This window comes from Salipiger bermudensis (genome assembly GCF_017309175.1).
Lineage (GTDB): Bacteria > Pseudomonadota > Alphaproteobacteria > Rhodobacterales > Rhodobacteraceae > Salipiger > Salipiger bermudensis.
The window spans coordinates 1-48,421 of the sequence record NZ_JAEKJV010000025.1; the positions used below are offsets into that span (position 1 = coordinate 1).

General features: G+C 60.1%; 54 protein-coding genes and 1 pseudogene. 20 read left to right on the plus strand and 35 right to left on the minus strand.

Going from position 1 to position 48,421, the window contains the following annotated elements:
* Positions 1 to 412: 412 nt before the first annotated feature.
* From JF542_RS22590 to JF542_RS22610, 5 genes are all read right to left on the minus strand, one after another.
* Complete coding sequence (locus JF542_RS22590; RefSeq protein ID WP_007803481.1) at positions 413 to 724, minus strand: SpoIIAA family protein; 312 nt, start codon at positions 722 to 724, stop codon at positions 413 to 415.
* Positions 696 to 1,661, minus strand: a complete 966-nt coding sequence (locus tag JF542_RS22595; RefSeq protein WP_007803480.1) for a cation diffusion facilitator family transporter — start codon at positions 1,659 to 1,661, stop codon at positions 696 to 698. Before JF542_RS22595 ends, JF542_RS22590 begins: the two co-directional genes overlap by 29 nt.
* Positions 1,651 to 2,214: a transglutaminase domain-containing protein gene (locus JF542_RS22600; protein ID WP_207077537.1), complete on the minus strand. Its 564-nt coding sequence runs from the start codon at positions 2,212 to 2,214 to the stop codon at positions 1,651 to 1,653. Before JF542_RS22600 ends, JF542_RS22595 begins: the two co-directional genes overlap by 11 nt.
* A gap of 69 nt (positions 2,215 to 2,283) precedes the next feature.
* On the minus strand, positions 2,284 to 2,904 hold the full coding sequence (locus JF542_RS22605) for a cation efflux transmembrane domain-containing protein (RefSeq protein ID WP_008327361.1): 621 nt from the start codon (positions 2,902 to 2,904) through the stop codon (positions 2,284 to 2,286).
* Between the two features lie 82 nt (positions 2,905 to 2,986).
* Entirely contained in the window at positions 2,987 to 3,415 is a 429-nt protein-coding gene (locus tag JF542_RS22610) for a MerR family transcriptional regulator (protein WP_007803476.1), read from the minus strand.
* Between the two features lie 213 nt (positions 3,416 to 3,628).
* On the opposite strand from JF542_RS22610, the gene JF542_RS22615 reads away from it, so the two are divergent.
* Genes JF542_RS22615 through JF542_RS22665 form a run of 11 tightly spaced genes read left to right on the plus strand, consistent with a single transcriptional unit; the run spans position 3,629 to position 11,248 of the window.
* A complete protein-coding gene (locus tag JF542_RS22615) occupies positions 3,629 to 4,195 on the plus strand; it encodes an SCO family protein (protein ID WP_007803475.1) in 567 nt (188 codons plus the stop codon).
* Positions 4,196 to 4,200: 5 nt separating this feature from the next.
* Entirely contained in the window at positions 4,201 to 4,623 is a 423-nt protein-coding gene (locus JF542_RS22620) for a disulfide bond formation protein B (RefSeq protein WP_007803474.1), read from the plus strand.
* A complete protein-coding gene (locus tag JF542_RS22625) occupies positions 4,620 to 5,279 on the plus strand; it encodes a DsbA family protein (RefSeq protein WP_007803472.1) in 660 nt (219 codons plus the stop codon). Before JF542_RS22620 ends, JF542_RS22625 begins: the two co-directional genes overlap by 4 nt.
* Before the next feature lie 22 nt (positions 5,280 to 5,301).
* Complete coding sequence (locus JF542_RS22630) at positions 5,302 to 5,772, plus strand: copper chaperone PCu(A)C (protein ID WP_008327335.1); 471 nt, start codon at positions 5,302 to 5,304, stop codon at positions 5,770 to 5,772.
* A complete protein-coding gene (locus JF542_RS22635; RefSeq protein WP_007803468.1) occupies positions 5,772 to 6,398 on the plus strand; it encodes an SCO family protein in 627 nt (208 codons plus the stop codon). Before JF542_RS22630 ends, JF542_RS22635 begins: the two co-directional genes overlap by 1 nt.
* Positions 6,395 to 7,768 (plus strand): M23 family metallopeptidase, encoded by a 1,374-nt coding sequence (locus JF542_RS22640; protein ID WP_007803467.1) that lies wholly within the window; start codon positions 6,395 to 6,397, stop codon positions 7,766 to 7,768. The genes JF542_RS22635 and JF542_RS22640 overlap by 4 nt, the downstream gene beginning before the upstream one ends.
* A gap of 3 nt (positions 7,769 to 7,771) precedes the next feature.
* Positions 7,772 to 8,230 (plus strand): DUF411 domain-containing protein, encoded by a 459-nt coding sequence (locus JF542_RS22645; RefSeq protein ID WP_007803465.1) that lies wholly within the window; start codon positions 7,772 to 7,774, stop codon positions 8,228 to 8,230.
* A gap of 22 nt (positions 8,231 to 8,252) precedes the next feature.
* Complete coding sequence (locus JF542_RS22650; RefSeq protein WP_007803463.1) at positions 8,253 to 9,035, plus strand: ZIP family metal transporter; 783 nt, start codon at positions 8,253 to 8,255, stop codon at positions 9,033 to 9,035.
* A gap of 4 nt (positions 9,036 to 9,039) precedes the next feature.
* A complete protein-coding gene (gene lspA, locus JF542_RS22655; RefSeq protein ID WP_007803461.1) occupies positions 9,040 to 9,513 on the plus strand; it encodes a signal peptidase II in 474 nt (157 codons plus the stop codon).
* Positions 9,510 to 11,081, plus strand: a complete 1,572-nt coding sequence (lnt, locus tag JF542_RS22660; protein ID WP_007803458.1) for an apolipoprotein N-acyltransferase — start codon at positions 9,510 to 9,512, stop codon at positions 11,079 to 11,081. The genes lspA and lnt overlap by 4 nt, the downstream gene beginning before the upstream one ends.
* On the plus strand, positions 11,081 to 11,248 hold the full coding sequence (locus JF542_RS22665; protein ID WP_007803456.1) for a hypothetical protein: 168 nt from the start codon (positions 11,081 to 11,083) through the stop codon (positions 11,246 to 11,248). The genes lnt and JF542_RS22665 overlap by 1 nt, the downstream gene beginning before the upstream one ends.
* 94 nt (positions 11,249 to 11,342) lie before the next feature.
* Here the strand turns inward: JF542_RS22665 and mntR are convergent, their stop codons facing one another.
* The gene (gene mntR, locus JF542_RS22670; RefSeq protein ID WP_008327326.1) at positions 11,343 to 11,801 is read right to left on the minus strand and encodes a manganese-binding transcriptional regulator MntR; all 459 of its coding nucleotides are present in this window, start codon (positions 11,799 to 11,801) and stop codon (positions 11,343 to 11,345) included.
* A 109-nt stretch (positions 11,802 to 11,910) separates the two neighbouring features.
* Here mntR and JF542_RS22675 point away from each other — a divergent pair, with 109 nt between their 5' ends.
* Positions 11,911 to 12,174: a hypothetical protein gene (locus JF542_RS22675; protein WP_224888552.1), complete on the plus strand. Its 264-nt coding sequence runs from the start codon at positions 11,911 to 11,913 to the stop codon at positions 12,172 to 12,174.
* On the opposite strand, the gene JF542_RS22680 is transcribed toward JF542_RS22675, so the two are convergent.
* Positions 12,168 to 14,522: a heavy metal translocating P-type ATPase gene (locus JF542_RS22680; protein ID WP_207287124.1), complete on the minus strand. Its 2,355-nt coding sequence runs from the start codon at positions 14,520 to 14,522 to the stop codon at positions 12,168 to 12,170. The genes JF542_RS22675 and JF542_RS22680 overlap by 7 nt on opposite strands.
* Positions 14,523 to 14,699: 177 nt before the next feature.
* On the opposite strand from JF542_RS22680, the gene JF542_RS22685 reads away from it, so the two are divergent.
* Complete coding sequence (locus JF542_RS22685; RefSeq protein ID WP_369817429.1) at positions 14,700 to 14,987, plus strand: hypothetical protein; 288 nt, start codon at positions 14,700 to 14,702, stop codon at positions 14,985 to 14,987.
* A 47-nt stretch (positions 14,988 to 15,034) separates the two neighbouring features.
* Here the strand turns inward: JF542_RS22685 and JF542_RS22690 are convergent, their stop codons facing one another.
* The 3 genes and pseudogenes from JF542_RS22690 to JF542_RS22700 form a co-directional block, all read right to left on the minus strand.
* Positions 15,035 to 15,700 carry a L,D-transpeptidase gene (locus tag JF542_RS22690; protein ID WP_007803448.1) on the minus strand — a complete coding sequence of 222 codons (666 nt, stop codon included), beginning with the start codon at positions 15,698 to 15,700 and terminating at the stop codon, positions 15,035 to 15,037.
* A gap of 193 nt (positions 15,701 to 15,893) precedes the next feature.
* Positions 15,894 to 16,616 (minus strand): cytochrome c biogenesis CcdA family protein, encoded by a 723-nt coding sequence (locus tag JF542_RS22695; protein ID WP_007803446.1) that lies wholly within the window; start codon positions 16,614 to 16,616, stop codon positions 15,894 to 15,896.
* Positions 16,604 to 16,723, minus strand: a pseudogene (locus tag JF542_RS22700) (IS5/IS1182 family transposase); the annotation flags it as partial. The pseudogene JF542_RS22700 and the gene JF542_RS22695, both read right to left, overlap by 13 nt.
* Positions 16,724 to 16,832: 109 nt before the next feature.
* Between JF542_RS22700 and JF542_RS22705 the strand changes: the two are divergent.
* Positions 16,833 to 17,477, plus strand: a complete 645-nt coding sequence (locus JF542_RS22705; RefSeq protein WP_007803445.1) for a hypothetical protein — start codon at positions 16,833 to 16,835, stop codon at positions 17,475 to 17,477.
* Positions 17,478 to 17,484: 7 nt separating this feature from the next.
* Here the strand turns inward: JF542_RS22705 and JF542_RS22710 are convergent, their stop codons facing one another.
* From JF542_RS22710 to JF542_RS22730, 5 genes are all read right to left on the minus strand, one after another.
* Entirely contained in the window at positions 17,485 to 18,822 is a 1,338-nt protein-coding gene (locus tag JF542_RS22710) for an APC family permease (RefSeq protein WP_007803442.1), read from the minus strand.
* Between the two features lie 48 nt (positions 18,823 to 18,870).
* Positions 18,871 to 21,216 carry a copper-transporting P-type ATPase gene (locus JF542_RS22715; RefSeq protein WP_012187177.1) on the minus strand — a complete coding sequence of 782 codons (2,346 nt, stop codon included), beginning with the start codon at positions 21,214 to 21,216 and terminating at the stop codon, positions 18,871 to 18,873.
* 78 nt (positions 21,217 to 21,294) lie between these two features.
* Positions 21,295 to 22,215, minus strand: coding sequence for a prolipoprotein diacylglyceryl transferase (gene lgt, locus JF542_RS22720; RefSeq protein ID WP_050686145.1), 921 nt, complete (start codon positions 22,213 to 22,215; stop codon positions 21,295 to 21,297).
* 105 nt (positions 22,216 to 22,320) lie between these two features.
* Complete coding sequence (locus JF542_RS22725) at positions 22,321 to 22,707, minus strand: DUF302 domain-containing protein (RefSeq protein ID WP_050686143.1); 387 nt, start codon at positions 22,705 to 22,707, stop codon at positions 22,321 to 22,323.
* Positions 22,708 to 22,846: 139 nt separating this feature from the next.
* Positions 22,847 to 23,440, minus strand: a complete 594-nt coding sequence (locus tag JF542_RS22730) for an EF-hand domain-containing protein (RefSeq protein ID WP_223229252.1) — start codon at positions 23,438 to 23,440, stop codon at positions 22,847 to 22,849.
* A gap of 397 nt (positions 23,441 to 23,837) precedes the next feature.
* Here JF542_RS22730 and JF542_RS22735 point away from each other — a divergent pair, with 397 nt between their 5' ends.
* Positions 23,838 to 24,395: a hypothetical protein gene (locus tag JF542_RS22735; RefSeq protein ID WP_242533902.1), complete on the plus strand. Its 558-nt coding sequence runs from the start codon at positions 23,838 to 23,840 to the stop codon at positions 24,393 to 24,395.
* Between the two features lie 76 nt (positions 24,396 to 24,471).
* Here JF542_RS22735 and JF542_RS22740 read toward each other — a convergent pair whose 3' ends face one another.
* The 4 genes from JF542_RS22740 to JF542_RS24555 all read right to left on the minus strand — a co-directional run bounded on the left by JF542_RS22740 (position 24,472) and on the right by JF542_RS24555 (position 27,775).
* Entirely contained in the window at positions 24,472 to 25,137 is a 666-nt protein-coding gene (locus tag JF542_RS22740; protein ID WP_012187180.1) for a L,D-transpeptidase, read from the minus strand.
* Positions 25,138 to 25,179: 42 nt separating this feature from the next.
* A complete protein-coding gene (locus tag JF542_RS22745; protein ID WP_012187181.1) occupies positions 25,180 to 25,692 on the minus strand; it encodes a disulfide bond formation protein B in 513 nt (170 codons plus the stop codon).
* A gap of 113 nt (positions 25,693 to 25,805) precedes the next feature.
* Positions 25,806 to 27,068 (minus strand): multicopper oxidase family protein, encoded by a 1,263-nt coding sequence (locus JF542_RS22750; protein ID WP_007803424.1) that lies wholly within the window; start codon positions 27,066 to 27,068, stop codon positions 25,806 to 25,808.
* A gap of 125 nt (positions 27,069 to 27,193) precedes the next feature.
* Complete coding sequence (locus JF542_RS24555) at positions 27,194 to 27,775, minus strand: L,D-transpeptidase (protein ID WP_012187183.1); 582 nt, start codon at positions 27,773 to 27,775, stop codon at positions 27,194 to 27,196.
* Between the two features lie 179 nt (positions 27,776 to 27,954).
* Here JF542_RS24555 and JF542_RS22760 point away from each other — a divergent pair, with 179 nt between their 5' ends.
* A complete protein-coding gene (locus JF542_RS22760) occupies positions 27,955 to 28,791 on the plus strand; it encodes a DUF305 domain-containing protein (protein ID WP_012187184.1) in 837 nt (278 codons plus the stop codon).
* A gap of 12 nt (positions 28,792 to 28,803) precedes the next feature.
* Positions 28,804 to 29,568: a MauE/DoxX family redox-associated membrane protein gene (locus JF542_RS22765; RefSeq protein WP_012187037.1), complete on the plus strand. Its 765-nt coding sequence runs from the start codon at positions 28,804 to 28,806 to the stop codon at positions 29,566 to 29,568.
* A gap of 21 nt (positions 29,569 to 29,589) precedes the next feature.
* Here the strand turns inward: JF542_RS22765 and cueR are convergent, their stop codons facing one another.
* Both cueR and JF542_RS22775 read right to left on the minus strand, forming a co-directional pair.
* A complete protein-coding gene (cueR, locus tag JF542_RS22770; protein WP_007803416.1) occupies positions 29,590 to 29,988 on the minus strand; it encodes a Cu(I)-responsive transcriptional regulator in 399 nt (132 codons plus the stop codon).
* 12 nt (positions 29,989 to 30,000) lie between these two features.
* A complete protein-coding gene (locus JF542_RS22775) occupies positions 30,001 to 32,511 on the minus strand; it encodes a heavy metal translocating P-type ATPase (RefSeq protein ID WP_207077538.1) in 2,511 nt (836 codons plus the stop codon).
* Positions 32,512 to 32,663: 152 nt separating this feature from the next.
* Between JF542_RS22775 and JF542_RS22780 the strand changes: the two genes are divergently transcribed.
* Positions 32,664 to 32,864: a heavy-metal-associated domain-containing protein gene (locus tag JF542_RS22780; protein ID WP_007803412.1), complete on the plus strand. Its 201-nt coding sequence runs from the start codon at positions 32,664 to 32,666 to the stop codon at positions 32,862 to 32,864.
* A 42-nt stretch (positions 32,865 to 32,906) separates the two neighbouring features.
* Here JF542_RS22780 and JF542_RS22785 read toward each other — a convergent pair whose 3' ends face one another.
* The 7 genes from JF542_RS22785 to JF542_RS22815 all read right to left on the minus strand — a co-directional run bounded on the left by JF542_RS22785 (position 32,907) and on the right by JF542_RS22815 (position 38,448).
* Complete coding sequence (locus tag JF542_RS22785) at positions 32,907 to 33,638, minus strand: DsbA family protein (RefSeq protein WP_009807488.1); 732 nt, start codon at positions 33,636 to 33,638, stop codon at positions 32,907 to 32,909.
* Between the two features lies 1 nt (position 33,639).
* Complete coding sequence (locus tag JF542_RS22790; protein ID WP_007803408.1) at positions 33,640 to 34,122, minus strand: c-type cytochrome; 483 nt, start codon at positions 34,120 to 34,122, stop codon at positions 33,640 to 33,642.
* Positions 34,119 to 35,513 carry a multicopper oxidase family protein gene (locus JF542_RS22795; protein WP_007803406.1) on the minus strand — a complete coding sequence of 465 codons (1,395 nt, stop codon included), beginning with the start codon at positions 35,511 to 35,513 and terminating at the stop codon, positions 34,119 to 34,121. Before JF542_RS22795 ends, JF542_RS22790 begins: the two co-directional genes overlap by 4 nt.
* A 43-nt stretch (positions 35,514 to 35,556) precedes the next feature.
* Positions 35,557 to 36,474, minus strand: a complete 918-nt coding sequence (locus JF542_RS22800; RefSeq protein ID WP_207077539.1) for a c-type cytochrome — start codon at positions 36,472 to 36,474, stop codon at positions 35,557 to 35,559.
* Positions 36,475 to 36,476: 2 nt separating this feature from the next.
* Positions 36,477 to 37,070: a c-type cytochrome gene (locus JF542_RS22805; RefSeq protein ID WP_007803403.1), complete on the minus strand. Its 594-nt coding sequence runs from the start codon at positions 37,068 to 37,070 to the stop codon at positions 36,477 to 36,479.
* Between the two features lie 369 nt (positions 37,071 to 37,439).
* Positions 37,440 to 37,898 carry a c-type cytochrome gene (locus JF542_RS22810; protein WP_007803401.1) on the minus strand — a complete coding sequence of 153 codons (459 nt, stop codon included), beginning with the start codon at positions 37,896 to 37,898 and terminating at the stop codon, positions 37,440 to 37,442.
* A gap of 28 nt (positions 37,899 to 37,926) precedes the next feature.
* Positions 37,927 to 38,448 (minus strand): L,D-transpeptidase, encoded by a 522-nt coding sequence (locus JF542_RS22815; RefSeq protein ID WP_229673415.1) that lies wholly within the window; start codon positions 38,446 to 38,448, stop codon positions 37,927 to 37,929.
* Positions 38,449 to 38,642: 194 nt separating this feature from the next.
* Between JF542_RS22815 and JF542_RS22820 the strand changes: the two genes are divergently transcribed.
* Together JF542_RS22820 and JF542_RS22825 are read left to right on the plus strand one after the other, a co-directional pair.
* Positions 38,643 to 38,945 (plus strand): DUF2933 domain-containing protein, encoded by a 303-nt coding sequence (locus tag JF542_RS22820; RefSeq protein ID WP_007803398.1) that lies wholly within the window; start codon positions 38,643 to 38,645, stop codon positions 38,943 to 38,945.
* A 283-nt stretch (positions 38,946 to 39,228) separates the two neighbouring features.
* Entirely contained in the window at positions 39,229 to 41,358 is a 2,130-nt protein-coding gene (locus tag JF542_RS22825) for a protein-disulfide reductase DsbD family protein (protein ID WP_009807485.1), read from the plus strand.
* A gap of 28 nt (positions 41,359 to 41,386) precedes the next feature.
* Here JF542_RS22825 and ccmI read toward each other — a convergent pair whose 3' ends face one another.
* The 7 genes from ccmI to JF542_RS22860 form a co-directional block, all read right to left on the minus strand.
* A complete protein-coding gene (ccmI, locus tag JF542_RS22830) occupies positions 41,387 to 42,538 on the minus strand; it encodes a c-type cytochrome biogenesis protein CcmI (RefSeq protein ID WP_008327282.1) in 1,152 nt (383 codons plus the stop codon).
* Complete coding sequence (locus tag JF542_RS22835; RefSeq protein ID WP_088652798.1) at positions 42,535 to 43,008, minus strand: cytochrome c-type biogenesis protein; 474 nt, start codon at positions 43,006 to 43,008, stop codon at positions 42,535 to 42,537. Before JF542_RS22835 ends, ccmI begins: the two co-directional genes overlap by 4 nt.
* On the minus strand, positions 43,005 to 43,571 hold the full coding sequence (locus JF542_RS22840; RefSeq protein ID WP_007803389.1) for a DsbE family thiol:disulfide interchange protein: 567 nt from the start codon (positions 43,569 to 43,571) through the stop codon (positions 43,005 to 43,007). The genes JF542_RS22835 and JF542_RS22840 overlap by 4 nt, the downstream gene beginning before the upstream one ends.
* Before the next feature lie 8 nt (positions 43,572 to 43,579).
* Positions 43,580 to 45,580 carry a heme lyase CcmF/NrfE family subunit gene (locus JF542_RS22845; protein WP_007803387.1) on the minus strand — a complete coding sequence of 667 codons (2,001 nt, stop codon included), beginning with the start codon at positions 45,578 to 45,580 and terminating at the stop codon, positions 43,580 to 43,582.
* A gap of 65 nt (positions 45,581 to 45,645) precedes the next feature.
* On the minus strand, positions 45,646 to 45,951 hold the full coding sequence (locus JF542_RS24455; RefSeq protein ID WP_224888728.1) for an SHOCT domain-containing protein: 306 nt from the start codon (positions 45,949 to 45,951) through the stop codon (positions 45,646 to 45,648).
* Positions 45,887 to 47,353 (minus strand): ATP-binding protein, encoded by a 1,467-nt coding sequence (locus JF542_RS22855; RefSeq protein ID WP_007803383.1) that lies wholly within the window; start codon positions 47,351 to 47,353, stop codon positions 45,887 to 45,889. Before JF542_RS22855 ends, JF542_RS24455 begins: the two co-directional genes overlap by 65 nt.
* Positions 47,353 to 48,075 carry a response regulator gene (locus tag JF542_RS22860; protein ID WP_007803380.1) on the minus strand — a complete coding sequence of 241 codons (723 nt, stop codon included), beginning with the start codon at positions 48,073 to 48,075 and terminating at the stop codon, positions 47,353 to 47,355. The genes JF542_RS22855 and JF542_RS22860 overlap by 1 nt, the downstream gene beginning before the upstream one ends.
* Between the last annotated feature and the right edge of the window lie 346 nt (positions 48,076 to 48,421).

Genomic DNA, 48,421 nt, shown 5'->3' on the forward strand with positions numbered 1-48,421 from the left:
CGCGGTTCAACTCGCGCTCGCTCATCATCACCCATCCCATGCCCATTCTCCCTCAGTCTATGAACGGAGAGTGACATTCCTGAATTGTTCATGGGTGACATTTTAGCTTTGCGGCTACACAATTCAATATCCGATAGTGAAGTTTATGTTAACCAACTGGCGCCCTGAGCCGCTAAAACATTACGATTTGATAATGCCCCGGCAAGGGCAGTGCCACCGTACCAAAGTTACTCCTTTGCGAAAGGAGCGACCATGTTCAGAACTTTCGGATTGCTCTTGGGTCTCGCAACTGCTGTAGTTCTTTTGTTTATGGTTTCGAACAGATGCTGTCTTCTGCGAAGGCATCTGATTGAAAGCTACTCTACCTTTCACTTGCCCAGGCGATTGCCGCCTTCATTTCCGCCGGGTCGAACTAACGGAGTTCTGCCGTGGTCAGCACGTCGGCGAACCTGGTTCCCCACTCCAACAAAGCCCCTTCGCCCACCACAGCGACGCGGCGGAAGTCATTCCTATGGGCTGTGTCGATTTTCAGATCTTCGAGCAGAGCGGACGGCCCATCGTAGCCTTCGAACCTCGTGAGATCGAGAACCAGGCCGGGCTTACTTGTCTCTTGCAGGCGCTCATGAAGCAGGGCGTGCATCCGTTTCAGGTCGCTTTCGCTGAGCTTGCCCTCGCAGGCGAGGCCAATCGTGTCGTCATGAGCTGTCAGTGTCTCGGTGAACATGGTTTTCCTCCTCTTTTTCCGGTTTGCCGTGACCGTAAAGGTCAGCGTTTTCGTGTGCGCGGTCTTCGTGCTCAAATTCCAGACTCGAATGACCGATGCTGAAATCGTCCTTCAGCCGGTCCTTGATCGCGGCCTTGATCTTTTCGATTTGACCCCAGCCGTCCGCTGTCAGCACGACGTGGCAGTCCAGAGCCGCCTCGTGCTCCTGCATCTGCCACAGATGCACGTGATGAACGTCCGCGACACCATCCACACCCCGCATCGCCTGAACGACGGTTTCATTATCGATGTCCGGTGGACTGCCGAGCATCAGCGTCCGAATCGGACCGCCGATCTCGGTAAATGCGAGGTAGAGGATGTAGAGAGCGATGCCGATGGTGATCGCCGGGTCGACCCACCGCATGTTGTAGAGGAGGATGAGCGAGCCGCCGATGATGACCGCCACGGAGGCCAAAGCGTCCGATAGGTTGTGCAGGAAGAGCGCACGGATGTTCACGCTGCCTTTCTGCATCGAATAGGTGAGCAGCGCCGTCAACGTGTCGACGACCAGTGCCACACCGCCCAGGATCACCACCGTCCAGCCCTGTACCTCTGGTGGGTCGATCATGCGCATGCCACCCTCGTAGATCAGGTAGAAGCCGATCAGGATAAGTGTCGTGTAGTTGATGAGCGCTGCGACGATTTCTACCCGCCCATAGCCGAAGGTCATGCGCTTGTCCGCCGGGCGGCGAGCGATCTTACGCGCGAAGAAGGCGATCACCAGCGACGCCATGTCCGAGAAATTGTGGAGGGCATCCGCGATCAGCGCGAGGCTGCCGGAAAGGATCCCGCCGACGATCTGCGCGACCGTCAGGAGGCCGTTGGCCCAGATGGCGATGGAGACGCGACGATCACCGGATTGAGGATCGATGTGGGCGTGGCCGTGATCATGCGGCACGGTTCGTCTCCTCATGGCGGTGGTTCGGCCGATCGAATCCGGGGACCGGCGGCAAGATTCCGCGGCGGATGCGGCGAACCCTGGCATTCATCCAGTGACGGATGACGTGGCGATAGAGCAAGTCGCGCACAAATCCGAAGTTCTGGCGGTGATTGACCCATCCGTCGCCCAAGTCCACCTCTACCCAGGAGTGGAGGATTTCGGACGGCGCGAGGGGATAGACGAGTTCCGGAACGACGCCTCTCTGAAGCGCCTTGTGGATTGTGAACCCGTGCAGTCGGCAGCGAACTCCCACGCCACGCAGCAGGGCCATGAGGAGCGTGCCCTTGGTTTTGCACTGCCCGTGGCCATCTGCGAGGACCTCGGACGCCGGAATGTCGTCGGCGCGGTTGTAGCCGAAGGTAATCTCGTTCCTGACGAAATCGTAGATGGCCCCAATTCGGTCGTCGCTGGGAAGGTCTGCCCAGCCGCGCTCCTCGATCAGTTTTGCAATTGAGGTCGCGTCAAAATCCAGCAGCCGGGTTTTGGCCAAATGAGGGTCGGCGGGGTTCACGGGATACCTCCTCGAATCGTTCACGAGAATATGTAGTTGCTACAGTCACTGTAGCTTCAAGCCCCGATTTCAGGCCGAGTCCTTGGTTACCTGATCGTCATTGTGCACCGCCTTGTGGTGTTCACCATGCGCGTCTCTCAGGATTCCGACGCCACCCCAGGCCGCGATGCCGGCGACAATCACGCCCACGACAAGGTCCGGCCAATTCGTTCCGAGCCAGGCTACGAGCCCGCCTGCGACGACGATTCCGAGATTGGCCGCGAAGTCGTTCCAGCTGAACGTATTCGCCGCTCGGATGTTTACGTCTGGATCGCGAAGCCGTGCCAGCAGCCAGACGCAAAGTGCGTTGATGGCCGCCGCTACCAGCGCCATGACAATCATGATCGTGCCAAGAGGATCCGATCCGCCGACGTAGCGGCGCCACGCGTCATACAGGATTCCAAGGGCGAAGAGGATCAGCAGGCCGCCCGAAACGTTCGCCGCTCCGCGCTTCCACTTGGCGGAGCGGGACAGCGCGAAGAGGCTGATCGCGTAGACGAAACTGTCCGACAGATTGTCGAGGCCATTGGCGATAAGCGCGCTTGACTCGCCGAATGCGCCCGAGGCGAAGAAAGCGACTGCCAGCCCGATGTTGAGACCCAGCACGATCCAGAGTGTGCGTCTTTCCGTTGCGTTTCTCTGCTCCGCCATGCCGGGTATCCAAATTAGTGAATTGCCAATGAGTAACTAACACCGGGCTTTTTGCGTTCCGATCAAAGGTCGTCGAAATTGCTCAGGCGCCGATCTCTTCATGGTCGGTCAGGCATTCGGAATGGTCGCGCAGTACCTCGAGCACACGGCAATCAGAAGTCTGTCCGCCGCTGCACTCATGCACCATCCGCTTCAATTCCGTCCGCAGCGCCTCGAGCCGCGCCAATCGTTGCTCGACCTGTTTGAGTTGCCGACGGGCTATTGCATCCGCCTCAGCGCAGGACTTTCCCGGATGATCGCTGAGATCGAGGAGCTCACGGATCGCGTCCAACGAGAACCCCAGTTGCCGTGCGTGCCGGACGAATGACAAGCGGTCGAGTTCGGCGTCGCCATAGCGTCGTTGGCCCCCCTCGGTCCTGCCGGGCTCAGGCATAAGTCCGATCTGCTCGTAATACCGGATGGTCTGCACCTTTGTTCCGGTCTTCTTCGCCAGCGTCCCAATCGTCAGCATTTCCGCTCCCCACATTACCTACAGTGGGTGTAGCTTTATGCGGTGCGCATCACAAGCTTCACCCGAGTTTCACAGATCGGTGATTGTTGGCCGATCGATGACAATCACGCTTGAACCTACAGTAGCTAGAGGATGTAAACGCACACAAAATATAGAATCAGGTTCGGGCGGAGCGGCGTGAGGCTTTCAGGTCTTCAGAAGGTATTGTGGGTGTTGGCGGGCGCGGCGGCGTTCGTTTTCATCTGGCTGTTGCTATGGTCCGACTACCGTGCCGATCTTGCCCGCACCGAGAGTGAACCACCGTTTCTTGCTGATTTCGAACTGACCGATCATCGCGGCATGGTCCAAACGGACGAAGATTTCGCAGGGCGCTGGATGCTGGTCTTCTTTGGCTTCACCAATTGCCCCGACGTCTGTCCGACAACACTGTCCGAAGTCGCGGCCGTGATGGAGGGCCTGGGCGATGAGGCAGCAATGGTTCAGCCGATTTTCATAACGATTGATCCGGAGCGGGATACGCCGACTGCACTTGCCGAGTATGTGCCCCTGTTCGACGCAGGGATCATCGGGCTGACCGGTACACCGGAGCAGATCGCCGCGACATCCGAAACCTTTCCGATATTCTTTGAGCGGATCGAGCAGGCGACTGCGCCGGGCGGATACACGATGGGTCACACGTCGCATCTTTTCCTTTTCGACACGCAAGCAGGCTTCGCGGACTCCTGGCCCTACGGCACGCCCGCCGAAGAGATCCTCGCCGATCTGAGACAGAGGATCTGATCGTCATGACCCGACTTTCCGGAGAGACGGCCCTTGGCCTGGCCTGGATCATCGCGCTCACCGCGTCGCTTGCCGTGCTCTTCATCGGCGAGGTTCTGGGGCAGACACCTTGCGTGCTCTGCTGGTTCCAGCGTGCCTTCATGTTCCCCTTGGCCATCATCCTCGGGCTTGGGCTGTGGTGGCAGGATCGGCGCGTGGGTCGCTACGGGATCGCGCTGGCTTTGGGCGGTGCCGCCGTCGCGCTTTGGCACTTGGGCCTCTATGTCGGCGTTATCCCCGAGCGTATCCAGCCCTGCACGGCGACCGGCCCATCCTGTACCGACGACAATCAACTGGTCTTCGGCATTCCGATTCCTTTGATGGCGCTCGTCGCCTTCGCGATGATCGGTCTGCTGTCGGCTCTCTCACTGAAGGAAACACAAAAATGAAACGACGCGGCCTCATCCTGTCCGTTCTCGCGCTCGGGGTCGCCGGTTTCGGCGGTGCCGCCTGGTATGCCACCCGCCCCGACCCGATTGCCGCGTCCGATCCCATCGACCCTGAAATGGCCGACGCGCTGATCCGACCCTATTCCCCGATCCTCGGGCCCGAGGATGCGCCCGTAACCATCGTTGAATTCTTCGACCCGGCCTGCGAGGCATGCCGCGCTTTCTATCCGGTCGTCGAGGATATCATGGCGGAGCACGGAGACGCGGTGCGCGTTGTAATCCGCTATACGCCTTTTCACGGCGAGGCGTCGGTAGAAGCGATCCGTGTGCTCGAGGCGGCGCGCATGCAGGACGTGTTTGAACCTGTGCTCGAGGCAGTCTTGCGAGAGCAGCCCAGATGGGCGTCTCACGGGACCCCGGCACCCGGATTGATCCTTGAGATTGCAGCAAGCGGAGGTCTGGATGTCGAAGCTGCCCGGACACAGATGCTGGCCCCCGGTGTTGTGGCGGTGCTCAACCAGGACCGCGCCGATGTCGAGACAGTCGGGGTCCGCCAAACGCCCACGTTCTTCGTGAACGGCAAGCCTCTCGATCCGTTCGGTGAGGCCGAATTGCAGAGGCTGGTGGCAGTGGAAGTTGCGGCAAGCCAAAGCTGATTTGCGGAGGCAGGAGAAACGAGTGGTGAAGAAGTTGAGATATACCAATGCATTGGCCGTGCTTTTGACGGTTGCAGGGCTGTCGGCCCCCGCACTGGCCGGTTCGGAGGATGTCGTGGTCGAGAATGCGTGGTCCCGCGCCTCGATCGGCGTCAACAGGCCAGGTGCCGCCTATATGACCGTGCGCAACACGGGTGAAGACGCCGTTACGCTGACCGGACTTGCGACACCGCTGGCAATGATGCCCGAGATCCATGAGTCGAAAACCAACTCCGATGGCGTCAGTTCCATGGCGCCTGCAGGCGAGATCACGATTGAGCCCGGCCAAAGCGTGGCATTGGAGCCGGGCGGGTTGCACGCCATGCTCATGAAGCTGCAAGAGCCGATGACCGAAGGCGAGAATTTCCCGCTGACACTGACCTTCTCGGATGGCGGCAAGGTGACGGTCGAGGTCCCAATCCTCGGAATCGCCGCGCGTGGACCGGAGGGCTGATGCAACGTCGGCAGCTCCTTCTATACGGCGCAGCCGGTGCCGGCGTTCTTGGCCTGACGCTCTTCGTGGGCTGGTGGCGGGTGGACGGGCCCGGTGCGCCTGAACCAAAAGGGCAGCGGCCCCTGCCCCTATCGGCGATGGAGTTCCGGCTGACCGACCACGAGGAAAATGAGGTAGGGCCTGGCAACCTGATCGGTCGTCCCACAATGGTGTTTTTCGGGTTCACCTACTGCCCGGACGTCTGCCCGACGACCCTATCGGATATTTCCGGCTGGCTTGAGGAACTGGGCGACGAAGCATCAGAGATGAACGTGGTCTTCATCACGGTCGACCCGGAGCGGGACACGGTCGAGGCCATGGCCGAATATGTCGGCTATTTTCATCCGGTCATTCGTGGCTGGACGGGGCCGGAAGACCAAATTGCCCGCGCTGCAGAAGGGTTTCGTGCCTCATTTGAGCGCGTCCCGACTGAGGGCGGCGGCTATACGATGAACCATACGGCAAGCGTATTCCTGTTCGATGCCGAGGGTGAGCTCGTCACCATGATCGACTATCACGAGCAAAGAGAATTCGCGGTGCCGAAGATCCAGCGCGCACTGACAGAAGACGTAGAGGGGGCAACATGAAGATAAGAACTGTCTTGGCGGCCGTTGCGGTCGCAGGCGCATTTTCGGTGACCGCCATCGCCATCTCTGGCGTTCTGTCCAAAGAACCGGTGCCCCCTGCGATTGCTGAAGCGACCCTCTGGACTCCCAATCCGCTTGCGCCGCCTCGGATTACCGAAACCAATTCGGTCCGCCCTACACTCGCCCAGGCGGATATCGCATTCGAGTTCAGACCCCGGCCGCTCCTGACCGTTTCCCCCGCTGATACCTCCTTGCCATCTATCGAGCCCCCGCTGGTCACCTGGTCGCGGGAGATTGCGTCCGGCGAGACGCTTGATGCGGTCCTTTCCGATGCGGGGCTGGATGCTTCGGATCGCGCCGAAATCGCCTTGGCGATTGGCACGGAATACGATCTGCGCCGTCTGCGTCCGGGTCACATCATTACGGTGGTTTCCACAACGGACGACAACCCGCGTCGTGTAGAGCTCGCCGTCGAAGACGGTGTCCGGATAGAGGCGGTCTTCGGCGAACAGCTTGCCGCCCGCGTGTTGGACCCGGATCCCGAATTGGTGACTTTCGCCGGCGAGGCGGTGATCGAGAGCTCGATTTTCGCCGCCCTGAACACGGCAGACATCCCCGCCCGTTTTGCGGTGGACCTGGCGCAGATGCTGGGCGGCACCGTGGATTTCCGTCGTGATCTTGCGGGTGGCGAGACGATGCGCCTCCTTTGGCGCGAGGCCCGAGACGGGAACAAGAGGATTGGTCAGCCCGAGCTTGCCTTTGCCGCACTGGATATCGATGGCTCGGTCTATGAAATCGTCTGGCCGAACGACGGCAGCGGCCAAGCGACGATCTATGTCGACGGAGAAGTCCTGCGCGTGTTTGCGCAACCGGTCGAAGGTGCACGGCTGAGTTCTGTGTTCGGGCGCCGCACCCATCCGGTCTACGGCAATGTACGGATGCACACAGGAGTCGACTTCGCGGCGGCGCGCGGCACGCCGGTACAGGCGACGGCGCCGGGCCGCGTTAGCTTCATCGGCCGACGCGGTGGGTATGGCCGGGTCGTCGAGATCGCTCATGGCTCCGACACCCTGACGCGCTATGCGCATCTGAGCGCCGTACCGGACGGGCTCACACAAGGGCAACGCGTGATGGCCGGAGATATGATCGGGCGGGTCGGTGCGACGGGTACCGCGACAGGCCCCAACCTACATTACGAAGTGCTGGTGGACGGTCGCCCAACCGACCCTCTCTCTGACGACCGATTGGCAGAGGCGGCCGAGCGTGAAGCGGACGACACGGCCGCGCTTGAGCGACTGCGTGAGGCGCGTTCACTTCTTGCTGAGAGGCTCGCCAGCGAATTTGCACAGACGACAACCGAAAGGCTTTGATCCATGAAACGATTTACTCCCGCCCTTGCCATCGCATTTGCCTTGCTTCCTGCGGCGCAGGCCGTCGCAGAGGCGATTCAGATCGACGTCCGGAAGACAAACGGCTGCGGCTGTTGCCTGTCCTGGATGAAGCACCTCGAGGAGAATGGCTTCGCGCCGATGGGCGAGGACATGTTCGGAGGATCTCTTGTGCGCTTCAAACTCGACAATGGCGTGCCGCAGCGCATGGTCTCCTGCCATACGGCTTTGGTCGACGGCTATGTGATCGAGGGCCACGTGCCGGCGGCTGACATCCAACGCCTGCTGGAGGACCGGCCAGACGCGGTAGGCCTGGCGGTGCCGGGAATGCCCTACGGGTCGCCCGGCATGGGACCGGAGGACGACCGGGAGGCTTACGATGTCTTCCTGATCCACGAAGACGGATCGACCGAGGTCTACACCAGCTACTCGGCTCCTGACTGAACTCGCGGCAGAACCTTAACAATTGGAACCCCTCTCCCCCATAGCGCTTGGCTTTCTTGGAAGCCTGGCCGCCGGATCGCTGACCGCGGTCGGGGCGGTCCCCGTTCTTTTTGGGCGCATCCCGTCCCGGGCCACGCGCGATCTGCTGCTTGGCTTCGCGGCGGGTGTCATGCTCGCGGCTTCGTTCTTCTCGCTGATCATCCCGGCTCTCGACGCAGCTGAAGGACAGTTCGACAACGGTGCTCTCCCGGCGGCCATCGTATGTGTTGCGATCCTGCTTGGCATGGGCGCGATCGCTCTGATGAACGAACGGCTACCGCATGAACATTTCAAGACGGGGCGGGAAGGTCCCGACGCCGCATCGCTGCGGCGCGTCTGGCTTTTCATCATCGCGATCACTATCCACAATTTTCCCGAAGGGCTTGCCGTCGGCGTCGGGTTCGGGGCTGACGGTTTGTCGGGCGGGTTGCCACTTGCGATCGGTATTGGATTACAGAATGCCCCCGAAGGTCTGGCGGTGGCGGTTTCGTTGCTCGGCGAGGGCTATTCCAGGCTTCGCGCCTGGGGCATCGCCGCTCTGACCGGTCTCGTCGAGCCCGTCGGTGGACTTCTCGGCGCAGGGATTATCAGTCTTTCGCAACCGCTGCTGCCCTGGGGTCTCGCCTTCGCAGCAGGTGCGATGCTCTACGTCATCAGCCACGAGATCATTCCGGAAACCCACCGATCCGGCCATCAGAACAGGGCGACGCTCGGCCTCGCCGTTGGTCTTGTGATCATGTTGTTCCTCGACGTCTGGCTGGGATAAGCTGATGAGAACTTGCCTCTTCGTCGGTCTGCTTGCTGCGCTGATCGCCTTTCTTGTCGATCAGGCAACGAAGGCAATCGTTGTGTCCAATGCGACTGTTCTTAGTTCCGGCGTATCGGTCTTTCCCGGCTTCAATCTCATCTACCTGCGCAATGACGGAGTGACCTTCGGGCTTCTCGGCGGCGCGCCGTGGTGGAGCCTTGTCTTACTGGCGCTTGGCATCTGCGTCTGGCTGGCGTTCATGCTGGTCCGTACCAGCAGCCGGGTCGAGGCCATTGCCTATGGTGCGATCATCGGCGGTGCACTCGGAAATATTCTGGACCGCCTGCGCTATCGTGCGGTGACGGATTTCCTCGATTTCTACATCGGGACGGCGCACTGGCCTGCCTTCAACATGGCCGATGTTTTTGTGGTTGGCGGCGTGATGCTGCTGCTCATTGCGCCGTGGGTTGGCGCTCGACTTCAGACCGATTCATGAAGCCGGGATTGCCGCAGTTCGTTAGTGAGGACCTGAACCTGTTCCAGCGCATGGGTCTTGCCCTTGCTGCCGGCGGATTGACGGTTTTGACTCTTCCGCCGTTTTCTTGGCTCATCGCGGTCCCTGTCGCCTTCTCCGTGCTCTTTATCGTTCTCCGGAACATCTCAACCTCGCGCGCTTTCCTTGTCGGTTGGGCTTTCGGACTGGGCCAATTCGGGATTGGAATTTCCTGGATCGCCGAGAGCTTTTACGTCGATGCCGAACGTTTCGGCGCACTGGCGATTCCGGCGGTCGCGGGTCTGTCCGCCGGACTTGCCATCTTCCCGGGCATGGCGGCGATGCTTTTTGCCGCCATCATGCAGCGCCGAGCTGTCGGCGGCATTGCGGCGGGCCTGCTGTTTGCAACCTGCTGGGTGGCCACGGAATGGCTGCGGGGTCATGTCCTGACAGGGTTTCCCTGGAACCTTGCCGCTTATGCCCTTGTCGACTATGCCGCCCTGCGCCAACCCGCCGCCTGGGTCGGAAGCTACGGTTTGGGCTTTCTCACGGTCTTCATCGGCATATTGCCAGGTGTGTTGACTGTGGCGGCGCCAAAGAGACGCGCGCCTGTTCTCGTGCTCTTCGCCGTTGCTGTGGCGGGTTTCTGGGTTGGCGGTGCGCTTCGGTCAGGGCAGGACATGCCGCCGACAGACGTTGCTTTGCGCATCGTCCAAGGCAATGTGCCACAAGTCGAGAAGTGGGTACCGGGCAGCCGCCAGCGAACCTTGGAAAAATACCTGGGCTTGTCCGCGCAACCCGGACGTTTCGATTTGCTGCTTTGGCCGGAAACGGCCTTCCCCGGCTTTCTGGACGAAGATGCTGCGGCACGCGCGCGGATATCTGCAGCTTTGCCAGACGGCAGGATCCTACTGACAGGTGCGCCTGACCGAGTGGAGGGCGATGGGGGAACCAGATATTTCAACACGGTTCAGGCCTATGACGGCAGCGGCGAGGTTCTGACGGGGTATGCAAAACATCATCTTGTTCCGTTCGGGGAATATGTGCCCCTGAAAGGCTGGCTGCCCATCGAGCGGCTGACCGAAGGGTTGGGCGATTTCACGCCGGGACCAGGGCCGCGCACGCTGGCGATCCCTGGCGCGCCTCTGGTCGCGGTGGCGATCTGTTACGAGATCATCTTTCCGGGCCACGTGGTCGATGACCTTTTCCGCCCCGACTGGATATTCAACGCCACAAATGATGCCTGGTTCGGAACCAGCATCGGACCCGAGCAGCACCTCGCCTCCGCGCGGATGCGCGCGGTCGAGGAGGGACTTCCCGTGGTCCGGGCGGCCAACACTGGGATATCCGCGATCATCGACGCCAATGGAAATGTCGTCGCGCGTCTTGATACCGGGGAAACAGGCACCATTGATGCCGGCCTGCCGGGCGCGCGTACTCCAACGCCCTATGCGCGGTTCGGCGACTGGACCTTGTTGGTTCTTGTTTTTGGGTGCTGGGTCTTCGGCTGGCTGGCCAGTTTGCTCGGACGAGATCCCGATGCGCGGCATTTTGGAACGGAGGTATCCTGATGCTTGTGATCGTGAGCGCTATCGGAGGCGCGATCTGGGGTGGCTATCTGGCACGACGGAGGAGGGGGAATCACCTGGATATCCTCCAATATGCGGTAGCGTCTGCGATCGCCTTCGGACTTGTCGCCCTGTTTGCAACCATCGTGCTGTCGCGGGTTCTCGGCTAGCGAGCTTCGAAATTGCGCAAACGTGTCAGCGGCTTGAAGACCTGATAGCTCGAGGTCCCGATAGAGAATCGCGCGAATGTGCATCTAGGCGAGCTCATTTCTGATTGAGCCGTCGCTCGAACGCCTCCAATGTCGTCCCGCTGACGTGATGCTCGATCCCTTCCGCATCGCGTTCCGCGGTCTCTTCGTCGATTCCCAGGCTCAGAAGAAAGGCGACGACGACCCTGTGGCGGCGTCGACAGATCTCCGCGAGGTCCTGCCCGGCATCGGTGAGGAATATCGCGCGGTATGGCTCCCGCCGGACCAGACCAGCAGCCTTGAGCCGCGAGATGTTCTTGGTCACGGTCGGCGGCTTCACGCCAAGCCGCTCGGCGATCTCGACCGGTCTGGCCTCCCCGCGCGTCTCGATCAGTTCCGCGATCAGTTCGACGTAATCCTCCGCCATCTCGCTTTCATGTGCCTGACGCACGGTCGCAAAGCCATCGGCCTGCGCCTCGGGAGCCCGGTCGACCGCTTCGAATGGCTCACGCCCTTGTGATTGTAGCTTTGTCATACTCGGGACTTTGCAGCGAAACAGCGGGATTGACAACTTGTTTGCTTCGGGTAGATAAGTTAGCCATGTCTAACTTTTTACTTTGGAGGCCGTGGTGATGCGAAATATTATGAGAGTGCTGCTCGCCACACTCGCAAGTGCGCTCCTCCTGTCCGGACCTGTCGCCGCGACGCCGGCCAAGGAGGCGCCTTGGCTTCCCGAGGCAGCGGCCTACCGTCTGACGCTCTTTCTTGGAAATCTCGAGCCTCTGCCCTGGGACGACATCGAGACCGCCTGGACGGAACCCTACCGGGGTTCGGAATTCTCTGTCGGGGCGCTGGCGTGGCTGGACCGCAAAAGCGATATCGAGCTACCGAAACCGCCGGATCAATGACCGTGCGCCAGTGCTCCTTTCGCCATCTGCTCGCCCACCGGTTCTCCGCCTGAAGGCCCGGCCTCAACCTGATGGCCGTTCAGGAGCCGAAGTGCGTTGGCGACCACCAGCAGAGACACGCCTACATCCGCAGCAATGGCGCCCCACATTGAGGCCATACCGAACGCGGTCAGCCCGACGAACAGCGCCTTGGTCGCCAGCGATATGCCGATATTCTGGTGGATGATCGTCATGGCACGGCGCGAATGGCCGATAAGCCAGGGTACCTTGCCGATGTCGTCGGTCATCAGCGCGATGTCGGCCGTCTCGATCGCGGCATCCGATCCGACAGCGCCCATGGCGATGGCATAATGCGCCCGCGCCATGGCCGGTGCGTCATTCACACCGTCGCCGATCATCGCCACCATGTCGTGGCTTTCGACGAGTTCCTCAATGGCCGTCACCTTGTCTTCTGGCAAAAGTTCGGCGCGCACCTCGTCGATGCCGACTTCGGCTGCCACCGCGCGCGCGGTGCGTTCGTTGTCGCCCGTCAACATCACGATGGTCTTCACACCCTGCGCATGCAGACGCGCAACGATCCCCTTTGCATCTGGGCGGATGCGGTCGCGAAGCTCCAGTACGCCGGTCACGCCGGTCTCGTCACCCACGGCAACGAGGGTGCTCCCTGCCCCTTCGATCCGATCCCGCAGATCCGCCGGAATGGCATTGCCGAACCCCTTCTCTTCGGCGAAGCGATCCGAGCCGAGCCAGATAGCGCGCCCGTCGGCGCGTCCTTCCAGACCGCGCCCGGGCACGGTACGGGTGTCCTCTGCGGCAGACACGGAAACACCATCGGCTTCGGCGCGCGAGAGGATGGCGCGTGCCAGCGGGTGTGAAGACCGCGCCTCCAGGCTTGCTGCCAGCGCCATGAGATCGCGTGCGGAAACGCCGACCAGTGGGTGAACCGCCGCCACCTCAGGCTCGCCCATGGTGATCGTCCCGGTCTTGTCCATCGCCAGTGCCGTGGTCCGCCCCGGCGCCTCGACATAGGCGCCGCCCTTGATGAGCACCCCCGCCCGTGCCGACGCGGTCAGCGCTGCCACGATGGAGACCGGCGTAGAAATGACCAGCGCGCAAGGACATGCGATGACCAGAAGGACCAGAGCATTGTAGAACCAGTAGTCCCAGGCGCCGCCGAGCAGCAGTGGCGGCACCAGCGCGATGGCGATCGCCAAAGCCATCACGATGGGTGTGTAGATGCGCGCGAACTTGGCCACCCACTGTTCGACCGGCGCGCGGCGGGCATGGGCATCGCCCACCATGCGAATGATTTTCGCGAGCACCGTGTCCGAGGCGGCCTTCGTCGCCCGCACCGTCAGTGTGCCCTCGCCGTTGATCGTGCCGGCATAGACCTCGTCGCCTGGTTCCTTGGGCACTAGCGCGCTTTCCCCAGTAATTGGGGCCTGATCGACGGCCCCTGCCCCGTCCACGACCTCACCGTCGAGGGGGATCCGGTCGCCGCCGCGCACGATAAACCTTGCATTGACTGCCACGGCCGCGGCCGGAACGTCGGATTCAGATCCGTCGTCGTAAAGAACCCGCGCCGTTGGCGGCGCCAGATCGAGGAGCGCGGAAACCGCATTACGCGCCCGCCCCACGCTCCAGCTCTCAAGATAAAGCGAAAGCGAGAAGAAGAAGGCGACCGTCGCGGCCTCAAAAAACTCGCCGAGGCCGATGGCGCCCGCGACGGCCACCACCATGAGCAGGTTCATGTCGGGGCTAAGCCTCCGCGCCGAAGACCAGGCCTTGGGCGCGACAAGCCAGACGCCAAAAAGAATCGCGACGGCGAAGATCCCTGCTTCCACCATAGGCATAGGCACCTCGCCATGGCCCGCAAAGAGCCCGAGCGCGCCGCCCATGCCGGTCTCGACAATGTGAAAAAGGAATCCCGCCGCCCAGAAGCCGCCGCTCAACGAGGTAAAGCGCTTCTGACGTGCCAGATGCGCCGCCTGGTCCTCTGCTGCGTTGTCGGCATCCCATGGCTTGGCGCTCATGCCGGTCGTTGCGACCAACTGCGTGACTTCGTCGTCTGGTATCCTCTCGGCGCTATCGAGGATGGTCATTCGCCCGTTGATCACGTCGAATGCCAGGTGTTCGGTTCCGCCCACTTTCGGCCCGACAACCCGGTTCAGGATCGCCACCTCTTCGGCGCAATCGAGCCCGGAGACCTGAAAGCTCCTTCCGCCAGACGGCGCTGGCGCCGTGGACGCGACGTCCTTGCTGGCGTCGCAACAGGAGTTGCCTCTTGGGTCAGAATGCTCTTGATCACCCGGATGGCCGTGATCGTTGCGGTTGCCGTCGGAAGACATGGATTGACCTCAGGATTCATTGATTCCACATTGACATAGCCCCTACAGTAACTAGAGCTTCAAGGGCAACAAGTGGATATTCGTCCAGCAAGAAAGGCGCCCTGCGGAGGCTTGAAGCTAGCCGCCCCCTTGAAACGACGCGGTTGGAGCAACGCTTGCCGGTACGAAGCGATCAGAATGAGTGAGGTAGACATGCAGAAACGAAACGCGCCGATTATCGCAGCGACATTGGTGCTTGCTGGCTGCGCGGTGCCAACGCTGGACGACGGCGGCGCTCGCAACGAAGTGGGAAGTGTTCCCGAGGCCGTCATTGCCCTTGCTGCGCCTGGTCAGGATCTCACCACGGCGCGGCTTCGTCCCGAGGATGGCTGTTATTGGTATGAACACAGCGGTCCGGTGGAAAACACCTTGGTTCCGCTACGCTCGGCAGGTGGCAACCCCATCTGCACTTCGCGCCAGTCCTGATCAGCCCATAGATGCGTCAAGCCCACGCGTAACACATGATGCGCCAGTCAACTTCTCGGGGTGACGCTGTCTTCCGCCGAGTACAGGAATGCCGTCGAGCCAATCTCGACGTTGGGATAGAGATCATTGATGTGTGCCATGACCATTCGGACGCAGCCGGAACTCGCACGGCCGCCAATGCTTCTTGGATACGGTGTCCCGTGAATCCTTAGATAGGTGTCTCGGTCGCCGACGAAGAGATAGAGGGCTCGCGATCCGAGCGCGTTTTCAGGTCCGGGTTCCATACCGTCAGCGATATCGGCGTAAAGCTCTGGGTCGCGGTCGATCATGTTTTGTGTCGGCTGCCAATGCGGCCACCTGACCTTGCGCTTGATCGTATAGGTGCCCGGTTCGTAAAGTTTACCGCGCGCGATCGCCACGCCATAGCGCATCGCCGTGCCGCCTTCTTCGATGTGGTAGAGATAGCGCGCAACAGCATCGACATGGATATCACCGGGTACAAGTCCGTCCTTCGCGAGGACCCGCTGTGGCAGGAAGCGAGGGTGAAGGCCCCAAGGGTTGGACGTGGCCGGGTCGTAGCCGGGAGGTGTAACCTGTGCGTCCCAAGCTGCCTTCTGCGCATCGGTAGGCCACGTGTCTGCAAGGAGCGGGCTGGATATCGATGCCGAAAACAGCGCGGTGGTCGTCTGGATGAAATGTCGTCTTGTCAGCATATAGATTGCTCCGTTCACGCATTGGACGGCAAACCGAACCTTACCCCGAACGCAGTGTTGTTCGCCCGGGAAGGAGTGAGGCGTTATTGGCAACTTGCTCCATGGTGCCGTTCTTTGTCGGTGGCTTAACTCCTAAAGCTACTAGAGGTTCAAGAAAATTTTCTGTTATCAATAGACGCTGCTACTAATGGAGCTATCCGATCCGTCCCAGAACCGGAAATACGTCGAGCATCCAGTATGACAGCGCGCTCAACTGCCCTGTCATCATCGCCAGCCCCATCAAGATCATCACTATGCCCGCAAGCTGGTGGAGGCGGCGGCCAACCCGGCCGATGGCCCGCAACCGTCCCGCGATCTGGTCGGTGAATCCGGCCACGATCAGAAACGGTATTCCAAGGCCGGCGGAATAGACGGCAAGCAGCATGATACCTTCGCCCATCGTGGCACTCGCCGCACTGGCTGTCAGGATCGCGCCGAGGATCGGGCCGATGCACGGAGTCCAGCCGAAACCGAAGGCAAGACCGAGGACATAGGACGCAGCGGGTTGGCCCCCGGGGATGTTGAGATTGAATCGGAAGTCGCGTTCCATGACCGAAACACGCGCGGCTCCTATCATGAAGAGCCCGAAGAAAATGATGATGCCGCCCCCAACGAGGTTGAGTTCATACCGCCACCGAAGCAGGGCCTGACCCATTGCAGTCGCGGATGCGCCAAGTCCCATGAAGATGGTGGAGAAGCCGAGGACAAAACACAGGCTCAGCCAGACCGCGCGCGACGGCGAAGCGCCGACCACCCCGCCCTCAGCGGCTGTGCGCCCGGTTACGTAGGAGACATAACCTGGCACAAGAGGTAGCACGCAGGGGGACAGAAATGATATCGTGCCGGCTAGGAGGGCGGCGGTGAGGGCGCGCGCCAAGTGATGTCTTCGTCGACCCAGATCAGCAGGGACCCCCGCTTGCGCAGCGATGCGTTGTAGCTGGACCAGTTGGTCGTACGATAGCGGGCGGGAGATGGGTTGCTCATGGAATGCGGCTAACAGCATGGGTTCGCGAAGGGAATCCTGAGGCGTCAGACTTGTGCAACAACGCCCCGTATCATCGACCTAGTGGTGCCCACATGGCAGGCTATTTCAATGGATAGATTTTTCTCTATCAGTATGCCCGCGGCTCAGTTTGTTAGAAATGTCCTGCTGTTCAGCTTCGCTGCATTACTGCCGGTCCTGTTGTTCTACGTCTTACTGGCTCCGGGCTTTGCTCCGGCTCTTGCTGCCGGCGGACCGGCACTCATGCGCTTACTAAGGCAGGTTGCGACCAACGGTTTGCCCGTGGTTTTTGCCGTCAACTATGTCAGTTTTTTCCTTTTCGCTATGACAAAGCAACCAAAGGCGGGCTCAAGAGACACGGCGTTTTTCGTGCTGGTCGATGTCTTGCTCAGAGCCCTTCTCTTTCCAGGTCTCCACGTGCTGATATACGTTCTATCTGCCGACTGGTTCGGGTCATTCGGCGGCAATCGTTCAACCGCTTTGGCGGTTGTATCCCCGACTCTTGCGCGTTCGGCGTTTTTCGAGAACATCTCCGGCGTTTACCTCTATGCGACTATGATAAGCGCGTTGCCGCTCTACGTCTCGGCTTTCGGGCGGTCGGAATTTCTTGGACCGGTTGTACGTCGCTTGCCCATGAACACGGGCGTGATGCTGCTTGCCCTGGCTGCGTTTGCCTTGTCGGTCGGGCTGATCACGATCGGCGCACAAGGCATCGCATCTCTTCAGGCCAGGTGATGGCAGGCTAATCACCGTGGGCGTGGGCGGGGGCGGGGGCGACTTGCGGTGCCACCCATTGCGACAAGTAAACGCGCTCGAAGGCGAACACAGCGATCATCCCGACAGCGGCGTAGAGAACGATCATCGGGTCGCTTTGAAGCTTCATCACGGTGAAAGCTGCCAGTACTATCGCATCGAGCGCCAGGGCAGTCAAAAGCACGATACCGAAGGCGCCGACGTCTGCTCGACGATAGCGGAACACGCCCCAATGTATGATCATGTCCATGACGAGGTAAAAGAAAGCACCGAGGGATGCGATCCGGCCTAAATCAAAGAGCACGGCCAACGTCGCGGCGATGACGACAGTATAGACCAGGGTGTGGCGTTGGATGGGACCTGGCATACCGAAGTGGCTGTGCGGGATCATTTCCATGTCGGTCAGCATCGCCAGCATACGCGACACCGCGAAGACGCTGGCCAGAACGCCGGACGCCGTTGCGACAGCGGCCAGGATCACCGTGAGTATGAAGCCGGTTTGTCCAAGGGCGGGCTGCGCCGCTTGTGCCAGCGAATAGTCACGCGCTGAGATGATCTCCTCGATCGTGAGACTCGAACCGACCCCGTAGGCGACCAACAGGTAGACGACGACGCAGATTCCGATAGAGAACATGATCGCTCGGCCAACATTGCGATTTGGTTCAGTGATCTCGGCTCCGCTGTTGGTGATCGTGGTGAATCCCTTGAACGCAAGGATGGCCAGCGCCGTAGAGGCGATGAACCCCGTGAGCCCGTAGGATTGTGAGGTCTCGGACGCCGCGGCGAACGCAAAACCACTGGACCACAGGGCCGCGATGCCAAACAGAGCTATGCCTCCGATCTTGATCGCGGCCATGATCAACGAGAACAGCCCGACCGAGCGGTTTCCGGCCATGTTCACCAAAAAGGCGAAAACGATCACGGCCACAGCCAGAGCGGGGACCAATGGGCCACCTTCGATATCGAAAGGGCGCAGGACATAGGTGGCGAAGGTTCGCGCGACGAGGCTTTCCGCGATCACCATGCTGAGCGCCATCAGCAGTGCGGCCCCGCCCGCGATGGCTCCGGGGCCATAGCATTTCTGCAGGATCATGGCGATGCCACCCGAGGACGGCCATTTGTTCGACATCCTGATGTAGCTGTAGGCGCTGAAGCTTGTGACGACCGCGCCGGCGATGAATGCAAGCGGGAAAAGCGGGCCGGCGAGCTGCGCGATTTGCCCCGTCAACGCAAAGATTCCAGCGCCGATCATCACGCCTGTCCCCATCGCAACGGCTCCGCCCAGACTGATGGAATTTTCGCGGTACGTTTCTTTTTCGCTCTGCATAAATGGCCCCCTTTTAATTTTGGTTCATCCGAACGCTGTTGCGCGCTTCTAGATACGAACGCCGCGAAGGCGCAGCGAATTGAGCACCACCGAGATTGACGACGCGCTCATGGCGAAGGCAGCAAACATCGGACTGATGAGGATGCCAAAGAAGGGAAACAGAACTCCCGCCGCGACCGGCACGCCGGAGGCGTTGTAGATCAGCGCGAAGAACAGGTTCTGGCGGATGTTGCGCATCGTGGCCCGGGCGAGCCGCCGCGCACGCACGATACCATCAAGGTTGCCCTTGACCAGCGTGACGCCCGCGCTTTCGATGGCCACATCGGCGCCGGTGCCCATGGCGATGCCGACATCGGCCTGCGCGAGCGCGGGGGCGTCGTTGACGCCATCCCCGGCCATGGCGACCTTGTGGCCCGCCTCTTGCAACTCAAGGATGATCCGCGCCTTGTCCTCCGGCAGCACGTCGGCCCGGATCTCATCGATTCCGAGCCGCGTGCCGATGGCCTTGGCCGTGCGTTCGTTGTCGCCGGTCGCCATGATGACGCGGAACCCCAGTTCATGCAGATCCTCGATGGCTTCTGGCGTGGTCTCCTTCACTGGGTCGGCGACAGCAACTAGACCGGCGATCTCGCCATCCAGCACAACGAACATGACCGTCTCGCCTTCGTCGCGGCGGGCATTGGCCTTGGCGGTCAACGCGCCCGCCTCGAGCCCCAATTCGCGGATCATCGCCAAATTGCCGAGCGCGACCGCTTTGCCGTCAACGACCCCCTTGACGCCCTTGCCAGTGACCGCCTCGAAGTCCCGTGCCTCGTCCATTTTGACATCTCGCTCCTCCGCACCCCTGACGATCGCTTCGGCCAAGGGGTGCTCCGATCCGCGCTCAAGCGATGCGGCGAGACGCAAGACCTCGGCTTCGTCGTGGCCGGGTTGCGGGAGTACGTCGACAAGCCGCGGCTTGCCTTCGGTCAACGTGCCGGTCTTGTCGACGATCAGGGTATCGACTTTCTCGAACCGCTCCAGCGCCTCGGCGTTCTTGATCAGCACCCCTGCCTGAGCGCCCCGTCCTGTCGCTGTCATGATCGACATCGGTGTCGCCAGGCCAAGCGCACAAGGACAGGCGATGATCAGAACCGCCACCGCCGAAATCAATGCGTAGGAAAGCGCAGGCGCGGGCCCCCAGATCGCCCAGGCGATGAAGGACAGGACCGCGATACCGATGACGGCCGGAACGAAATATCCCGCCACCTTGTCGGCGTATTTCTGGATCGGGGCGCGCGAGCGCTGCGCGTTCGACACCATCTCGACAATTTGAGCCAGCATCGTGTCGGACCCGACACGCGTCGCCTCCATCACCAGACTGCCGGTGCCATTGATCGTCGCGCCGGTCAGCGGGTCGCCCTCGGTCTTCTCGACCGGCACGGGTTCACCGGAGATCATGCTTTCGTCGACCGAGGACCGGCCGTCCAGAACCACGCCATCGACCGGCACCTTGTCACCGGGCCGCACGCGCAGCCGGTCCCCGACTTGCACGTCCTCCAGCGGGATTTCCTCCTCGGATCCGTCGTCCCGGATGACCCGCGCGGTCTTTGCCGCCATGTCGAGAAGCGCGCGGATCGCCTTGCCGGTCCCCTCGCGGGCGCGTAGTTCCATCACCTGGCCGAGCAGCACCAGCGTCACGATCACCGCCGCCGCCTCGAAATAGACGCCGACATGGCCTTCGGAGTCTCGGAACCCATCAGGGAATATGTCCGGTGCGAGAACGGCAACGACGCTGAAGAGCCAGGCGGCTAGAACGCCCATGCCGATCAGGGAAAACATGTTGAGGTTCAATGTGCGGAAGGAAATCCATCCGCGTTCCAGAAACGGCCAGCCGCACCACAAGACCACTGGCGTTGCCAGGATCAATTCGATCCATTGTGTAGTGCTTTCGCCAAAAAACGTCCGGACTGCGGGGAAACCGACGAAAGGCCCCATCGTGAGGACAAGGAGCGGGATCGTCAGGACTGTGCCGACCCAGAACCGCCGTGTGAAATCCACCAGTTCGGGATTTGGACCTTCATCGCCCGGCACACCGGATTCCAGTTCCAATCCCATACCACAGATCGGACACGCGCCCGGATCAGGCTGCCGCACCTGAGGGTGCATCGGGCAGGTGAAAATGGGACCATCATGTCCTGTAGGAACCAGATCATATCGGCCATCGGCCGGCGTGGCACCCGCGTGGTGTTCGTGATGATCATGTGCTGAATGGACCTCGAGCTCCGATTCCGGCACGAGGTGCATCCCGCATTTCGGACAATTGCCGGGCTCGTCCTGCCGCACCTCAGGGTGCATGGGGCAAACGAATACCGAAGAAGCTGCTGTGGTTTCAGAACTGTCGGGAGTGCTCATTTTGCGGTCCTTTCCGAGAATGCTTCTCTTGCCTAGGGCTTCCATCCGCGGGAGGGTCAAGAGAGATCAGTACGGCGATTACATTGCGGCTCTGCGGGGTGGCGCTGTCCGGCCCCGTTCCCGCCGGGCGAACACGATCAACGCCAGCCCGACCAGCGCCATTGGCATGGAGAGCAACTGGCCCATGGTCAAACCCCACTCACCAAAATGAAGCGCATGGCCGATCGGGTTGTCCGCCGTCACAAATTGTTGGTCCGGTTGCCGGAACATCTCGACGAAACTTCGGGCAAGACCATAGCCGGTCAGAAACACGCCAGCCAAGGCACCGGGCATTTTCAGCCAGCCCCGGCCCCAAGCGAGATAAATGAGCAGCATTCCAAGAATGAGCCCCTCCAATAGCGCCTCGTACAGCTGGGACGGGTGTCGGGCGCAGAGGCCACTAATCCCTGGGCAGGCCTGCGCGACTTCGCCGGGAAAGATCACCGCCCAGGGAACGTCCGTCGGCCGCCCCCACAACTCATTGTTGGTGAAGTTCGCCAGCCTCCCAAGAAACAAGCCTGGCGGTGCCGCCAAAGCCAGCAAGTCGCCAGTGCTGAGCAAAGACGCGTTCTGTCGAAGGCAGAACAGCAAGGCAGCGATGACAACGCCCGCGAACCCCCCGTGGAAGGACATGCCGCCTTGCCAGACCATCAGAATTTCCAAGGGATTTGCGAGATAATATGCAGGCTGGTAGAATAGTACAAAGCCTAGGCGACCACCAGCAATCACGCCGATGATGATCCACGTCAGAAGATCTTCGATCTGCGTCCGGTCAAGCGGCGGTCCAACTGATGTCCAGAGCGCGGGACGGCTTATCGCACTCAAACAAATGCGCCAGCCAATCAGGATACCGAAGATATAGGCTAGCGCGTACCAGCGGAGTGCGAATGTGACCCCCCCGATGTCGAAGGAGATGAGGTCGGTTCCAATATCCGGAAATGGCAATCCCGCTGGCAGCACTGGGTGAGTTCCTCATCAGGAATTTACGTGGGGATTAGATGGCATTGATCGAGCACCGCTAAAGGCGCTCGATCTGCGACAGGGCATCCAACGCCCATCCCGCCATCACGCGGCGTCGAGGGCGTCCCGGAGTAGATCGCGGACTTCGCCGGCGACCGCGTCCAGGTCTTGGTTCTGCACCGCCTGCATCGAAGCGACAGGATCGACCGCGCTGACCTCGGTGTCGCCGTCCACTTGCCGCAGGATGACATTGCAGGGAAGCATCGCACCGATGCGAGGCTCGATCTCGATGGCTTTGTGCGCCATGCCCGGATTACAGGCCCCGAGAATGCGGTAAGGCGGCATGTCCGCATCAAGTTTCTTTTTCATCGTCGCTTTGACGTCAATCTCAGTCAGAACGCCGAAGCCCTTGTCTGCCAAAGCATCCCGAACACGCATCTCTGCGTCATCGATATTGGTGTCTTTCAGGACGCGATCATAGGTATAGGCCATGGGAATTTTCCTTTCCGTGTCTCTATTTTTTGGCATAACGAGGCTAAACGGTTCAGGTCGCGGTTCGGTTCAATGTCCCGGCCGAGAACGGTTTTGGCGTTTTGAGGACGGGTGCCGGAAAAAACCGGCACCCATTGGCTCAGTTGTCCTGCATCATGGAGCCGTTGCCCATGCCCTGACCGTTGCCCGGCCGCGCAGGCGCATCTGCCATGTTCGACCGCATCATCTGCATCCGCTCCATCCTATCGGCCGGAGCGGCCATCTCTTCCGGCGTCACCGCGCCGTCGCCATCGGCATCGAGGTGTTGAAAACGATCCACCATCATTTCGCGGATCATCGCGCTGTGGAGAGCTTCAAACTCGGTAATCGAGAGGTTTCCATCCCCGTCGCTGTCAAACTCGGAAAGCTTGGCCTGCAGCTGCGTGCGCATTTCTTCCGGCGTCGTTGTGCCGTCTCCATCGGTGTCGAACATTTGCATCATGCCGCCAGCCATGCCTGCGCCCATCATACCACTGCCCATGCCTGCGCCCATCATGTTTCCGTGCATGCGCTGCATCATGTCCATCATTCCGCCCATGTTCCCCATCATGCCCGGACCACCGTTCTGCATCATGCCTGCCCCACTTTGGGCACCAGGTTGACCACTGTGCCCATGGTTGGCATCCGCCAAGGCGACGCCACCAAAGGCGGTTGCAGCCAGAGTCATTGCAGCGAGTAGAGTATTGCGTTTCATGTCGATCACCTCGTGTCAGTGTTACGATAGCCACCATATGGGATGCACCTGCAGATGCGGAATGCCACGCGAGCCGGTGTTTTGTATCGCGAGGTCACAAAGGCGGGGTCTGTTACAAATTGCGACAAATCAATTCGGGGCGAACGCTCCTCTTAATCTGAGACTTGCGATATCCAGAGAAAAACCTGTCGAGGAGTCGCGTACCAACCGACACCGAACCCGTGTTTCGGTGGACGTGAAATCCGGAAGAGTTGGTGTCGAGAGTGGTAGAGGACCTGAATATCCCGAAAATTCAATTATTCAGCCCATGGCAGGAGGCTGCAGGGTGCTCTTTTTGAACCGCATTTTCTCAGTTCTAACCTTGGTAATTTTGGCGGGGTGCGGCGCAGGAAACGACATGCGCCCGGATGCTTCAGCCGAAGTCATCAGTAGCGCATCCTACCGTCACGATGGACCGGCCGCGCTGACGTTGTACACCATGATCAACAACAGGTCCGGGGCGGGTGCGCATAGCAGCGTCATGATTAATGGGTCGCAGCGTGTTATCTTCGATCCGGCAGGAACGGTCCGGCTGAGCGCTGTACCGGAACGGGGAGATGTGCTTTATGGCATTACTCCACAAGTGGTCGATTTTTATGCGCGGGCTCATGCTCGCGAGACCTACCATGTCGTCATACAAGAGATCGATGTGTCTCCCGAAGTCGCGGAGCAGGCTTTGCGCCTTGCAATTGCCAGCGGCCCAGCCGCTTCCGGTTTTTGTAGTGCCAGTACCTCCGCGGTACTCAGACAATTACCAGGATTTGAATCCATCGGACGCACATTTTTTCCAAAGCGCCTGATGGCGGATTTTGGCAAGTTGCCGGGCGTGCGAACCACAAAGCTGTTCGAGAACGATGAGGACGACAAATCCGTAGCGATCGCACAGTTCGAAAGTTCACTTGCGACACAGCCGTGAGTGTTCGTCCAACAATTCATTGGAAGATGTCCCTGCACGACGCAGTCCTCGGCGTGTGAGCCAAAGATGCAATAGGTTAGCTTCGAGCGGTAACGCTGTCTTCGGCCGAGTAAAGGAACGCCGTCGATCCGACAGCGACATTCGGATAGAGATCATTGATGTGGGCCATCACCATGCGCACGCATCCCGAACTGGCCCGGCCGCCAATGCTGCGAGGGCTCGGCGTTCCGTGAATTCGAAGGTACGTATCCCGATCTCCGACGAATAGATACAAAGCCCTGCTGCCCAAGGCATTGTTGGGGCCGGGCTCCATACCGTCGGCAAACCGCTCGTAAGCCTCCGGATCGCGTTCGATCATTGACTGCGTTGGCGTCCAGTGCGGCCATTCGACCTTTCGGCGGATCGTATAGGTGCCGGGTTCATAGAGATCGCCCTTGGCAATCGCCACCCCGTATCGCATCGCGGTGCCACCTTCCTCGATATGGTACAGATAGCGCGCGATCGCATCGACGTGAATGTCACCCGGGCGCAAACCGTCATTCGCCAAAACGCGTTGCGGCAGCAGCCTGGGATGCAGCCCCCATGGGTTGGTTGTTGCCGGGTCATAGTTGGCGGGCGTGATCTGCGCATCCCAAGCTGCTTTTTCGGCTGTTGACGGCCAGGTCTTAGCGAATGCTGGCGAACTCAGAGACGCTGAAAACAGCGAGCCGGAAAGTGCAAGGAAGTGTCGTCTTGTAACCATGAAGCGAAGCCCTTTGTTTGTTTTCGATGAATGCGGGACGATTCAAGAAACGTCCGCGACCCCATGCCACCGAACCTTTTGATGTCTTGCGATCGCGACCAACCAGAGGCAAGCAAGGACACCGCTTAGGATCGCGTTCCAACTGGCCATGGACAACGTCAGAAATTCCCAGACAACCTCACTGCACAGAACAAGATTGGACGTATTTGAACTGGCAGAGGGCAGCAATTCCGATACCGACATTTGGGAAACATCGAGGCCGGATCCCGTGCAAGAAGTCGGTCCCTCCCACCAGCCGCGCTCGACACCGGTATGAAACACTCCCAACGCGGATGTGCTGAGTACCGACAGGGCACCGATTATCAGGATTGGCAAAATCGGCAGAGCAAAGAGCAACAGAGCGCCCATTCCAATGGCGATTGCGTGTGGGTAGCGTTGCCAGATGCACATTGCGCACGGCGCGTACCCAAGAGCCTGGAAAACGAAGGCCCCCAACAGCAAGGCGGCTGATCCTGCCGCCGCAGTCATGCCGAGAGATTTTGGTGTCAGGGTCAATGAACGCTCCCATTGGCAGTCGATGGACCTGTTTCTCGCTTGTCAGGTTACGTAGACGGCGAAAGGCCTGTTATCATTCAGAGATTTGTAACGGTATGTATCCGTCTCGACCCTCAGCCGACTCTGATCCACGTTGCCATACCGTCGGCTTGGTGGCTCAACATGTGGCAATGCAGCATCCACGATCCCGGATTGTCCAGGACGACGAGAATATCCCGCGTCTCGCCGGTATCCAGATAGGTCGAGTCCCGGTATGGACCGGCTTCACCCGCCGCATCGAGTTCCCAGAAATGGTGGCCATGCAGATGCATGACGTGTGGGAACCCGGTTTCGTTGCGGATCGAAATGCGCGCGGTCGTCCCCTGCGCGGCGGATAGGAAAGGCCTTCGAGGCAGGCCGGATACGTCATTGAGCGCCCATGTCCCTGTGCCGTTGTGGGACGCGCTTCCCGCACCTCCCTGGAGCACCAGCTCCGCGGTTTGGCCGGGGTCTTTCGGGGCGGGCATTCGGTTGGCGGGCAATGCGGTGATGGGCGCTTTCGCGGGCTCACGGGAACCGGAAACAGCGATTTCGCCAAGGCTCAACGTCTGTTCTCCAAAGCTGTCGTCGAATCTAATAGGCCCGGTCGCATCACCAATCACATCGCATCTTTGCCCCGGAGCGAGAAGGATCGGTTCGAGCGTCCGAGGATGCGCCAGAGGCATGCCATCCAGTGCAACGATCTTGCCTATCAAACCATCCAGGCCGACACGGTACACCCTGTCGATAGAGGGATTTATGAGACGCAGTCGCAGACGGTCGCCTCGTTTCACAGTCTTGCCGGTTCCATTGAAAACAAGTGCCGTGACCGTATTGCCGATACGGCCCTCGGTTGCGAAGTGGGCCGGGTTGAACGCTTCGTCGTACTGCCCGGACTGATCCAGCAAGACATCGAAGAACTGAACAACGATGTCATGGTCGACAGCCGGCGCATTTTGCTCCTCGACGATGAAGGCGCCGAAAAGACCGCGGCTGACCTGATCGTAAGACAGGTAATGCGAGTGATACCAATACGTGCCGGCATCCGGGACGCCGAATTGATAACGATACGAGTCGCCCGGAATGACCACATCCTGAGTGAGGACGTTGACACCATCCATCCGATTTGGAACCCGCAACCCATGCCAGTGAACGAGAGCGCCCTCCTCCAATCGGTTATCGAGGGTAATGCGGGCGGTTTGTCCTTGTCGCATTCTGACTTCTGGGCCCGGCAGACCACCGTTGAAGCCCAACATCGACACGTCGTACCCAGCAAGGTGCGCCTTGATCGATTGGGGCGCGAGGATCAACTCGTGTGTCGCTGCTGGCAAGCGGGTACCAGCCAGCGCAACGGTCATCCCGCCAAGGAAAGACCTCCGGCTCAAAGACAATTCCGTCACCTCATGAATGATAGACTGGCTTTCGCCAACTGCCGCACTTGTGCCATTTCCGGAAGAGGAACTTCAAGGCGACAGAACACTCCTCACGCCGTAGTCACTTTGGGATACAGGAAGACGCGGGCGCCGATTTCAACGCGTTCGTACAGATCCTTCACATGTTCATTCGTCAACCGCGCGCATCCATTCGACACGGCAGACCCAATTGTCTCCGGGGCGTTCGTTCCATGAATGCGAAGATAGGTATCGCGTCCCTCGGCATCGTAGAGATAGAGCGCGCGGGCCCCGAGCGGGTTGTTTGGCCCGCCTTTCAGTCCATCCTTGTACTTTGCGTATTTGCGTGGCTCGCGCCGGATCATGGCGTTCGTTGGCCGCCACCATGGCCATTTGGCCTTGCGCGCTACCGTGAACTCTCCGGGTTCGTACAAACCTTTGCGCCCTACCCCGACCCCGTAGCGGATCGCCATCCCGTCCTCGAGCATGAAATAAAGGAAAAAATCGTCGGGAACGACGTGGACATCGCCTTTAACCCAGTCACCACGACGGGTGTTTACCAATTGTGGTTCGAACCGTTCGGGCAATTTGACTTTGTGGGCCCAGGCAGTTGTGGGCAGAAAGCAACCCATCGCTCCGGCACAAATCAATTCTCGTCTCGTGAAATTCTGCATGGCGCGATCTCCTCGGACCCATGAAAATTCAGTGCGCGTCAGGGGCAAAGAAAAGAAGCCGTGAACCGGGGCAAACGACGCGCCTTTGTTGCCTTGAAACTACGAAAATTCGTGCTTTTGGAACTCTCCAGCGCTGGAATGTTGTTGTTTTACAGAGAACTGCAAGGAGGTGACTGGAAATGCACTACTCACGATTCTTTATGATGATCGGAACATCGACCGTGGTCATGTTCGTTCTGATGTACCTGAACACCTATCTTTGGGGCCATATCTTCTTTTCGGAGACACGCCTTTACATGGCCATCCTGATGGGGGCGACCATGGCCGTGATCATGTTGGCGTACATGTTGTCCATGTATCAGAACACCAAAGCCAACATCGCGATTTTCGTTGGCGCAATAGTCCTTTTCGCGGCGAGCCTCTGGCTGGTTCGCGGGCAATTCACGGTGCAGGACAGGTCCTACATGCGCGCCATGATCCCGCACCACTCGATCGCCATCATGACGTCGACTCGTGCCGAGATCACCGACCCGCGCGTCCGGGGGCTCGCAGACGACATTATCTATGCGCAGGACAAGGAAATCGCCGAAATGCGCTACCTTATTGCTGACATTGGAGCAAACGGCGAAGCATCGGCCACGCGAAGCGAAACGCCGGCGCAGGTTGTGGATGCGCAACAGGCGCTTCAAACGGAGGTCGTGTCGAAGGTCGATCCTGAGTTTCTGACGGAAGACGAAATCGCTGCGGTGTTCCCGAATGGCGGAAATTGCCGCTTTGCTTACACCTCGGACAGTCCGGCTGTACTGGTGACTGGTGAAACCGGCGAAGGGTCTGCCGCCGCAATGAAGATCAGCGGTGATCTGGTGCGCCTGAATGCGCAGGGCGAAAATGCATTTTCTGAAGGCCCGCTGTCGGCCGAGATCGCAGAGACGAACGGTGACCTGACCGATCTGATCGTCAGCGCGGGAACCGACTACGAAGCCGGGTTCCGTGGTCAACTTACGTGCAGCGGATAAGGAGGAAAGGACATGCCCCGCGACACAGACAGTAAATCCGCGCAGCTTTATCGCATGGTCATGCCGGGCCATGTCTGCCCCTACGGTCTGAAATCGAAAGACCTGCTGGAGCGGCAAGGCTTCGAGGTGGAAGACCATCCGCTTGACACCCGTGAAGACACCGATGCTTTCATGGAGAAGCACGGGGTCGAGACGACGCCGCAGACTTTCATCGGGGACGAACGGATCGGCGGTTACGACGATCTCAGGGTGTTTTTCGACATTGACCCACCCGAGGAAGAGCAAAGCGACACGACCTACCAGCCGGTCATCGCGATCTTTTCCGTTGCCGCGCTGTTGGCATTGGGCCTGTCTTGGCACCAGTACGGGTCGGTCCTTACCTTGCGGGGGTTCGAATGGTTCATTTCGCTGTCCATGACCATTCTCGCGATCCAGAAATTGCAGGATGTCGAAGGGTTTTCGACGATGTTCCTCAACTACGATCTGCTGGCGCGCAAATGGGTGCGATACGGCAAGGTCTACCCGTTCGGCGAAGCGTTGGCAGGTGTCCTGATGACTGCCGGCGCGCTGCTGTGGCTCTCGGCGCCTGTCGCCCTGTTTATCGGCACGGTCGGCGCTGTCAGCGTGTTCAAGGCTGTTTATATCGACAAGAGAGAGCTGAAATGCGCCTGCGTCGGCGGTGACAGTTCCGTCCCGCTGGGGTTCATTTCGCTGACGGAAAACCTGATGATGATCTTCATGGGTATCTGGATGCCGGTCCGCGCGATCTGGTTCTGAGGTACAGCCCCTTCTTGCCTGTCACTTGGCCAACCGCTCCGGCGACAGATCCTCGATGATGGGGCAGTCGGGCCGGTGATCCCCGGCACATTTTTCCACCAGTTCGGCGAGCGTCGCGCGCATGGATTGCAGTTTCGCGATCTTTTCCTCGATCTGGCGCAGATGGTCTTCCGCAACCGCCTTCACTTGCATGCTTTCGCGGTTTTCATCCTCGTAGAGCGACAGGAGCGTCCTGCAATCTTCGATGGTGAACCCCAAGGCCCGTGCGCGACCCAGAAACGCCAGCTTGTGAATGTGGCTCTCGGTGAACGCGCGGTAGCCGTTCTCGCTACGGTTCGGGCGGATCAGCCCGATGTCCTCGTAGTAGCGGATTGTTTTTGGGGGCACACCCGATTGTCGGGCAACGTCTCCGATGTTCATGTCGAACCTCCGTTATTCTGCTGGAGCAGGAGTGGCGGCTGCCAGCTCTGCCGGGATTGCGCGCTGCTCGTCCATCGCAGGCGCGATGCGCCGCAGCCGCAGGGCATTGGTCAGGACAAACACCGAGGACAACGCCATCGCACCCGCCGCAAGGATTGGTGACAGGAGCAACCCAAAGGCGGGATAAAGCACCCCGGCAGCGACCGGAATAAGTGCCACGTTGTAGGCAAAGGCCCAGAACAGGTTCTGCCGGATGTTGCGCATGGTCCGCCGCGATACTTCGAAGGCGTTCACCACGCCGCGCAAATCGCCCGACATCAGGACGACATCCGCAGATTCGATGGCCACATCGGTGCCGGTTCCAATGGCGATGCCCACATCGGCATGCGCCAGCGCCGGGGCGTCGTTGATCCCGTCGCCGACAAAGGCGATGCGCTTGTTCCCTTGGCGCAAACTGTCGAGCGCCGCAACCTTGCCGTCCGGCAGGACGCCGGCGATGACGTGGTCGATACCGGTTTCGCGGGCGATGGCTTCGGCGGTTTCGCGTTTGTCGCCGGTGATCATCGCAACCGCAAGACCCTTTTCGTGCAGCGCTGCGATGGCTGCGCGGCTTGCCGGTTTGACCGGATCGGCCACGCCGATCACGGCGGCGACACGCCCATCTATGGCAGCGTAAAGCGCCGTGCGACCCTTGCTTGCGATCTTCGTTTCCTCTGGAGCCAATGCCGAGACGTCAATGCCTTCGCGCGCCATGTAGCGGTCGGCCCCAACCAACACCTCCACGTCTTCGACCACGGCGCGCACGCCGTAACCTGTGACCGATTGAAAGCCTTCGGCCGCCACAAGAGGTGCGCCCTCGGCCCGCGCGGCCCGCACGATGGCGTCCGCGACAGGATGCTCGGAGAGCGACTCCACGGCAGCGATCTTCGAGAGCGTTGTTGGGCGATCGAACCCTTCCGCCAGCACAAGGTCAGTCAGTGCGGGTCGCCCCTCGGTCACCGTGCCTGTTTTGTCGAGGGCGACCACATCAACGGAATCAAGTTGCTGCAAGGCGTCACCTTTACGGAACAGGACACCCATTTCCGCAGCACGTCCCGTCCCGACCATGATCGAGGTCGGCGTCGCAAGCCCCATCGCGCAGGGGCACGCGATGATGAGCACCGACACACCGGCGACCAGCGCCATCGTCAGGGCCGGATCAGGCCCGAAAAACAGCCAGACCAGCACGGTCGCCGCCGCGATCGCCATCACGGCAGGCACGAACCACAAGGTGATCCGGTCGACCAATCCCTGGATCGGCAGTTTGGCGCCCTGGGCCTCTTCGACCATGCGAATAATCTGCGCCAGGGTCGTGTCGGCGCCGACCCGCGTGGCGAGGAACTGTAGGCTTCCGGCGCCGTTGACCGTCCCGCCGGTCACCGTATCTCCGGCACCTTTTTCAGCGGGGATCGGCTCGCCTGTCAGCATGCTTTCGTCGACGCGGCTGGTCCCCTCGATGACCTCGCCATCGACCGCGATGCGTTCACCAGGGCGCACGATGACGATGTCACCCTGAACCAGCGCATCGATCTCGATCTCGACGCTTTCTCCGTCCCGCATCACGCGTGCAGTCCGCGCCTGAAGCCCTAATAGCTTCTGGATGGCCGCGCCCGTTCTCCCCTTGGCGCGCGCTTCAAGAAACCGCCCCAGAAGGATCAGAACGACGATGACCGCTGCCGCCTCGAAATAGACGGTGCGCAGCGTGTCAGGCAGGACCGACGGTACGAATGTCGCAACCACGGAATAAAGGTAAGCCGCCCCGGTGCCGACCGCGACGAGGCTGTTCATGTCGGGGGCACCCCGGAACAAGGCCGGGAAACCCTTGGTGTAAAACGTCCGGCCCGGGCCGAAGAGAACGATTGTCGTCAGCACGAACTGAAGAAGCCAACTCGTCTGCTGGCCAATCGTGGTCTCGATCAGCATATGAACGTCCGGAATGACGTGGCCACCCATTTCGATCAGGAAGACCGGCAAGGCGAGGATGGCCGCAAAGGTGACCCGTTTGGCAAGCGCCTGAGCCTCTTCCTCCTTGCGCGCAACTCTGTCGTCACCGGCCTGGGCCGTTGCCACGGTTGCTGGATACCCTGCCGCGCCGCTTGATTCGATCAGATCGGATGTCGTGACAAGACCTTCGACGTAAATGACCGTCGCCGTCTCTGAGGCGAGGTTGACGTTCACCTCGACCACCCCGGGCACCGCGGCAAGCGCCTTATCGACCCGCCCGACGCAAGAGGCACAGGACATCGCTGCAATCGTGAGTTCGGCCCTGGCCTTCCGCGCGGGGTAGCCCAGCTCGCGAAGGGATTCGATGATGTCGGGAATGCGCTTGAGCGCGTCCACGCTCATGCGAGCAGTTTCCGAGGCAAGGTTCACCGACACATCCTCTACGCCGTCGATTGCATTCAATGCGCGATCGACCCTGCCAACGCAGGACGCGCATGACATGCCTTCGATCGGCAGGCTGATCTGTTTGGGTTCGGGCATATGTGTCACCTGTTTTTCCATTCGAAGTGGAATATGAGGCTTCCAGTTACTGGAGGGTCAATGGGAGGGCGCCAAATAAATTTCTTCACTTGACCTTCCAGCGGGGGGAAGCCCCATGTCACCGATAGAAATCAGATCAAGGAGTGGTTCCGATGAAGTTCAGCGTTCCGGACATGAGCTGTGGGCATTGCACCGCAGCAATCGAAAGCGCGGTGAAGAGCGCAGATCCGAATGCAGGCGTAGAATGTGACCTTTCTGCCCGACAGGTGCATGTCGACAGCGTGTTACCAGCCGATCAGGTCCAAGCGATCATTCGGGATGCGGGCTACAACGTGGAACCTGCGGCCGCTTGATGCAGTGCCTGGACCACCCAAGGGTGGTCCGGGCACAGAATTTCAGTCTTCGACTTTGCGGGCTTCCTCGACCAAGTCGGCAAGCTGCGCCTTTTCGACGAAGCCCGGGACCAGCGCATCCCCGATCACGAAAGACGGCGTGCCGTTAAAGCCCAGAGCTTGGGTCAGTTGCATGGAGGTCGCAATGTGCTCTTCGACCTCGGGGGCCTCCATGTCCTTGCGCAACTGCGCGATATCCAGGCCGATCTCCTCGGCCACGCGCAGCACGGAGGCCTCTTCCGCGCGGCCTTCCAGCCCCATCATTGCCCAGTGAAACTCTTCGTATTTGTCCTGCTTGCGCGCTGCCAAGGCCGCTTTCGCGGCAAACACCGATCCGTCTCCGAGAATGGGCCATTCACGATAGACGAGGCGAATGTTGGGATCGTCTTCGATCAAAGCCCGCACCTCGGGTTTGACCCGCCGACAATAGGGACAGTTGTAGTCGAAAAATTCCACAACAGTGACGTCCCCTTCCAGGTTGCCGAGAACCGGCGCATTCGGATCGTTCTCGATCAGATCGCGCTGGTCATTCAGAACTTGGGCCTGACTGAGCTCCTGCGCTTGCGCCTGCCTTTGTTCGAGGATCGCCACGGCCTCCATGACAATCTCCGGGTTCTCGCGGATTGCCTCGAGCACAAGTTCCTTGACCCGGGACTCTGACAGTTCGTCCGCGAGTGCCGGTATCGGAAGCAAGGCAGCTATCGCGACCGTCGTGAAGGCTTGTCTGAAACGCATTTTAGTTCTCTCCCCGTTGTTCGTCGGCTTCTGTCCGCGCGGCCTGGACTTCGCGGATGCGGTCTGGCCAGGTGGACCGGATGAAGGCCAGGATGTTGTGAATTTGCTGGTCGGTCAGCACGTCTGCGAAACCGGGCATGCCACTGTCGAATTCGACGCCCTGACGCGCCAGAAGCGCCGCACCCCCCAGTTTTGTGTAATCGAAGAGCAGGCTGTCAGGATGATGCCAGGTGTGACCCGTCTCATCATGTGGTGGTGCTGGCAGGCGCCCATCCGCGCCGGGCGTTCGCCATTCCGGCTGGCCTTCCAGACCCGCGCCATGACAAGACGCACAGTTTTCTGCGTAGAGCAACGCGCCTTCTTCGATGTCGTAGCTCTCCGCCCTGGACGCGCTGCCGACATCCGAGGATGCACTGGTCGAGAGCCAATACGTGAAGGCGGCTGCTGCGACAGTGATCGGAAGGGACCAAACGAGATATCTCATGTGACCCGTATCCAGGTTGTCATGCCAGATGCGGCGTGGCTGAGCATGTGGCAATGGAACAGCCACTTGCCGGGATTGTCTGCCGTAAAGGCGATCTCCCGGGACTCGTTGCCGGCCAACAGGATCGTGTCCCGCATCGGCCCGAACGCGCCGTCGGGGCGCAGCTCGCGGAAATGCATCCCGTGCAGGTGCATCGCATGTGGGAAAACGGTCTGGTTCTCGATCTTCAGGCGCACCGGCTCGTTCAGGGATAGATCGGCCAGTGGCGTGTAGGTCATTTCGGCGACATCATTCAGGGCCCAGAATTTGCCCGCTTGGGCAAGCTGACGGAATCCAAGACGTTCCCCGCCAAGCAATGCGGACTGCATTCGCCCCATTGCCCCGCCGGACATGACCAGTCGCAAATCACGCGCATCGGCAAGGTCCGGGGCGTGTGCCGCGGGGTTCGGCGGCAACGGCAGTGGCTTGCCTCTTGGTACTGAACTGGCTGTGCCGTTGACCAGAAAACTCACCAACGGGGTCAGTTGATCATCATCGCCGATGCGAAGCAATTGGGCGGTGCCGCCTTCGTCTTCGGTCACATCCACAATTAAGTCGACGCGCTGTGCCGGGCCGAGGATCAACTCGCCGTCAACCGACTGGGGTTGGCCGGTTGGCATTCCATCCACGGCCACCGTCCAGCCACTGAATCCAGAGAGCCTCAGCGGGAAAATTCGAGCGCTTGCTGCGTTGATGATCCGCAAGCGAATGCGCTCGTTGCGCTGCGCGGGCAAGGTCAGGTCATAGCGCCCGTTGGTCGTGATAAAGTTGCCGGTACGTCCACCGTGGCTCATCATCATGGGCTGTTCGAAATTGTCGAACAGCTGCCCGCTCTCAGGGTCGAGCAACCAGTCCTCCAGAACGATGACTTCCTCGCGGTCGATGTCCGGTCCATCGACCTCTTCGACGATCAAGGCACCGCGCAGACCACGCGCGACTTGCTCGTATGAGCGATTATGCGCGTGATACCAATAGGTGCCCGCGTCCGGTACGACGAAGTCGTAGTCAAAGGTTCCACCCGGCGCTACGGCCTCTTGGGTCAGCCCTGAAACGCCATCCATCGCGTTGTCGATCCGGATTCCGTGCCAGTGAACCGAACTGGGATCGGGTACCTCGTTGCGAAACCTGCGACGCACCCGATCGCCTTGTGTGACCCTGATTTCCGGGGCCGGAACGAGGCCGTCATAGCCCCAGATCTCTGTTTCCGGGTAGGTGTCCGGAAGAAGCTGTCGACGTGCAACCTTGGCAATCAGGTCCTCGAACGGGGTCGCGGCAAAAGCCGACTGCGGGATGGCCGCCGCGCAGGCCGCCAGTGTTGCATGGCGCAAGAAATCCCGACGTGTTTGTCTCATTTCGATCCTCGAGAAAGCGGGGGCGTGTTGCCCCCGCGTGGTGTTAGTTCGACGCGGGGTTCTCCGCCTCGACCGTGTCCTTGTTCAGCAGGAAAAGCGCCATCGCTTCGCGATCGGCAGGTGTCAGAAACCGAGTTCCCTCGCGAACCACTTCCGCCATGCTGCCGCCGAAAGCATCGCCCGAAGGGGTGATGCCGGTCTGGAGCGCATAAGCGAGGTTTGAAACCGTCCAGTCATTTTTGACCAGGTCTTTTGGCCGTATCGCGGGGGCCTTGCTGCCACCGGGAAGCTGGGCGTTGCCTGCAAAGGAAGCACCGATATCGCGGCCTCCCGCAAGATTGCGCGGCGTATGGCAGGCTCCGCAATGTGCCGCACCGCGCACCAATTCCCGTCCTCGATTCCATGCGTCGCTTCGCCCTTCAATCGGTTCGGTATCCGGATCGTAGAAGAACGCCGCTCGCCAGAGCTTCAGCCCCCATCGTTGGTCGAATGGGAAGCTGACATCATTTTCTGGTGCAGGCTCGTCCACGGGCGGCACGGTTTGAAACGCCGCCCAGAGGTCAGCGATATCCTGATCAGAAAAATCCGCATAGAAGGTGTACGGGAAAGACGGATAGTACGGCGTTCCATCGGGGCCGATGCCTTGCCGCACGGCTTTTGCGAACTGTTCTGCCGTCCATTCGCCCATGCCATGTTCCGGGTCTGTCGTCAGGTTGGGCGGGTAGAACGTTCCGAACGGGGTTTCGAGCGGCGCCCCTCCGGCAAGTGGTGCGCCGCCCGCTTCAAAATTGGTATGACAGGCAATGCACCCACTGGCGCGCGCCAGATATGCGCCCCGGTCGACATTGCCCTCTGTTGCAATCGGAGTCACTGCACTGCCGACAGGCCATGCAATCACGACGCCGAGGCTGGCCGCGCCGAGCACGGCGGCCCCGCTGACGAGTGTCAAGAACCGGCGCATGGTCAGTCTTCTTCCGCCCGGAAGCGTTCATGGCATGCGGAACAGACCTGGGTCGTCATCGCGAATGCTGCGTCGGCGGGCATTTCGGCAATGGCGGCCGCATCCATCATGTCGCCTCGGCCCATCATCGTGCTCCCGCCCATCATGGTTGTATCGCCTCCCATCATTGACCCGCCGCCCATCATCGAGGCGCCATCCATGGAGGTATTGCCGCTCATGCCGCCCAATCCATTGTCGGCTGCGCGTTCCAGGCCCTCAGAGTATTCTTCCAGCTGACTTGCCAATGCCGCGAAGCGCTCCCAGTCGGTCCACACCTCGTCCTTGGCTTCCGAGGGCATGCCCCCTGTGCCCTCTGGGAACAGCTTTGTCATGCTCTCACCGGCGTGCTGCTGGAACAGGCGCGCGGCATCGCGCACTGTTTCTGCGTCATAGGCCGTTTCGCCCCGCATCATCGGGGCCACGGTCTTGACCGCCTTCCCCATTGCAAGCATGGCATCCATGCGCTCTTTCACGATGCCGGTGGCACCGCTATGCGCGAATGCCGTGACCGCAGTACCTGCAATCAACACTGCCGCTACGATAGTCGTCTTTTTCATGTCTTCGATCCTTCTTTGGGTCTGCTTTTCGAGCGATGTGAAATCAGACCCACCGTCGGGGCGGTGGAGGATCGCTGATCGGGCGCAACTCGGTTCGTTGGATCGCGCCGTCTTGCATGACGGCTTTCAGAAAAGAAGGCTCGTACGCCATGTTCGGCTGAAGCAATAACGCTGCCGGGACAGAACAATCGAGGCCTGGATGGCAGTGGCCAGAGGCCTCGGTCGATGGCCCTGCGTCTTCGTGACCATGGTATTCCTGCCCCAACGACGTTTCACCATGATATACCGGCGCCTCTGGCACCCCGAGTACTACAAGGAAAAGGCCGAAAACGGCCGACAGAATCCATCGGTTCGTCTTCGACCAACGCATCAGTTGATCCCGTTGGCCCGCTGCAATTCGCGGACATAGGCGGCCACCATCTTGACGTCTCCTTGGGTCAATCCCTCGATCTTAGGCATATTACCGAAATTCCAGTGATGTGCACGGACGCCGTTTTGAGCTGCCAGAACAAAAGCCATGTCCGAATGGTGGCTCGGTTCGTAGATCTTGTGCACGAGAGGCGGCGCAACACCGTTGCGACCGGCGGCATTTTCGCCGTGACACTCGGAACATTTTGCCTCGAATATGTTCTTCCCAAGCGCCGCCTGCTGCGAGAGTGCGTCAGGCAGCTGGACCTGGACGATCGGATCGCCTTCGGCAATCTCGCTTGTGTCAGGTGGCGTCATGGAGTGGCCAACCGCTAAATCTTCGGCTCCAACGAACTGCCAAACGGCAAAACCCCCGCCGATAACAAAAACGGCACCAATCAGCGCAGTTAATTTGTCCATGCCTGTATCTTCCGCCTTGCCCGTTGGGTCAGATGAGTTTGACTTGAGTGCCGACAGGCGCTCGCTCGTAGACTTCCTCGATCTGTTCGTTGAACAAACCGATGCAGCCGTTTGACGACCGGCGGCCGATCTTGCGCGTGTCCTGTGTCCCGTGAATACGGTAGTACTGCCACGACAGGTACAGTGCGCGAGTACCCAAGGGGTTGTCCGGATCACCCCCCTCGATACGTGCCGGCCATTCCGGATTGCGTTCCCGCATGGAGGGCGTCGGCGCCCAACTGGGGTTTTTGCGTTTTTCCACCACTTCAGTGTAACCGCGTTTGGTGAGTTCGTCGGTCAGCGGAACGGATGTCGGGTAAATCCGCATCTCGCCGTCCGCTGTCCAGTGCTGTAGCGCCATCGTCACGGTGTCTGAGATGATGATCCCTTTGCCGAGCGTGTCGAAATGGTCTTGCCAGTCATGAACTCGGAAAGAAGAAATGTTGCGGCGAATGGTTTCGGCTCGAACCACGCTTGGTGCAACCAAAGCGACAGCCGCATACCCCAACAGGCTTCATCGATTGATCTTGTTGTTTCGCGATGTCGTCATGACACACTCCTAGCCTACGGTTTGTACATGTCTTTTACGGGAGACCCGGCATCAGGCAACCTGACAAGGCCGCGAGAAGTGTATCCATTTGTATCCTTGACCTTACCCTGCTGGAGGGTCGCAAATGACGCCAGGAACGAGACAAAGAGGGTGTCATGGACGACGAAAATCCCAAGAATAAGCCGATTACAGACAAGCTCATGCATTACGGAATGATGGCGTGTTGCATTGTGATGCTGTTGCCCGTGATCGGTTTTTTTCTCGCTGGCGGAACGCTTGCGGGTATGTGGGGCAATGCATCGGCTTTCGCCCCGCTCCTGTTGTGCGTTGGAGCGCATCTTGTGATGCATAGATTCATGGGGAAATCGTGCCATTCCGACAAGGCAAACGATACTATCGAGGAAGCGCCCGAGCCCATAAGTTCCGTGATTCCTAGCGTCGCCCGCAACAGGCAGTGATGTGCGAGGGAAAGCAAAGGTATTCGTATTGCTGTTGATGGTTACATTACTTGGAGGTTGCGCGGGAAGCCTTGCAGACTGCCTAGATCTGAAGGCTATCGTGTCCACGAAGCAAGCGTCAGACCTTCTGCCGGATGGGTGTCGAACCCTTTCATCTTCTGCGACTGGCGTTGCGCGAATTGTCTGTGCGGACGGTCGTCAGGGTTTTGCCACAGGTGGACTTTGACGCAATTTCCGCCGTCCTGGCGAAATCTGCGGAAAATATGGGAAGGAAGCAGGTATCTTGATCGATTGCCTTTTGATCCTGCGACGGGTTTTGCTTATTCCCTTCGTGCTCCTGGCCGTTGTCTCTGGAAGTGTCGCGGCAGCAACCTCTGCTGAATACCAGAGCGCGCCACTCACCGCGCATCTCATTAGTGTACAGGACGGCGTTCCCGAGAACACACAGACTCTGTCAGCCGGGCTTCACCTTCAACTGAACGAAAACTGGAAGACCTATTGGCGGTCGGCGGGCGAGGTGGGAATACCGCCTTCGGTCGAATGGAGCGGTTCCGAAAACGTCGCAGATGTCGAATTCATGTGGCCCGCCCCGACGCGCTTCACCGCCTTCGGCATCGAAAATTTTGGTTATGCGGGTGAAGTCGTCTTTCCGCTGCGCATAACGCTCAAAGATCCCGGCGCACCTGTGACTCTTTCCGCGCAGGTCAAACTGCTGGTGTGCTCCAATGTCTGTGTCCCGGAAGAGTTTGACCTGTCACTTCGCCTCGGACGGGGCAACGTCATCGACAGCACTTCGGCTGGGCTGATCGGTACGTTTTCCGAGCGCGTCCCCGAAGGGGCCAAGACGAGCGGCGTCAGCGAGGCAAATGCCTTCATCGACGAAGACCTCACGGAGTTGATCGTCAGCCTTCGCGTCGATGAACCACTCCAGTCGCCGGATGTGTTTCCCGAACTGGGTATGGGTGTTGCGCTTGGCAAACCCGATATCCGTTTGGGAGAAGAGGATCGTTTGCTTTGGGCGCGCTTGCCGATCCTCTCGTCGAATACGGATGTGACAGTGGCTCCGTCGATTACCGTCACCGACGGCGAGAACCGGGCCTTCACGATCATCGCGGATCGCGTGGCGCAAGGAATAGCACCACCCTTTGAACTGGCCGCCACGACACCGGACATGATGGAACTGATCTGGATTGCCGCGATCGCGCTGCTGGGCGGATTGATCCTGAATGTGATGCCCTGCGTGCTGCCGGTGCTGTCCATCAAGGTGTCGTCTGTGCTCAAACACACCGATCACGACACAACCCGTGTCCGGTTCGGTTTCGTCGCTGCCAGCGCCGGCATCATGACGTTCATGTGGGGTCTGGCGCTCGTCCTCTGGGCGCTCCAGACGGCAGGCCTCAGCGTCGGGTGGGGTTTGCAGTTTCAAAGCCCGCTGTTTCTTGCGGCGATGATCGCTGTCCTGCTCGTCTTTTCGGCAAATCTGTTCGGAGCGTTCGAGTTCGCCCTTCCACACGGCATGCAGACGCGGCTTGCAGGGGCCGGAGGACGCAACGGGTATTCCGCCGACTTTTTCACTGGCATGTTCGGTGCCGTCATGGCGACGCCTTGTTCGGCACCGTTCCTCGGCACCGCGGTGGCCTTTGCTTTGGCCGGGCGTGGCGTGGACATCCTCATCGTCTTTACGAGCCTCGGGCTCGGCCTCGCCCTGCCCTATCTCGTCATCGCCGCGTTCCCGCGTCTGGTCGCATTCATGCCCAAGCCTGGTCGATGGATGCTGATCATCAAAAGCGTCATGGGGGTTTTGTTGCTTGCAACCGCCGTGTGGCTGTTCTGGGTGCTCGACGGTGTCGCCGGGCTTGCGTCTGTCATCGCGGTCGCGGCGTTGTCCGGTCTCGCCGTTCTGATACTATCTCTCCCGAATGTGCAGTCCCAATTCAGGTGGTCTATTGCCATAGCCAGCCTTGTCCTGGCCATTGCCGCAGGTCCTCTCTTGCAGCAATCAGCACCTGCGCGTTCGACGCCGCAGTTGGCAATGGCTTGGATCGCATTTGATCGTTCGGAAATAGCGAAACGCGTGTCCGCAGGAGAGGTCGTTTTTGTCGATGTGACCGCTGACTGGTGTCTGACTTGCAAAGCGAACAAGACACTTATCATCGATCGGGAGCCAGTCCGGAGCGCGCTTGAAGCGCCTGGAGTCACGGCGATGCAGGCAGATTGGACACGCCCGGACACGCGCATTTCCCGCTACCTTGAGAGTTTCGGCAGATACGGCATCCCCTTCAATGCCGTCTACGGACCATCGGCACCGAACGGCATTGTGCTGTCCGAATTGCTAAAAACCGAGGACGTGATGAACGCCTTGGCGCAAGCCAGTGGTCGGGATGTTTCCGCAAAGGTTGCCGGACAGGAGTGACCTGCTCGACCGGGACACCGAGCAGTAGTCAGCCGCCGAGCCGCTCAAGCGCGGCACGGACCGCCGCACGCCGAGGATCACTGGCGGGCTGCTGCTCCAACAGCGCTTCAGCCTTGCGGTAGGCCTCAACGGCGCGATCGGGCTCCTGAAGGACGGTATAGGCATTTGCCAGCCGCATCCAACCATCCAGATCGTCCGGTTCATCCTCAAGACGCTCGGCCAGCCGCGAGACCATCGATCGGATGAACTCCGCGCGATCCGCGTCATTCATCTCCGACGCCGCCGCGACATCTGCGGCACTCGGGCCTGGTTGCGACGTCGGCCCGCTGGGTAGATTGACGACCGGAAGGTCAGCTGCCGCTGCAATCCGGTTGATCTGCGCTGCATAGGTCTCCATCCAGGGAACGTAAGCCTCTTCCTGATTCAGTCGTGAAACAAGCAGATCGTAGGCCTTACGCGTCTCTTCTTGCTGAAAGTAATACAGAGACTCGAAGTAGGTTGCCGCAGGATTGGATGGGTCAAGGTCCAAAGCGCGATCAATGGCCAATTTCGCCCGTGGAATAACAACGCCGTCATTGGCAACCGCGACAGCCTCTGCCAGCATGGAGAATGTCGCGGAGGTGGCATCCTCCCGTTCGGCAACGACTTCGAAGGCTTCGACGGCATCGGCTGCTCTGCCCATGCGCTGATAGGTCTGGCCCAACAGCATCCACCCTTCGCTAGGGCCGCCGGTCGGATCGGATACAAGCCTTTCGCGAAGTTGTATTGCCAGCGCCGTCACTTCATCAGTCTGTGCCCGCTCCTCTGCACGGGCAGCGAAGGCCATTGAAGGAACCTCCGGCGATCCCATCGTCAGATAGTAGCCCGCGGCAATAACCGGCGCGAGGACCGCCGCGACAACGAGAGTGACTCTGCCACCATTACGGGATGATCCGGCTTTTTCTTCCGAATTGCGGGTCGTCGCGAGGATCCGTTTCTTGATCTCGAGTCTGGCCGCTTGAGCTTCCTGTTCAGAAATCAAACCGCGGTCCATGTCTCGTTGGATTTCCCGCATCTGATCGGCGAGGATCGCCGGTACCGCATCCCCTCTGGTGAGAGTGTTCGATTTGGACAGCAGCAGCGGGTAGAGGACAATTCCGATTGCGACCAGCGTCAAAAGAACGAAAATACCCCAGATCATGACGCATCCCCCGCTTCGTTTTGCCTGAGAATTTCGGACACGGTGTTCTCATCCTCCGCGCCCAAATCTTCAAAAGCCTCTTGCTTTCGCCGACTCATCAGTACCCCGCCACCAACGAAAACCCCGATCAGAACGAAAGCGATCGGCGCAAACCAAAGCGCGTAGGTCGCAGGCTCCAGAGGCGGTTTGAGCAGCACGTAATCCCCGTACCGCGCCCGAATGTATTCGATCACCTCCGCGTCGCTGTCTCCGGTGACCAGTCGCTCGCGTACGAGCAGACGCAAGTCCCGCGCCACACCCGCGTTCGAACTGTCGATGTCCTGGTTTTGACAGACGACGCATCGCAGATCCTTGGAAATCTCCCGCGCACGCTGTTCCAATACCGGGTCGGTCAGCATTTCGTCTGGTTCGACCGCATTGGCGGCAAAGGGAAAGAGCCCGATGCAAAACGCGAAAATCAACTGTCTCATGATGCTGCTCCCTTTGGCAGTGCGCCTGCCTGCTTCAGGGCTTGCGTGAACCGTTCGACGGCGTCCGGACCCACGACCGGCCCGACATAGCGAAACAGAACAGTACCATCGCCATCGACGATGAAGGTTTCCGGCACGCCTGAAAGGCCCCATTCGATCCCTGTCCGGCCTGAAAGGTCGGACCCGATCCGTTCGTAGGGATTGCCGAGGTCATTGAGCCACTTCACGGCATCTTCTGGTTTGTCTTTGTAGTTGATGCCGAACAACCGCATGCCCTCGCGTTCGACAAAGCGTGTCAACACGGCATGTTCCGCGCGGCAGGGCACGCACCAGGACGCAAAGACATTGACCACGACCGGTCGTTCGTTGCCTACAAGATCGCTTCGGGCCAGGCCGGGTGTCTCCAACCCCGGCACGGGATCGAGGTCGAACGCCGGGGCCGGTTGCGAGATCAGGACGGAAGGGATCTCGTTGGGATCCCGGTCGGGATTGAGCCCCCAGAGAAAAAAACCCCCGAATATGACCGCCGCAATAAACGGCAGCCCGGCAATGAGACGTTTCATCTTCTCTCCTACTCGGCAGGAACAGCATCGCTGGCTGGCTGTTTGGCGCGGCGCGGCGCCCCGACCCTCAAACGGCGATCCGACAAGGACAAACAGCCACCGATCACCAGCAGGATCGAGCCGATCCAGATCAGGTTGACGAGCGGTTCATAGAGGATCCGAAGGGTCCATGCTCCGGCGTTGTTCACTTGATCGGAGGCTGGCGTTGCAATCGACGTATAGAGATCACCCGCCAATGTAGAGCGGATGGCCGACTCCGTCGTCTGGCTTTCCGCGACCGGGTAATACCGGCGTTCTGGGAAAAGCGTCGTGACCAGCTCGCCATCCCGACGGACCACAAGGGTGCCGCGATCCGCGATGTAGTTCGGCCCTTGAACCTGTGTGGCCCCTTCGAAGGTGATGTCGAACCCCGCGATCGTGACTTCGGTCCCGGGGGCGGCAAAGACGATCTCCTCACTCTTCCATCCGGTCGAGCCGATCATCCCCATCATCAACACAGCGACGCCGGCATGGGCGAGTGTCATACCGTGAGAGGCGCGTGGCAGGTTGCGCGCGCGTCTCGCGCTCTCTGCAAGGGGAACCTCGAACAGGCGGATGCGTAGCGCCCATTCCCGTAGGGTTGCAAAAAGCAGCCACGCTGCGCCAAGGATGGCAAGATAGGCCATGATCGGCCCACCGTTCAGAAGATACCATGCGGCCAAAGCTGCGATGAACGCCAGAACGACCACGAACCGAATGCGATCGAGCAACCCGGCGATATCAGCCCGCTTCCACGACAGGAATGGACCAAGACCCATGAACACGACCAGCGCCAGCATCATCGGAATGAAAGCCGCATTGAAGAAAGGTGGACCCACCGAGATCTTGTCCCCCGTGATAGCCTCGAGGATCAGCGGATAAAGCGTCCCGAACAGAACGGTTCCCGTAGCGGCGGCCAGAATGAGGTTGTTCACGAGCAGCCCGGCTTCGCGGCTGATCGGGCGAAACAAACCACCCGGCTCCATTTCGGGCGCCCGCCAAGCGTAGAGCGCCAGCGACCCACCGATGGACACCGCGAGTAAACCCAGAATGTAAACTCCGCGCTCTGGATCGACGGCGAACGCGTGTACGGATGTAAGCAGGCCTGACCGGACGATGAACGTCCCGAGAAGTGAAAGCGAGAAAGTCAGGATGGCAAGCAGGATGGTCCAGCTTTTGAACGCATCGCGCTTTTCCGTGACGATGGCCGAATGCAACAGCGCTGTGCCCAGAAGCCAAGGCATGAAGCTTACATTCTCGACCGGATCCCAGAACCACCAGCCGCCCCAGCCCAGTTCATAATAGGCCCACCACGATCCAAGAGCGATACCTGCCGTAAGGCTGACCCACGCGGCCAATGTCCACGGGCGGACCCATCTGGCCCAGGCCGGATCGACGCGCCCTTCCAGAAGAGCCGCAACGGCGAAGGAAAACACGATGGAGAAGCCGACATACCCGAAATACAAGAGCGGCGGGTGCATGGCGAGACCCATGTCCTGAAGCAACGGGTTCAGGTCATTGCCGTCGAGCGGCGGCGGAAACACCCGCTCGAAGGGGTTCGACGTCAGCAGCAGGAAGGACAGGAAGCCGACACTGATCCACGCCTGCACCGACAAGGTGCGCGCCTTGGTCTCGGCGGGGATGTTCGATCCGAACCAGGCGACGCCCGCGCCGAACACCGCGAGGATCAGAATCCAGAGCAGCAGCGAACCCTCATGGCTGCCCCAGGTCCCGGCCACCTTGTAGAGCATCGGCTTGAGCGAATGGGAATTCTCGACGACGTTCCTGACGGTGAAGTCGCTGACGATGAAGGCCTGCATCAGCGCTGCGAAGGCTATGGCCACAAACAGCACTTGTCCTATTGCCGTCGCCTGGGCGGATTTCATCCAGACGGCGTTTCCACGCGACGCACCTGCAATCGGCAGAACGCTTTGAACAAGCGCAAGCGCAAGCGCGAGGGCCAGTGCGAAGTGACCAATTTCCGGGACCATGGCGTTCTTTCCTATCCAGTGTCGGTGGGCGTCGCGTCGGACGGCTTTGGCGTCCGCGGCGGGGTCTATTCGTCGAGCGTTGCTTTGCGGCGACGGAACTCTTCTTCGTCGATTTCCCCATTCGCAAAGCGGCGCCGGAGCGCTTCCTGCGCGTCCGAGTCCGAGGGACGGGTGCCATTGTCCCGCAGCCTGAGCACCAGAAACACGATCAATGCGATCACGGCGCCCCAGAAGGCGAGCATCATGAAGCCGCCCATAAAGCCATAGCCTCCGCCCCACATGTGACCTGTCCAGGAGCCTGGACCATCAGCTCGCGCCATGCTGGCGGGCAAGCTGGCCAGCAACGTTGGAATGAGCGTTTTCAGTTTCATCTGTTTCTCCTTCGATTAGTTCGCTTTCATCCAGTGGGATGGTGACAACAGCGCGCAAACCCGCGCTGTTATGGTTGACCAGCTGGATATCGCCGCCATGGGATTGGACGATTGTCCTCGCGATCGAGAGCCCAAGCCCATAACCGCCCGTTTCCAGAGACCTCGATTGCTCGAGGCGATAGAAGGGATCGAAGACCTTTTCCAACTGGTCGACGGGAATGCCGGGCCCATTGTCATCGATGTTGAGTACGAGGTTCGAACCGTGGGTCGCCCAGCTGACTTTTGCGGCACCACCGTAGCGAACGGCGTTCTCAAGCAGGTTCCTCAGCGCCCTTCGGAACGCGTTGGGTCGAAGCCGCACGGCAACATCATCACTCGGGGCAAAGGTGCAGTGTGCCGCCATATCGCTGCACAAGCTGTCCAGAAAATTGCGCAGATCGACCACTTCGGCACCTTCGGATCCGGTAAGGCCCCGTGCAAAGGTGAGCGTCGCTTCGACCATGCTCTGCATCTCTTCGACCGATGCGATGAGGCTGTCCCGCGTCTCTTCTTCGTCAACCAGCTCCGCGCGGACACGCATAGCAGTCAACGGCGAGCGCAAATCGTGACCAAGCGCTGCGAGCATCCGTGTCCGATCGCTGACAAACCGGGTCAGCCGTCGTTGCATGCGGTTGAAGGCGACGGTCAGATCCTTGACCTCGGTCGGCCCCGCGACGGTCAATTCACCCACATCCTCGCCCCGGCCAAGATGGTCCGCGGCCTTGGAGAGGTGCCGCAAAGGACGCGTCAGGCGCGTCATGACAAACCAGAAGATCGCCACCAGGAGCAGTCCGGCGGAAATTCCAAAGGTCAGCATCGAATAGAAAGGCCATTGGATTGGCGGACGCTCGAACCGCGTTCCGACATTCAGCCAACGCGCTCCCTTGATGGCGATCGACAGGTTCATCTCAACCGCCGTCAACTCTCCGCGCATCATCGCGAGATGCATTTCCGTCATCTCGTCCGAGAGATTGGGAAGGGGCCGCAACGCGCCCTCGACCTCGTGCAGTTCAACGCGAATATCCCGGCTGTAGCTATCGCCCAGAAGCGCGCGTATGCGTCCTTCCACGATGCCGCCATACGAATGACCGGTGTGTTCCACGCTCGGAACGTCCGACAGATCAAACCGGATCAATGGCGAATTCGCCGCGCGGAGGATCGAGTCCTGCAACTCCGGCGGGGCCTCCTCGATCAACCGCGCGACATTTGCTGCGCGACCGGCGGCCTCGAACCCCAATGCGGCACGAATCGCAAGGGTGCGCTCGTCAGCGAACAGGAACAGGCTGATCGCCTGGGCCACGACAAGTGCCGCGACCACAAGCAGGATCAACTGGCCGCTCAGAGACCTCATCGCACGGCGCATCACGGCGCATCCTCGACATCGGCAGCCAGACAGTATCCGCCGTTCCGCACCGTTTTGATGACACTGGGCCTAAGTACATCCGGCTCGATTTTGCGGCGGAGACGGCTGATCTGATTGTCGATGGTTCGATCCATCGGGCCTGCCGTCCGCCCAGCGGTCAGGTCAAGCAACTGGTCACGGCTGAGCACCATCCTCGCGCGTTCCAGCAGGACCGCCAGCAATTTGAACTCGGAGGTCGTCAATGGGGTCTCGGTGGTGGACTCGTCAATCAGCACCTGCCGGTCGGTATCCAGTATCCAGTGCGCAAAAGAGACTTTCCTCCCAGCGAGGCTTCCGGCCACAGGTTCGTCGCGGTTGCTTCTCCGAAGAACCGACTTGATGCGGGCGAGCAGTTCTCGTGGATTGAACGGCTTGGCGAGATAATCGTCCGCACCGATTTCCAGACCCACGATCCGATCCGTTTCCTCACCAAGCGCCGTCAGCATGATGATCGGAAGATCACCCTCTGGCGCAAGTCTGCGGCAAACCGACAAACCGTCCTCGCCCGGCATCATGACATCGAGCACGAGGAGGTCGAAGTGACCGGTGGCCAGCTTGGCATCCATCTCCACGGCATCCCTGGCGACGGTCGTGCGCATTCCGTTCTTCTCCAGGAAGCGCGCGACGCTTTCGCGTATCTGAGCGTGGTCGTCCACGATAAGGATATGAGGTGGCGGTCCCATGGCGTCCTTCCTAGATCATCGTTGCATTCTGTTTCATGGGCAGAATTGTAGCCGTTTGTATCAGGTCAGTCCCTTGCTACAGATGGATACAAATCTGTGCCTGCACCGTGTCGTGCTCCCGGGTAGCGTCGCGCGTATGTTATGTGACCTTTGGGATCGCAACCGATCAAAGGATGAGGTTTTCGAATATGGCTCTTGATTTGAACCGGCGCCGTTTCGTTCTGGGTGGTAACCGCCCGATTGAGGCCGCCTGCCTGACAGCGGGGTTCCGAGCTAAGACACGTGCATAACGACGTCCTTAACGACGTGTCTTATTTGGAGGGGCCATGCTGGGCGAGGTTCTGGG

What these genes read in the sequence shown, in the direction of transcription:
- JF542_RS22760 (WP_012187184.1), top strand. Translation starts at nt 27,955, where the DNA reads ATGCACTACTCACGATTCTTTATGATGATCGGAACATCGACCGTGGTC.
- JF542_RS22845 (WP_007803387.1), bottom strand. Translation starts at nt 45,580, where the DNA reads ATGGTCCCGGAAATTGGTCACTTCGCACTGGCCCTCGCGCTTGCGCTT.
- lspA (WP_007803461.1), top strand. Translation starts at nt 9,040, where the DNA reads ATGAGAACTTGCCTCTTCGTCGGTCTGCTTGCTGCGCTGATCGCCTTT.
- JF542_RS22835 (WP_088652798.1), bottom strand. Translation starts at nt 43,008, where the DNA reads ATGAGACAGTTGATTTTCGCGTTTTGCATCGGGCTCTTTCCCTTTGCC.
- JF542_RS24555 (WP_012187183.1), bottom strand. Translation starts at nt 27,775, where the DNA reads ATGCAGAATTTCACGAGACGAGAATTGATTTGTGCCGGAGCGATGGGT.
- JF542_RS22605 (WP_008327361.1), bottom strand. Translation starts at nt 2,904, where the DNA reads ATGGCGGAGCAGAGAAACGCAACGGAAAGACGCACACTCTGGATCGTG.
- JF542_RS22810 (WP_007803401.1), bottom strand. Translation starts at nt 37,898, where the DNA reads ATGGACAAATTAACTGCGCTGATTGGTGCCGTTTTTGTTATCGGCGGG.
- JF542_RS22710 (WP_007803442.1), bottom strand. Translation starts at nt 18,822, where the DNA reads ATGCAGAGCGAAAAAGAAACGTACCGCGAAAATTCCATCAGTCTGGGC.
- JF542_RS22750 (WP_007803424.1), bottom strand. Translation starts at nt 27,068, where the DNA reads ATGACCGTTGCGCTGGCTGGTACCCGCTTGCCAGCAGCGACACACGAG.
- JF542_RS22795 (WP_007803406.1), bottom strand. Translation starts at nt 35,513, where the DNA reads ATGAGACAAACACGTCGGGATTTCTTGCGCCATGCAACACTGGCGGCC.
- JF542_RS22800 (WP_207077539.1), bottom strand. Translation starts at nt 36,474, where the DNA reads ATGCGCCGGTTCTTGACACTCGTCAGCGGGGCCGCCGTGCTCGGCGCG.
- JF542_RS22705 (WP_007803445.1), top strand. Translation starts at nt 16,833, where the DNA reads ATGGATAGATTTTTCTCTATCAGTATGCCCGCGGCTCAGTTTGTTAGA.
- JF542_RS22690 (WP_007803448.1), bottom strand. Translation starts at nt 15,700, where the DNA reads ATGCTGACAAGACGACATTTCATCCAGACGACCACCGCGCTGTTTTCG.
- JF542_RS24455 (WP_224888728.1), bottom strand. Translation starts at nt 45,951, where the DNA reads ATGAAACTGAAAACGCTCATTCCAACGTTGCTGGCCAGCTTGCCCGCC.
- JF542_RS22735 (WP_242533902.1), top strand. Translation starts at nt 23,838, where the DNA reads ATGCGCCCGGATGCTTCAGCCGAAGTCATCAGTAGCGCATCCTACCGT.
- JF542_RS22640 (WP_007803467.1), top strand. Translation starts at nt 6,395, where the DNA reads ATGAAGATAAGAACTGTCTTGGCGGCCGTTGCGGTCGCAGGCGCATTT.
- JF542_RS22730 (WP_223229252.1), bottom strand. Translation starts at nt 23,440, where the DNA reads ATGAAACGCAATACTCTACTCGCTGCAATGACTCTGGCTGCAACCGCC.
- JF542_RS22715 (WP_012187177.1), bottom strand. Translation starts at nt 21,216, where the DNA reads ATGAGCACTCCCGACAGTTCTGAAACCACAGCAGCTTCTTCGGTATTC.
- ccmI (WP_008327282.1), bottom strand. Translation starts at nt 42,538, where the DNA reads ATGATCTGGGGTATTTTCGTTCTTTTGACGCTGGTCGCAATCGGAATT.
- JF542_RS22610 (WP_007803476.1), bottom strand. Translation starts at nt 3,415, where the DNA reads ATGCTGACGATTGGGACGCTGGCGAAGAAGACCGGAACAAAGGTGCAG.
- cueR (WP_007803416.1), bottom strand. Translation starts at nt 29,988, where the DNA reads ATGAACATCGGAGACGTTGCCCGACAATCGGGTGTGCCCCCAAAAACA.
- JF542_RS22635 (WP_007803468.1), top strand. Translation starts at nt 5,772, where the DNA reads ATGCAACGTCGGCAGCTCCTTCTATACGGCGCAGCCGGTGCCGGCGTT.
- JF542_RS22765 (WP_012187037.1), top strand. Translation starts at nt 28,804, where the DNA reads ATGCCCCGCGACACAGACAGTAAATCCGCGCAGCTTTATCGCATGGTC.
- JF542_RS22590 (WP_007803481.1), bottom strand. Translation starts at nt 724, where the DNA reads ATGTTCACCGAGACACTGACAGCTCATGACGACACGATTGGCCTCGCC.
- JF542_RS22780 (WP_007803412.1), top strand. Translation starts at nt 32,664, where the DNA reads ATGAAGTTCAGCGTTCCGGACATGAGCTGTGGGCATTGCACCGCAGCA.
- JF542_RS22675 (WP_224888552.1), top strand. Translation starts at nt 11,911, where the DNA reads ATGAGAGTGCTGCTCGCCACACTCGCAAGTGCGCTCCTCCTGTCCGGA.
- JF542_RS22860 (WP_007803380.1), bottom strand. Translation starts at nt 48,075, where the DNA reads ATGGGACCGCCACCTCATATCCTTATCGTGGACGACCACGCTCAGATA.
- JF542_RS22855 (WP_007803383.1), bottom strand. Translation starts at nt 47,353, where the DNA reads ATGCGCCGTGCGATGAGGTCTCTGAGCGGCCAGTTGATCCTGCTTGTG.
- JF542_RS22620 (WP_007803474.1), top strand. Translation starts at nt 4,201, where the DNA reads ATGACCCGACTTTCCGGAGAGACGGCCCTTGGCCTGGCCTGGATCATC.
- lnt (WP_007803458.1), top strand. Translation starts at nt 9,510, where the DNA reads ATGAAGCCGGGATTGCCGCAGTTCGTTAGTGAGGACCTGAACCTGTTC.
- JF542_RS22680 (WP_207287124.1), bottom strand. Translation starts at nt 14,522, where the DNA reads ATGTCTTCCGACGGCAACCGCAACGATCACGGCCATCCGGGTGATCAA.
- JF542_RS22790 (WP_007803408.1), bottom strand. Translation starts at nt 34,122, where the DNA reads ATGAGATATCTCGTTTGGTCCCTTCCGATCACTGTCGCAGCAGCCGCC.
- JF542_RS22840 (WP_007803389.1), bottom strand. Translation starts at nt 43,571, where the DNA reads ATGAAACGTCTCATTGCCGGGCTGCCGTTTATTGCGGCGGTCATATTC.
- JF542_RS22725 (WP_050686143.1), bottom strand. Translation starts at nt 22,707, where the DNA reads ATGGCCTATACCTATGATCGCGTCCTGAAAGACACCAATATCGATGAC.
- mntR (WP_008327326.1), bottom strand. Translation starts at nt 11,801, where the DNA reads ATGACAAAGCTACAATCACAAGGGCGTGAGCCATTCGAAGCGGTCGAC.
- JF542_RS22685 (WP_369817429.1), top strand. Translation starts at nt 14,700, where the DNA reads ATGAGTGAGGTAGACATGCAGAAACGAAACGCGCCGATTATCGCAGCG.
- JF542_RS22805 (WP_007803403.1), bottom strand. Translation starts at nt 37,070, where the DNA reads ATGAAAAAGACGACTATCGTAGCGGCAGTGTTGATTGCAGGTACTGCG.
- JF542_RS22775 (WP_207077538.1), bottom strand. Translation starts at nt 32,511, where the DNA reads ATGCCCGAACCCAAACAGATCAGCCTGCCGATCGAAGGCATGTCATGC.
- JF542_RS22625 (WP_007803472.1), top strand. Translation starts at nt 4,620, where the DNA reads ATGAAACGACGCGGCCTCATCCTGTCCGTTCTCGCGCTCGGGGTCGCC.
- JF542_RS22645 (WP_007803465.1), top strand. Translation starts at nt 7,772, where the DNA reads ATGAAACGATTTACTCCCGCCCTTGCCATCGCATTTGCCTTGCTTCCT.
- JF542_RS22665 (WP_007803456.1), top strand. Translation starts at nt 11,081, where the DNA reads ATGCTTGTGATCGTGAGCGCTATCGGAGGCGCGATCTGGGGTGGCTAT.
- JF542_RS22820 (WP_007803398.1), top strand. Translation starts at nt 38,643, where the DNA reads ATGGACGACGAAAATCCCAAGAATAAGCCGATTACAGACAAGCTCATG.
- JF542_RS22740 (WP_012187180.1), bottom strand. Translation starts at nt 25,137, where the DNA reads ATGGTTACAAGACGACACTTCCTTGCACTTTCCGGCTCGCTGTTTTCA.
- JF542_RS22785 (WP_009807488.1), bottom strand. Translation starts at nt 33,638, where the DNA reads ATGCGTTTCAGACAAGCCTTCACGACGGTCGCGATAGCTGCCTTGCTT.